This window comes from Rothia nasimurium (genome assembly GCF_004569295.1).
Taxonomy (GTDB): Bacteria; Actinomycetota; Actinomycetes; order Actinomycetales; family Micrococcaceae; genus Rothia; species Rothia nasimurium_B.
The window spans coordinates 1-54,644 of the sequence record NZ_SPQC01000017.1 but is presented as its reverse complement, the minus strand read 5'-3'; the positions used below and the strand labels follow the sequence as shown (position 1 = coordinate 54,644).

50 protein-coding genes and 5 tRNA genes are annotated in these 54,644 nt (G+C 61.3%); 37 read left to right on the top strand and 18 right to left on the bottom strand.

The features are described from left to right. Positions 1 to 120: 120 nt before the first annotated feature. Positions 121 to 1,512, bottom strand: coding sequence for a DUF6882 domain-containing protein (locus tag E4U03_RS06165; protein ID WP_135012489.1), 1,392 nt, complete (start codon positions 1,510 to 1,512; stop codon positions 121 to 123). A gap of 245 nt (positions 1,513 to 1,757) precedes the next feature. Between E4U03_RS06165 and E4U03_RS06160 the strand changes: the two genes are divergently transcribed. After that, positions 1,758 to 3,065 (top strand): SseB family protein, encoded by a 1,308-nt coding sequence (locus tag E4U03_RS06160; protein WP_135012487.1) that lies wholly within the window; start codon positions 1,758 to 1,760, stop codon positions 3,063 to 3,065. A gap of 28 nt (positions 3,066 to 3,093) precedes the next feature. Further along, positions 3,094 to 5,550: an MMPL family transporter gene (locus E4U03_RS06155; RefSeq protein WP_135012485.1), complete on the top strand. Its 2,457-nt coding sequence runs from the start codon at positions 3,094 to 3,096 to the stop codon at positions 5,548 to 5,550. Positions 5,551 to 5,703: 153 nt separating this feature from the next. Here E4U03_RS06155 and E4U03_RS06150 read toward each other — a convergent pair whose 3' ends face one another. Next, positions 5,704 to 7,206, bottom strand: coding sequence for a catalase (locus E4U03_RS06150; RefSeq protein ID WP_135012483.1), 1,503 nt, complete (start codon positions 7,204 to 7,206; stop codon positions 5,704 to 5,706). 86 nt (positions 7,207 to 7,292) lie between these two features. Next, the gene (locus E4U03_RS06145) at positions 7,293 to 7,841 is read right to left on the bottom strand and encodes a Fur family transcriptional regulator (protein ID WP_194210389.1); all 549 of its coding nucleotides are present in this window, start codon (positions 7,839 to 7,841) and stop codon (positions 7,293 to 7,295) included. Between the two features lie 1,025 nt (positions 7,842 to 8,866). On the opposite strand from E4U03_RS06145, the gene E4U03_RS13550 reads away from it, so the two are divergent. After that, the gene (locus E4U03_RS13550) at positions 8,867 to 10,693 is read left to right on the top strand and encodes an RNA polymerase sigma factor (RefSeq protein ID WP_135012479.1); all 1,827 of its coding nucleotides are present in this window, start codon (positions 8,867 to 8,869) and stop codon (positions 10,691 to 10,693) included. Between the two features lie 204 nt (positions 10,694 to 10,897). Then, positions 10,898 to 11,791, top strand: coding sequence for a zinc metalloprotease HtpX (htpX, locus tag E4U03_RS06135; protein ID WP_135012477.1), 894 nt, complete (start codon positions 10,898 to 10,900; stop codon positions 11,789 to 11,791). A 126-nt stretch (positions 11,792 to 11,917) separates the two neighbouring features. On the opposite strand, the gene E4U03_RS06130 is transcribed toward htpX, so the two are convergent. Further along, entirely contained in the window at positions 11,918 to 12,409 is a 492-nt protein-coding gene (locus tag E4U03_RS06130; protein ID WP_135012476.1) for a YajQ family cyclic di-GMP-binding protein, read from the bottom strand. Between the two features lie 180 nt (positions 12,410 to 12,589). Here E4U03_RS06130 and E4U03_RS06125 point away from each other — a divergent pair, with 180 nt between their 5' ends. From E4U03_RS06125 to E4U03_RS06115, 3 genes are all read left to right on the top strand, one after another. Continuing rightward, positions 12,590 to 13,000, top strand: a complete 411-nt coding sequence (locus E4U03_RS06125) for a hypothetical protein (protein WP_135012474.1) — start codon at positions 12,590 to 12,592, stop codon at positions 12,998 to 13,000. A gap of 155 nt (positions 13,001 to 13,155) precedes the next feature. Further along, positions 13,156 to 13,237: transfer RNA gene (locus tag E4U03_RS06120), tRNA-Tyr, on the top strand. 121 nt (positions 13,238 to 13,358) lie between these two features. After that, positions 13,359 to 13,739, top strand: a complete 381-nt coding sequence (locus tag E4U03_RS06115; RefSeq protein WP_135012472.1) for a thioredoxin family protein — start codon at positions 13,359 to 13,361, stop codon at positions 13,737 to 13,739. A gap of 167 nt (positions 13,740 to 13,906) precedes the next feature. Here the strand turns inward: E4U03_RS06115 and E4U03_RS06110 are convergent, their stop codons facing one another. Further along, complete coding sequence (locus E4U03_RS06110) at positions 13,907 to 14,506, bottom strand: hypothetical protein (protein ID WP_135012470.1); 600 nt, start codon at positions 14,504 to 14,506, stop codon at positions 13,907 to 13,909. Between the two features lie 114 nt (positions 14,507 to 14,620). Between E4U03_RS06110 and E4U03_RS06105 the strand changes: the two genes are divergently transcribed. The 7 genes from E4U03_RS06105 to E4U03_RS06075 all read left to right on the top strand — a co-directional run bounded on the left by E4U03_RS06105 (position 14,621) and on the right by E4U03_RS06075 (position 19,809). Further along, entirely contained in the window at positions 14,621 to 16,225 is a 1,605-nt protein-coding gene (locus tag E4U03_RS06105) for a DUF2079 domain-containing protein (RefSeq protein ID WP_167752333.1), read from the top strand. Positions 16,226 to 16,565: 340 nt separating this feature from the next. Next, positions 16,566 to 18,518, top strand: a complete 1,953-nt coding sequence (locus tag E4U03_RS06100; RefSeq protein WP_135012466.1) for a DEAD/DEAH box helicase — start codon at positions 16,566 to 16,568, stop codon at positions 18,516 to 18,518. A gap of 79 nt (positions 18,519 to 18,597) precedes the next feature. Then, positions 18,598 to 18,669: transfer RNA gene (locus E4U03_RS06095), tRNA-Thr, on the top strand. Positions 18,670 to 18,695: 26 nt separating this feature from the next. Next, positions 18,696 to 18,769 (top strand) — tRNA-Met (locus tag E4U03_RS06090). Between the two features lies 1 nt (position 18,770). Next, positions 18,771 to 18,842, top strand: a tRNA-Thr gene (locus E4U03_RS06085). A 55-nt stretch (positions 18,843 to 18,897) separates the two neighbouring features. Next, the gene (locus tag E4U03_RS06080; RefSeq protein WP_135012464.1) at positions 18,898 to 19,344 is read left to right on the top strand and encodes a MaoC family dehydratase N-terminal domain-containing protein; all 447 of its coding nucleotides are present in this window, start codon (positions 18,898 to 18,900) and stop codon (positions 19,342 to 19,344) included. Between the two features lie 3 nt (positions 19,345 to 19,347). After that, a complete protein-coding gene (locus E4U03_RS06075) occupies positions 19,348 to 19,809 on the top strand; it encodes a MaoC family dehydratase (RefSeq protein WP_135012462.1) in 462 nt (153 codons plus the stop codon). Positions 19,810 to 19,875: 66 nt separating this feature from the next. Here the strand turns inward: E4U03_RS06075 and E4U03_RS06070 are convergent, their stop codons facing one another. Beyond that, on the bottom strand, positions 19,876 to 20,076 hold the full coding sequence (locus E4U03_RS06070; protein ID WP_135012460.1) for a hypothetical protein: 201 nt from the start codon (positions 20,074 to 20,076) through the stop codon (positions 19,876 to 19,878). A gap of 664 nt (positions 20,077 to 20,740) precedes the next feature. Here E4U03_RS06070 and E4U03_RS06065 point away from each other — a divergent pair. The 4 genes from E4U03_RS06065 to E4U03_RS06050 all read left to right on the top strand — a co-directional run bounded on the left by E4U03_RS06065 (position 20,741) and on the right by E4U03_RS06050 (position 24,109). Beyond that, positions 20,741 to 21,964, top strand: coding sequence for an MFS transporter (locus E4U03_RS06065; RefSeq protein WP_135012459.1), 1,224 nt, complete (start codon positions 20,741 to 20,743; stop codon positions 21,962 to 21,964). 108 nt (positions 21,965 to 22,072) lie between these two features. Continuing rightward, complete coding sequence (locus E4U03_RS06060) at positions 22,073 to 23,164, top strand: UDP-N-acetylmuramate dehydrogenase (protein WP_135012457.1); 1,092 nt, start codon at positions 22,073 to 22,075, stop codon at positions 23,162 to 23,164. Positions 23,165 to 23,176: 12 nt separating this feature from the next. Beyond that, on the top strand, positions 23,177 to 23,578 hold the full coding sequence (locus E4U03_RS06055; RefSeq protein ID WP_135012455.1) for a PGPGW domain-containing protein: 402 nt from the start codon (positions 23,177 to 23,179) through the stop codon (positions 23,576 to 23,578). Between the two features lie 222 nt (positions 23,579 to 23,800). Continuing rightward, positions 23,801 to 24,109, top strand: a complete 309-nt coding sequence (locus tag E4U03_RS06050) for a hypothetical protein (protein WP_135012453.1) — start codon at positions 23,801 to 23,803, stop codon at positions 24,107 to 24,109. On the opposite strand, the gene E4U03_RS06045 is transcribed toward E4U03_RS06050, so the two are convergent. The 8 genes from E4U03_RS06045 to E4U03_RS06010 all read right to left on the bottom strand — a co-directional run bounded on the left by E4U03_RS06045 (position 24,106) and on the right by E4U03_RS06010 (position 32,236). Next, a complete protein-coding gene (locus E4U03_RS06045; RefSeq protein ID WP_209304130.1) occupies positions 24,106 to 24,531 on the bottom strand; it encodes a GntR family transcriptional regulator in 426 nt (141 codons plus the stop codon). The genes E4U03_RS06050 and E4U03_RS06045 overlap by 4 nt on opposite strands. 9 nt (positions 24,532 to 24,540) lie before the next feature. Further along, the gene (gene asd / locus E4U03_RS06040) at positions 24,541 to 25,680 is read right to left on the bottom strand and encodes an aspartate-semialdehyde dehydrogenase (RefSeq protein WP_135012451.1); all 1,140 of its coding nucleotides are present in this window, start codon (positions 25,678 to 25,680) and stop codon (positions 24,541 to 24,543) included. Then, entirely contained in the window at positions 25,677 to 26,306 is a 630-nt protein-coding gene (locus tag E4U03_RS06035) for a dihydrofolate reductase (RefSeq protein WP_245207679.1), read from the bottom strand. The genes asd and E4U03_RS06035 overlap by 4 nt, the downstream gene beginning before the upstream one ends. 16 nt (positions 26,307 to 26,322) lie before the next feature. Further along, positions 26,323 to 27,144 carry a thymidylate synthase gene (locus E4U03_RS06030; RefSeq protein WP_135012449.1) on the bottom strand — a complete coding sequence of 274 codons (822 nt, stop codon included), beginning with the start codon at positions 27,142 to 27,144 and terminating at the stop codon, positions 26,323 to 26,325. Between the two features lie 7 nt (positions 27,145 to 27,151). Further along, positions 27,152 to 28,183 carry an NUDIX hydrolase gene (locus E4U03_RS06025; protein WP_228065923.1) on the bottom strand — a complete coding sequence of 344 codons (1,032 nt, stop codon included), beginning with the start codon at positions 28,181 to 28,183 and terminating at the stop codon, positions 27,152 to 27,154. Between the two features lie 95 nt (positions 28,184 to 28,278). Further along, the gene (locus E4U03_RS06020) at positions 28,279 to 30,507 is read right to left on the bottom strand and encodes an RNA degradosome polyphosphate kinase (RefSeq protein WP_135012447.1); all 2,229 of its coding nucleotides are present in this window, start codon (positions 30,505 to 30,507) and stop codon (positions 28,279 to 28,281) included. A 35-nt stretch (positions 30,508 to 30,542) separates the two neighbouring features. After that, positions 30,543 to 31,514 (bottom strand): mycothiol synthase, encoded by a 972-nt coding sequence (gene mshD, locus E4U03_RS06015; protein WP_135012446.1) that lies wholly within the window; start codon positions 31,512 to 31,514, stop codon positions 30,543 to 30,545. Positions 31,515 to 31,549: 35 nt separating this feature from the next. Beyond that, positions 31,550 to 32,236 carry a response regulator transcription factor gene (locus tag E4U03_RS06010; RefSeq protein WP_135012444.1) on the bottom strand — a complete coding sequence of 229 codons (687 nt, stop codon included), beginning with the start codon at positions 32,234 to 32,236 and terminating at the stop codon, positions 31,550 to 31,552. A 149-nt stretch (positions 32,237 to 32,385) separates the two neighbouring features. On the opposite strand from E4U03_RS06010, the gene E4U03_RS06005 reads away from it, so the two are divergent. From E4U03_RS06005 to E4U03_RS05995, 3 genes are all read left to right on the top strand, one after another. Next, positions 32,386 to 33,138 (top strand): hypothetical protein, encoded by a 753-nt coding sequence (locus tag E4U03_RS06005; protein ID WP_135012442.1) that lies wholly within the window; start codon positions 32,386 to 32,388, stop codon positions 33,136 to 33,138. A 355-nt stretch (positions 33,139 to 33,493) separates the two neighbouring features. Continuing rightward, positions 33,494 to 34,159 (top strand): FABP family protein, encoded by a 666-nt coding sequence (locus E4U03_RS06000; protein WP_135012440.1) that lies wholly within the window; start codon positions 33,494 to 33,496, stop codon positions 34,157 to 34,159. After that, the gene (locus E4U03_RS05995) at positions 34,159 to 35,301 is read left to right on the top strand and encodes a YgfZ/GcvT domain-containing protein (RefSeq protein WP_245207678.1); all 1,143 of its coding nucleotides are present in this window, start codon (positions 34,159 to 34,161) and stop codon (positions 35,299 to 35,301) included. Before E4U03_RS06000 ends, E4U03_RS05995 begins: the two co-directional genes overlap by 1 nt. 122 nt (positions 35,302 to 35,423) lie before the next feature. On the opposite strand, the gene E4U03_RS05990 is transcribed toward E4U03_RS05995, so the two are convergent. After that, on the bottom strand, positions 35,424 to 36,455 hold the full coding sequence (locus E4U03_RS05990; protein ID WP_135012431.1) for a 6-phosphofructokinase: 1,032 nt from the start codon (positions 36,453 to 36,455) through the stop codon (positions 35,424 to 35,426). Between the two features lie 484 nt (positions 36,456 to 36,939). Then, complete coding sequence (locus tag E4U03_RS05985) at positions 36,940 to 38,142, bottom strand: pyridoxal phosphate-dependent aminotransferase (RefSeq protein WP_135012429.1); 1,203 nt, start codon at positions 38,140 to 38,142, stop codon at positions 36,940 to 36,942. A 250-nt stretch (positions 38,143 to 38,392) separates the two neighbouring features. Between E4U03_RS05985 and E4U03_RS05980 the strand changes: the two genes are divergently transcribed. From E4U03_RS05980 to E4U03_RS05905, 16 genes are all read left to right on the top strand, one after another. Then, positions 38,393 to 38,465: transfer RNA gene (locus E4U03_RS05980), tRNA-Trp, on the top strand. A gap of 75 nt (positions 38,466 to 38,540) precedes the next feature. Beyond that, positions 38,541 to 38,804, top strand: a complete 264-nt coding sequence (secE, locus tag E4U03_RS05975) for a preprotein translocase subunit SecE (RefSeq protein WP_135012427.1) — start codon at positions 38,541 to 38,543, stop codon at positions 38,802 to 38,804. Between the two features lie 101 nt (positions 38,805 to 38,905). Continuing rightward, entirely contained in the window at positions 38,906 to 39,652 is a 747-nt protein-coding gene (gene nusG / locus E4U03_RS05970; RefSeq protein WP_135012425.1) for a transcription termination/antitermination protein NusG, read from the top strand. Positions 39,653 to 39,970: 318 nt separating this feature from the next. After that, positions 39,971 to 40,402, top strand: a complete 432-nt coding sequence (rplK, locus tag E4U03_RS05965; RefSeq protein WP_135012423.1) for a 50S ribosomal protein L11 — start codon at positions 39,971 to 39,973, stop codon at positions 40,400 to 40,402. 140 nt (positions 40,403 to 40,542) lie between these two features. After that, positions 40,543 to 41,235: a 50S ribosomal protein L1 gene (rplA, locus tag E4U03_RS05960; RefSeq protein WP_135012421.1), complete on the top strand. Its 693-nt coding sequence runs from the start codon at positions 40,543 to 40,545 to the stop codon at positions 41,233 to 41,235. Between the two features lie 204 nt (positions 41,236 to 41,439). Then, positions 41,440 to 42,351 (top strand): hypothetical protein, encoded by a 912-nt coding sequence (locus tag E4U03_RS05955; RefSeq protein WP_135012419.1) that lies wholly within the window; start codon positions 41,440 to 41,442, stop codon positions 42,349 to 42,351. A 143-nt stretch (positions 42,352 to 42,494) separates the two neighbouring features. Then, positions 42,495 to 43,562: an ABC transporter ATP-binding protein gene (locus tag E4U03_RS05950; protein WP_135012417.1), complete on the top strand. Its 1,068-nt coding sequence runs from the start codon at positions 42,495 to 42,497 to the stop codon at positions 43,560 to 43,562. Positions 43,563 to 43,886: 324 nt separating this feature from the next. After that, positions 43,887 to 44,396 carry a 50S ribosomal protein L10 gene (gene rplJ, locus E4U03_RS05945; protein ID WP_135012415.1) on the top strand — a complete coding sequence of 170 codons (510 nt, stop codon included), beginning with the start codon at positions 43,887 to 43,889 and terminating at the stop codon, positions 44,394 to 44,396. 120 nt (positions 44,397 to 44,516) lie between these two features. Beyond that, positions 44,517 to 44,894 (top strand): 50S ribosomal protein L7/L12, encoded by a 378-nt coding sequence (gene rplL, locus E4U03_RS05940; protein ID WP_135012413.1) that lies wholly within the window; start codon positions 44,517 to 44,519, stop codon positions 44,892 to 44,894. A gap of 131 nt (positions 44,895 to 45,025) precedes the next feature. Next, positions 45,026 to 46,048, top strand: a complete 1,023-nt coding sequence (locus E4U03_RS05935; protein ID WP_135012411.1) for an endonuclease/exonuclease/phosphatase family protein — start codon at positions 45,026 to 45,028, stop codon at positions 46,046 to 46,048. A 150-nt stretch (positions 46,049 to 46,198) separates the two neighbouring features. Further along, positions 46,199 to 47,680, top strand: coding sequence for a glycoside hydrolase family 32 protein (locus E4U03_RS05930; RefSeq protein ID WP_135012409.1), 1,482 nt, complete (start codon positions 46,199 to 46,201; stop codon positions 47,678 to 47,680). Between the two features lie 163 nt (positions 47,681 to 47,843). After that, complete coding sequence (locus tag E4U03_RS05925) at positions 47,844 to 48,410, top strand: PTS sugar transporter subunit IIA (protein ID WP_135012407.1); 567 nt, start codon at positions 47,844 to 47,846, stop codon at positions 48,408 to 48,410. A 198-nt stretch (positions 48,411 to 48,608) separates the two neighbouring features. Continuing rightward, the gene (locus E4U03_RS05920) at positions 48,609 to 50,594 is read left to right on the top strand and encodes a sucrose-specific PTS transporter subunit IIBC (RefSeq protein WP_135012405.1); all 1,986 of its coding nucleotides are present in this window, start codon (positions 48,609 to 48,611) and stop codon (positions 50,592 to 50,594) included. 279 nt (positions 50,595 to 50,873) lie between these two features. Beyond that, a complete protein-coding gene (locus E4U03_RS05915; RefSeq protein ID WP_135012403.1) occupies positions 50,874 to 51,479 on the top strand; it encodes a GNAT family N-acetyltransferase in 606 nt (201 codons plus the stop codon). A 201-nt stretch (positions 51,480 to 51,680) separates the two neighbouring features. Further along, positions 51,681 to 52,079 (top strand): hypothetical protein, encoded by a 399-nt coding sequence (locus E4U03_RS05910; protein WP_135012401.1) that lies wholly within the window; start codon positions 51,681 to 51,683, stop codon positions 52,077 to 52,079. A 20-nt stretch (positions 52,080 to 52,099) separates the two neighbouring features. Beyond that, complete coding sequence (locus E4U03_RS05905; protein WP_135012400.1) at positions 52,100 to 52,492, top strand: LGFP repeat-containing protein; 393 nt, start codon at positions 52,100 to 52,102, stop codon at positions 52,490 to 52,492. 39 nt (positions 52,493 to 52,531) lie between these two features. On the opposite strand, the gene E4U03_RS05900 is transcribed toward E4U03_RS05905, so the two are convergent. Continuing rightward, complete coding sequence (locus E4U03_RS05900) at positions 52,532 to 53,542, bottom strand: LacI family DNA-binding transcriptional regulator (protein WP_135012398.1); 1,011 nt, start codon at positions 53,540 to 53,542, stop codon at positions 52,532 to 52,534. Between the two features lie 134 nt (positions 53,543 to 53,676). Further along, a partial coding sequence (locus E4U03_RS05895; protein ID WP_135012396.1) for a molybdopterin molybdotransferase MoeA occupies positions 53,677 to 54,644 on the bottom strand: 968 nt, incomplete at its 5' end.

The following is a 54,644-nucleotide window of genomic DNA, read 5'->3' as shown; positions in this document are numbered from 1 at the left end:
GTGGGGGGGGGCTTGGGGTGGTGGGCGCCTGCGGCCCGCAGCGGGGCGGGCCGGTGGCTCTACGAGAAAGTGGCTACCCGGTAGATTGGGTAGCCACTGGTAGGTGCTCTATGCGAGGGCCTAGAGGCCGAAGAAGCGGCTGAAGAAGCCCTTCTTTTCTTCCTTAGGCTTGGGCTTGATCGCAGCTTCTGCGCGCTCAGCCTCAAGGTCGGGGGCCTGGCCAGCCAGGCGAATCTCTGAAGCGGGGCGGGCAGGCTCTTCAACCTGCTCGTAACTGGCAGGAGCCTGCTCGGTCTCAGCTTCTTCGATAACCTGCTCGGCGGCATTAGAAGCAGCGGCGGGCTCTTCTACCTGAGTAGGCTCATCGCGCACGATGTCCTCGTCGGCGATAGCGCTGGTGGTGACGCGGCCGGGGCGGGCGTCCTCGGCAGGCTCGCGGTCGTAGGGCTGCTCGGCGTTGGGGTAGACGCGATCGGTGGTGATGGTACCTTCGACCTCTTCCTCTCGGGCGGCCTCTTCGGCACGCTCCTTCTCGCGGCGCTCAGCTTCAGCGGCTTCAGCTGCGGCGCGCTCTTCAGCGGCAGCGATGTCAGCCTCGCGAGCTTCGATGGCGGCCTGTTCAGCGGCCAGGGCTTCAGCCTCAGCTGCGCGGGCGGCTTCGGCGCGGGCCTCGTCCTCACGGGCAGCTTCTTCAGCGGCCAGACGGGCAGCCTCTTCTCGGGCGGCGATCTGGGTAGCGGCCTCCTGGGCTGCCACAGCTTCGATGCCCTGACGCTCAGCAGCTAGCTGCTCACGCAGGTCGCGGGCAGCCTGTGCTAGGCGGGCCAGCTCGTCGGCCCCAGCCTGGGGCTCAGCAGCCTCGATACCCGAGATCTTGCCGTTGTCGAACCAGAGGCGCAGGGCGCCGTCCGATGCGGTGATGACGGCGGTTGCCTCGGTGTCCCAGGCAATGTGGGCACCGCGTAGCTTGGCGTAGGAGTCTACGGCGCGCAGGTGGTTCACAGCGGTGCCGGTCTGCAGGGCCTGGGCCATGACCTGGCCCATGCGGTTAACGGTGGGGGCCTCAAGTTCAAGCTGGCTGCCATCGAGCAGAATCCAGGCGCGGACGCCCGCCCCGGCGGTGACGGGGTAGTGGGCGTAGACACCGGTCAGGGCCTTTGAGGCCAGGGTCAGCTTGCGGGCTAGGCCCGAGTCGAGGGGGAGCTCGTCGGTGGTGAGCTCAGAGATGCTGTGCTTCGCTCCGCCTTCACGCGCCTGGATTGCTGCCGAAACGACGCGGTCGGGGAAGTGACCGAGCTCCTGCCAGGACCAGATCCAGGAACCGCGGTTCTCAGATTCGGTGCCCAGCAGGTAGGGAGTGAGGCTTACGGAAGCATCAGACTGGAGGGTGAATGACGGTGCAGAGAAGTCCACCGTCCATTCTGCGCCGCCGCTGATTTCAGCAAGACGGGCTTGGTACTCGGTGGAGATAAAGATTGAATCGTCAATCAGATCCTGCAGTGTAGTAGTCATACGGTCAAGGCTAGCAACTCTTGCGGTGCTCCCGCACCTTTTTGCCTCGGTAAGAGCTTGAATTTCTGACATATTCAGCTACCTCCCTGCAACTGGGGGTGTATCACTCAGCGAGAAGGGCGGTGTACGCTGCCCCGGGGCGGGTAGTTTCTTGGTTTAATAGGGGAGATAACTCGCACCCTGTGGCCCTGCTAAGTGTGTAGCGCCGCGTAGGGTTTTGCTTCGCCCAAACCTTCAGGAACAGTATGTCGCCCTCTTCGCCCCGTTACACCGAGATCGAACGCCCCGCTATGGTGCAAGACGCCCTGAACGCCATTGGTAGCTGGATGCTGGGCACGGTCAAGGTTGAACCCGGCTGGAATGAGCTGGTGCTCAATATCAAGCCCCTGTCTGAGAGCGTTTTTGTGCGTATTACCGAATCACGCGATGAACAGGACTATGTGGGAACCGTAGGCCCGGTGAAGTCAGATAGCCCGGTACTGCCCGCTATTGAGCAGCTGCAGCATGCCTCTTTCGTTGAGGGGGAAGGCACCTGGTTCACCGCTTCGGTGGTGATTACCGCCAGCAACTGGCCCGACCCGCAGTACCAGATTGGGGCGTCCTACGATCGCGCCCACGAGCCGGTGGACTGGAAGGGCGAGGGCCGCCTGAGCGCCCGCGATATCCGCGCCCACTTTGAACTTTTCCCCCGCGACCCCGAGCACGTGCCTGACTGGGCTGCCGTGCGTCTAGCAGGACGCCGGGGCGCAGGTTTTACTGAGCCCGGCGGGGAAGGGGGCCTGCCGGTAGGCCCCGTTAACCGCTACCTGGCCGAGGCCCTGGCGGGCTTCGCAACCGCCAGGAGCGAGCAGTCCCTGGCGAACGTCGTCCGCACTGCCCAGGGCGGCAACCTCATCATGGACATCTCCCAGAGCACCCTCACCCCCGAGGGCACCGCCCAGCTCAACTACCAGGTGCTCCGCCTGGCCAACGGTATGCGGGCCCTGACCGCCTACACGGCAACAGAATCGGCCCAGGCCTACTCGACCCAGGTGCTGAACGAACCCTACCCCCGCCTGGTGGTAGAACACGCCATGAAGGTTTTCTTGCAGGTGGCCCACGATGACAGCATCGACGTGCTGGTGCTTGACCCCGGCAGTGATCACGAATGCTTCATCGAAAAAGCCCAGATTCAGTGGGTACTCGGCTCCCCCCACAATATGCCTGCCCAACGGGCCCTATTTGAAGAAAACATGCATGACCTACTCATGGCGCTGACCGCACCTGCCTCAGTGCTACTCCTGGGAGTCCGGGCCGATGATTCTGCAGGGCGCCCAGTCATGCTCAAGAAGGACGACGAGAGCGAAGAGAACGTCGCCCTGGTCTTTACCACCTCTGCCGAGGTCGCTGCCCTCGACCCCACCCTGGTAGTGCGAAGCGCCCCGGCCTTGGACGTCCTGAAGCTTCTTGCCGCCGGTACGAGCAGCTCTGTGCGTATCAATGCCCTGGCCCCCCATGCCACTCTCCCCATGGAACAGGTGCGCCAGCTCATTTCAGTAGTAGAATCACAGTAAACCCCCGCCTCTTACCCAGGAGTTCCCCATGACCGGTGCCCTGCGCACGCTCGGCCTTACCGCGGCTCGTCATGCCCGCGCCACCATTGTGCTGTGGCTGGTGCTTCTGACCCTCGCCGGTGTGGGGGCACTGACCCTAGCCCGCGGCGCAACCGCCAGCTACACCATGCCGGGGGCCTCCTTTGAGGCGGTACGCGAAGACCTCCAGGCTAAGATTCCCGACAACGGTATCTCTAGCGGCTACGTGGTGCTAGAGGCCGAGAGCGGTTTCAACGACACCCAGAAGCAGGCTATCGCCCAGGCCGTCACCACAATTGACCAGCTACCCGAAGTAGCTGGCTCCCTCGACCCCTTCGTAGCGGCGGACGCCATGACCCAGGCGTCCGTGCAGCTTGAGGACGCTAAAGCACAGCTGGCCCAAGCCAAGGCACAGATTGATGAGGGGCAGACCCAGCTGGACGCCGCCAAAGCGACCCTTCCTGAGGGCCTGAGCGCCGAAGAAATCGCAGCTCTTACCCCCGATTTGGCAACCCAGGAAGCCGCCCTGGCCGAAGCCCGCACCACCCTGCGTGCGAACCAGGATAAGGTCGATGCCACCCAGCGTGAGCTTGACGCGGCAGCCGATGCCAACATGGTGAGCGAAGACGGCACCGCAGCCATCGTCAATATTGCCTTCAACCAGGACACCAATTCCCTGCCAACCTCGGTGCGGGAAGAAGTCTTTAGCACCTTTGATACGCTCAAAGACACCGGCCTGACCGTCAATTACAGCTATGAGCTCGACCAGGACGTCAGCGACGTCTTTGGCATCTCAGAAATCATTGGCCTGGTCGTGGCCTTTATCGTCCTGCTGATTACCCTAGGGGCGGTAGTCGCCGCCGGTCTACCCCTGGTACTTGCCCTCATCGGAGCCGGTACCGCTGTTGCCCTGGTCTACACCAGCACCGCCTTTATCGACATGACAGCAACCGACCCCGTCCTCGCCCTCATGCTGGGCCTGGGCGTCGGTATCGATTATGCCCTGCTGATTCTCTACCGCTTCCGCGAAGAACTACGCGACGGCGCCGACGTGCTCGATGCGGTAGGCACCGCCAACTCGACCGCGGGCCACTCCGTGCTCTTTGCTGGCATGACCAACATCATCGCCCTCTCAGCCCTCTGCCTCACCGGCCTGCCCTTCCTGGCCATCATGGGCTTTGCCGGGGCCTTCGCCGTTGCCCTGGTCGTGGCTTCCTCCCTAACCCTGGTACCGGCCGTCCTGAGCCTGCTGGGCACCCGCCTGCTGACCCGCGCCCAGCGAGAAGAACTCACCCAGCTCAACCTGGCCCGCACCCAGGAAATCCAGGTACCCCGCAACCGCCGCGAAGCCTTCGCTGAAATCGAAGCGGCCTACAAGGGTTGGGGCGGCTTCGTCACCCGTCACCCCTTCGCCATGACCTTCGTAGCGGTAGCCGTGCTGGTACTGGCCATCATTCCCACCACCTCCCTCCGCCTGGGCCTGCCCGACGGTTCCTACCAGGCCACCGACTCAACCTCCTACCAGGCCTACCAGACCATCTCCGAAAAGTTCGGTGAAGGCGTCAACGGGCCCATCATCGCGGGTCTGACCCTCACCGTCCCCGGCGATGAAGCCCGCCTGCGCGACGTAGCCCTCGACGTGGCCGACCGCCTCAAAAACAACAAAATTGAAAGCGTCGCCATCGTCGCTACCAGTGACGACAACGCCACCGCCATCCTGGCCTTCTTCCCCACCGAAGGGCCCTCGGCAGACAGCACCCTAGCTACCGTTCACTCCATGAATGACAAGCTCGAAGCCACCGAAAAAGCCACCGCAACCACCATCGGCCTGACCGGCTCTACCGTGGCTAACATCGAGATTTCAGAGCGTATCTCACAGTCCATCCCGCTCTATCTTGGAGTGGTAATCGCCCTCTGCCTGGTGCTCATGGCCTTCGTCTTCCGCTCCATTATCGTGCCGGTCATGGCCACCATCGGCTTCCTGCTCTCCACCCTGGCCTCCTTCGGCGCCGTTGTCGCTGTCTACCAGTGGGGCTGGCTCGCCGACGTCTTCGGCGTTACCCAGCCCGGGCCTATCCTGGCCTTCCTACCTATCCTGCTGATCGGCATCCTCTTCGGCCTTTCGGTGGACTATCAAATCTTCATCGTCTCGGGCATGCGCGATGCCCACCGAAAGGGCCACTCGGCGGGCGACGCCGTTGTGCTGGGTTACAAGCAGGGCGGGGCCGTTGTGACTGCCTGCGGCGTCATCATGGTTGCCGTTTTCGCCGGCTTCATCTTCTCCCACCTCACCGCCGTGCGCCCCATCGGCTTCGCCCTAGCCCTGGGCGTCGCCATGGACGCCTTCCTGATCCGCACCACCTTCATCCCGGCCACCATGTACCTGCTGGGTGAAGCCGCCTGGTGGTGGCCCTTTGAGAAGAAGGAACGCGACGAAGAAGACGCCCCCAAGCACATCGCCGAATAAGGCGCGCTGCCCAATACAGCACAGCATCACATAAAGCACAGTGCAGGGGCCCCACCCCATCTGCCTGCAGCACATAAAGCCGCCCCCGGCGTCCTGATTATCAAGGACGCCGGGGGCGGCTTTCTTGCGAAAAGCTAGGCTTTACCGCAGACCTTAGGTGGTCTGGGGAGTGGGCTCGTTGCTCTTCTCGTTGTTGTGCTTGTAGGCCTCACGTACGCGGGCGCCCAGCTCTTCGTGGACTGAATCCCAGTACTTGAAGGCACGCTCACGAATCTCGTCAGAGACAACAGCACCAACGTGACCGGCGATGTTCTCAACCAGACGGGCCTTAGCAGCATCGTCCATGACATCGGCGTAGAGGGTGCGGGCCTGGCCGAAGTCGTCGTCCTCAGCGTGCAGGGTGGCAGCAGCGCGAACCAGGGCGCCGTCAGCTTCCCAAGAACCCTCACCGGCGCGGGCAGCGTCAGCGTGGGGGCCACCGAAGGTGTTGGGGGCGTAGACGGGGGTGTCGGGGCTGTTGAAGGTGTAGCGCATAGCGCCGTCCTGGCTGTAGTTGTTCACTTCAGCGTTCTTCGCGTAGTTGACGGGCAGGTCAGCGAAGTTGGTGCCTACACGGTAACGGTGTGCATCGGGGTAGGAGAAGATGCGGCCCAGCAGCATCTTGTCGGGGGAGGCTGCGATACCCGGAACGAAGTTGGAGGGCGAGAAGGTAGCCTGCTCAATCTGAGCGAAGAAGTTCTCGGGGTTCTTGTTCAGGGTCATCTTACCCACCTTGATCAAGGGGTAGTCAGCGTGGGGCCAGACCTTGGTCAGGTCGAAGGGGTTGAAGCGGTAGGTCTTGGCGTCCTCGTAGGGCATGACCTGAACGTAGAGAGTCCATGAGGGGAACTCGCCGCGCTCGATAGCCTCGTAGAGGTCCTGACGGTGGTAGTCAGCGTTTTCGCCAGCGATACGCTCAGCATCAGCACCGGTCAGGAAGTCGTTGCCCTGGTCGGTCTTGAAGTGGTACTTGACCCAGAAACGCTCGCCTTCGGCGTTGATCCACTGGTAGGTGTGTGAACCGAAGCCGTCCATGTGGCGCAGGGTAGCGGGGATGCCGCGGTCACCCATGAGCCAGGTTACCTGGTGGGCTGACTCGGTCCGCAGGCTCCAGAAGTCCCACTGCATGTCGTTGTTGCGCAGGCCGTTGCCGGGCAGACGCTTCTGAGAGTGGATGAAGTCGGGGAACTTGATGGCATCGCGGATGAAGAAGACGGGGGTGTTGTTACCGACCAGGTCGTAGTTACCCTCGGTGGTGTAGAACTTGACCGCAAAACCGCGGGGGTCGCGCCAGGTGTCGGGTGAACCCTGCTCACCGGCAACGGTGGAGAAGCGAATCAGCATCTCGGTGGATACACCGGGCTGGAAGAGGGCTGCACGGGTGTACTTGGAGACATCTTCGGTGGTCTCAAAAACACCGAATGCGCCGGTGCCCTTGGCGTGGACAACGCGCTCGGGGACGCGCTCGCGGTTGAACTGGGCGAGCTTTTCGACGGTGTAGGCGTCGTGCAGGACGATGGGGCCGTCGGCACCTACGGTCAGGGAGTCGTTGTCTGAGGCAACGGGGGCACCCTGGGTGGTGGTGGTAAATGAACCGGGCTTAATCGGGTTGTTCATTTTTCCTACTTTCCTGTGTGGGGTTGTTTTCTGCTTGCGTCTAGGGGCGGTTCTAGTAGGCAGACAGAGGGTGATGGCGCTCTGCCCTAGCTGGCTAGTGCCTGGTTGGCGGCTGCCTGCTGGGCGAGAGCCAATTCTTTTTCGTCGGCGTTTTGGCAGTCGGCGCAGATGCCTCGGTAGAGCACATCGGCGCTGAGAAGAGCCATGCCGTGAAAATCGCTGGGGGTCAGGCAGGGGGCGGCCCCGATGGCGCAGTCCACGTCTTCGACCTTGCCGCAGCGGATGCAGTAGGCGTGGTGGTGGTTGTCGCCGGTGCGGGTCTCGTAGAGCCCTGCTGATCCCGGTGGTTCAAACTTGCGGAGCATATTGATGTCGGTGAGGTCGGCAAGGACGACGTAGACCGACTGCACAGTGATGCCCGGCAGTTCCCGACGGACGGCCGTGATCACGGCGTCTGCGGTGGAGTGGGGGTTATCGTGTACAGCGGCAAGCACGGCGAGGCGCTGCTTGGTGACGCGGCGGCCCTTAGCTCGGAGCTGGGCTGACCATGCTTCTTGGTGAGCGCTGGCGGGGGTTTCGGTGCTACCGGGGATGTGGCTGCAACCGTTTGCTCCGAGGATGCTTGTTGTTGACATCATGTCACCATAATATCCTTATTTTGAATCTTTCACAATAAGGTAAGGCTGGGTAGCACCTTAAGAATGCCTGGATTGAACCTTGGGTAAGGCAGTCCAGTGGGTGCGCCCAGCTGGCCCTGCTGTGAAAGGAGGGCGGACGTCCGCGCCTACCTATTGCGAGCGATGCGGCGGCTTTGCCGGGTGCAGAGCTTCAAACTTTTAAAAAACTTTGAGGAGTAAAAGAGCTTGTCAGGCGTGCATTTAAGGGAGTCTGAAAAAGTTTTTTAAAAAACTTCCCGTTTTCGCGTCATGAAACGGGCTCAAACGGCTCTTTATCTATGACAGCGCAAAACTGTCGGGTGTGCCTACCGGTTTTCATGATCGGCTCGGTGGCACACCACCCCCAAACTGCCATGGGAAGTACGGCGGGGAACAAGGGAACAAAGCGTGCCCGTCAATCGTGGGGATTCGACGAGCACAACGGCACCTCGCCGGGACTAGGGGAAAACGCCCCGGCGCCCAAGGAGCCAACACCGAAAACGACCTGCTCGACGTCCTCAACAAAAAAACGCCCCGGCGCCCAAGGAGCCAACACTGTGATGTGTTAAGGCGCAGAGCCGCCGCTGCTGGAACTTATCGAGCGGCTCTGCCCACCACACACAGAAAATAGCCACCGCACAGGGCCGTTCGCGGGTTCTGTGCCAGGGCAAACACATACAACCCAATACACTTCAGATGCTTTCGCAGGCACTGAAACGCAAAGTGCCAACACTGTTCGTGGGTGGTGGCGCACAAGCTACACATTCACCGCCGGCAGGTGGCGCCTCCAGGGAAGGGGGAGCCACTACCATCAATAGAGGGTAGAGAGGCTCGCACCGCTTTACCGCTAGGGACAACACGGCCCGGCCCCCTATCACCGCATAGGGGCCGGGCTGTTGTTGTTCTTTCCACAAACTACTGCATACAGGGCATAATCCCGATAGACTAATAGAATGCCCCCACCACTCTAACTAGGGGTAACTCGCATAAACCCAGGGATTTTCATGCAATCACACAACACCGCGCAACCAGCTACTGGCGGGCCCACCGACGAGCTGCTGCTCTCGGACGTCCGCGAAGGCAAGCTTGATTCGTTCGGCGTTCTGTATGAACGTTACGTGTCGATGGCTCGCGCCATCGCTTACAAGCACACCTCTAACAACACCCTCTCAGAAGACATCGTCTCCGAAGCTTTTGTGCGTGTGCTTCAGGCCCTCAAAAACGGTAAGGGCCCCCGAACCTTTATGGGCGGCTACCTGGCTACTACCATTGCCCACCTGGCGGCAGAAAATGGCCTGATTGCCCAAAAAGAAGTACCCAGCGAAGAAGAGCACCTGGAATCCATGGGCTCGCTGGACGAAACCGTCTTGAAATTACACGAATCAGACGAGCTCATCAGCGCCTTCACCGGCTTGCCGGAACGCTGGCAGACCGTGCTCTGGATGACCGAGGTTGAAGATAAGAAGCCCCGCGAAGTCGCCCAGACCATGAACCTTTCTGCCAACGCCGTCTCGGCCCTGGCTACCCGTGCCCGTGAGAGCCTACGCGAAGGCTTCTTGCAGGCCCACCAGAACGCGCCGAAGACCGACGAATGTGCCCAGTACTCACCCCACCTGAGCTCTATGGTGCGTGGCTCCCTGACCAAGAAACGTAGTGAAGCTCTGCGTCTGCACCTGTCGGTGTGCTCCTACTGCACCTCGGAATACCTGACCCTGGCCGGTATCAACAAGTCCATGCGTGTTTGGGTCTTCCCCGTGCTGGCGGGCCTGGTGCCCGTTATTACCGACGGTTCCAAGGTGCTTCTGCCCTTCCTAGCCGGTGGTGTGGCTGGTGGCGCCGCCGCTGGGGCCGGTGCCCAGGGTGGCCTTTTCTCAGGTTTTGGGGGCGGACGCTGGACGCCCGGCAGTCAGGCCCTGGCCGGTGCCGCTGCGGTCGTGACCGCTATCGGCGCTGTGGCCGGTGGTATGGCCCTGGCCAATAATTCTTCGGCCGGGTCAGCGGTTATCAGCGCAGACTCCCAGCTGCAGACCCCTAAAGCCCAGCCGAGCGATGATACTTCAGGCGTTACCGATAGCCTGGTGAACGAGCCCCAGAGTGTCTCTAGCGGCATAACCGCCGAAACCTTGCGCTCGTCTGTAGCCGTTAACGGGCCCTCAGCTGGCCAGGGTAGCAACAGCTCTAGCAGTGCGGCTTCTTCAAGTTCTCTAGCCCACGCTGTGGCGCCGGAAGCTCCTGCTGGGCAGCCGCTTACTGCTGCCTCGTCCGACGGTAGCTCTGCTTCAACGAACAGGACCGCTGGGTCTGCTGCATCTAATGCGAGTGCTCCTGCCGCTTCCGAAAACGTTACAGCATCTCTGACTGAGCCTGTTTCTGCGCAGGTTCCTCTGGCTCCTACCCCTGAGTCTTCGGTTGCCCCGGTCACCCCTGAGCTACCTGCTGCTCCCGAAGCCCCTGCTGTTCCCTCGCAGCCGGAAGCTCCTGCCGAGCCGGTAACCCCTGAGGTTCCTGTGGAGCCGGTTGCTCCCTCTGAGCCAACCCCTCCGGCAGAACCTGAGACCCCGATTGCTCCCGAGCAGCCTGTGGACCCGGAGGTTCCTGTTGAGCCTGTCGACCCGGTGGACCCCGATACGGGAATCCCTGAGATTCTGGGGCCCCTGGACTGGGTGGGTACTCCGGAGTACTACGAGTTCATCGCTAACACCCCCTGGGATACCATTGGGCACCCCGTTGGTGATAACCGCATGTGCATCATCACTTTCCTGGTCACTGACTCCGAAGGCGCTGATATGCCCTTGGGGTTCGGCACCTACCTGCCCCCCCATCATCATTGAATCGCCTTATGCCACCTACGTGCTTGAGAGCTACTTTGGCATCAGCCGAATTCAAGGCATCACCTGTTACTAGGTAAGAAACGCCTACCGGCCCCGCATAAGGGGGCTTGGTGGGCGTTTTTCTAAAGCCTCTAGCGGAATACCGGGCACTATCTTAGCTTGGGCATCTAACCTAGAAATCAAGACCCCGACGAAAGGACTTTCATGCACAGCCATAACAACGGCCTCAAAACAGCCCTCTTGATGGGGTCAATGGTTGGTTTTCTCCTCCTCATCGGAGCAGGGTTTGCCTACTTCACCCGAAGCTCCATCTTTATCCTGATTTTTGGTCTTATCGGTGTAGGTACGGTCGCCTACACCTACTGGAACTCCGACAAGCTCGCTATCCGCTCCATGAACGCCTACCCCGTGACCCGTGAGCAGATTCCCGGTCTCTACGCCATCGTTGAAGAGCTCTCAGCTAAGGCTAACCAGCCCATGCCCAAGCTCTACGTTGCCCCGACCATGACTCCTAATGCCTTCGCTACTGGCCGTAACCCCCAGAATGCCGCGGTCTGCTGCACCGAGGGTATTCTGCAGCTACTCGACGAGCGTGAGATGCGCGGTGTGATTGGCCACGAGCTCATGCACGTCTACAACCGCGATATTCTGACCGGCTCCATTGCTGCCGCTATCGCCTCCGTCATCGGTACCATCGCCCAGTTCGCTACCTTCGGCGCCATGTTTGGCGGCAACCGCGAAGAAAACCGCGGTGGTGGCCTCATCTTTACCCTGCTCATTGCCTTCCTCGCGCCCCTGGCCTCGGCCGTCATGCAGATGGCCATTAGCCGCACCCGCGAATATGATGCCGACGAAGACGGCGCTCGCCTCACTGGCGACCCGCTGGCGCTGGCGTCCGCCCTGCACAAGCTGGAAAACGGGGTGTCACGCTACCCTATGAACCCCGAAAACCGCCAGACCGCAGGCGCTGCCTCCATGATGATTGCTAACCCCTTCCGGGGCGGCGGTTCAATTAAGAACCTGATGGCCACCCACCCGCCCATGGCTGACCGTATCGCCCGCTTGGAAAACATGGCCCGCCAGAACGGCCAGCTCTAACCGGTAGGTCACGGTTGGCTTCAGCTGACCGTACAAATCTGAACAGGTTAAAGAAGAGCTCCCCACCTGCCCGGGCAGGTGGGGAGCCTTATACCTAGGTGCGGACGCCCCCTATGGGGCAGGCGTTTAGCGGTAGTTGACGAACTGCAGGTCAACCTCAAGGTCTGCGCCCTTGAGCAGGGCAATGACGTCCTGCAGGTCATCGCGAGACTTGGAGGTTACGCGCAGCTCATCGCCCTGAATAATGGCCTTGACTGACTTGGGGCCCTCTTCGCGAATGAGCTTAGAGATTTTCTTGGCCTGGTCCTGGGCGATGCCCTCCTTGATAGAGGACTCAATGCGGTATTCCTTGCCAGAAGCGTAGGGATCGCCGGAATCCAGGGACTTGAGCGAGATGCCGCGCTTGACCAGCTTGGACTGGAAGACATCGAGCACGGCCAGGGCACGCTCTTCGGAGTTTGCCTTAATCAGAATCTTTTCGCCGGAAAAATCAATCTCAGCGCCGACACCGCGGAAGTCGTAGCGCTGGGCTACTTCCTTCTGGGCCTGGTTGAGGGCGTTAGAAACTTCCTGCTTGTCGACCTTTGAAACAACGTCGAATGATGAATCGCTTGCCACGGGTGCTTACCTCTTTGCTTGTAGATAGGTGACTGAGCCCCTGTAAACCACTAAGCGGGGGAGGGGCGCTTACCTACAAAGGTACCCTGTTTTGCGGGGGCTATGCAGGTTATCGCAATCGTTATGAAACTGTGACACCATTCTCAGCTAAAGCTCATCTTGGTTTGGAAGGATGAAGCTATGGCTGAAAAGAAAACAGCTGCCCACGCTACAGCCGACGTACAGCCCGGCTCAGGAAACACTCCGGCAGCGCACCAGGTACTAGCTGTAACTGACGAGACCATGCAGCGAGCCTATGAGGCTCTCCTTGCAGATTTAGTGGCAGACGGCTTTACTACCGCCGATGCAACTGCCCCGGCGGGCGACGGCTCGCCTGAAGTCGAACGGGCCCCAGATTTTGCCCGCGGGCTGGGGCAAACCCTGCACGATGCTGATTTAGTCGCTAGATTCGAGGGCGTGAAAGAAAACCTTTCCCGCGAAATTCGCGGCGGCATGTGTACCCCCGACCAGGCATATGCCTACCTAGAAAACCTTGAAATATCGCTCCTGCTAGAGCAAGAAGCCCTGGCGGCAAGTTCTGCGTCCAACTAACTATAGTCCCGACCGGCGTCCGCTCTCATAGCGCGCCGGTCGACCCGCTTAAGTGGTCTTTGCAACAAAAGCTACTTTCGGTTTGGCAAGCTGCCTAAAAGTGTGTAAAGTATTCTACTGTTCGCTCAAACGAACACATTCAAGAAATTGAATACGGCAGATTACCCGAGCGGCCAAAGGGGGCTGACTGTAAATCAGCTGGCATTGCCTACGGGGGTTCAAATCCCTCATCTGCCACAGCGAAAATCCCGCCTCACACGAGGCGGGATTTTTTATTCCCCTGGTGGGCAGCTTCATTATCAGAGAAACCGGCCACAGTCTTTAGACAAGCCCCGATAAAACCGGTAGCGTGTTTCTCATGGCAACCATTGAAATTACCCAGGAAAACCTGACCCAGAACGTCGAAAACTCAGATATTCTCTTCCTCGACTTCTGGGCCGACTGGTGCGGCCCCTGCAAGCAGTTCGGCCCCATCTTCGAAGCTGCTTCTGAAAAGCACGCCGATATCACCTTCGGCAAGGTCGACACCGAAGACCAGCAGCAGCTGGCCGCCGCAGCAGGTATCACCTCTATCCCCACCATCATGGGCTTCCGCGAGGGCGTTCTCGTCTTCTCCCAGCCCGGTGCCCTGAACGCCCAGCAGTTCGACCAGATCATCGACGCGGTCAAGGGTCTGGATATGGCCGAGGTGCACAAGCAGGTTGCCGAGGCTGAAGCAGCCCAGGCTGAGCAGGCCTAAGGCCACTAACTTTCTTTATATAAGCCGTCCCCCTAGCTGGGGGAGGGCGACTTTGTCTTAGAAGGAACGCATATCCTGCGGGGCATACCGGGGGCGCGGCGCGGTTCGCATAGTGCACCATGGCAGATGAGCGGGAGCGGTCAAAGCCGGCGCGGTGGTAGGCCCAGTCAGGAATCTGGGCAAAGACGGACGCCTGCGGGAAGATAACAAGCACCCGGCGGCTGGTCGGGGAGCCCGGTTGCAGGGGCAGGCTCACCGTACTGGCGTAGCAGGGCCCGCATGCCTCCCATGGCCTTGATGCCGGTGACTCGCTGTTCGGTGATGGCCAGTAGCAGGTTCTGCGAGAGCAGGCCAATAGAGGGTAGCCGCAGCCCCGGTGCCTCGGCCCGGGCCCGCACCAGTCTAGCGGGTAGCTTCCCCCATGCCTCTGAGGCGTAGAAGCCGACCCACCGATCCTGCTCACCCACCCAGCCCGGCACGCGTGCCGCAAAAGCTTCCAGGGCAGCCGCTGGCGAAACGTCACCGGCGGAACTATCTCCCGCCCAGATTGTCACCTCAACCGGGGCGCGCAGGTCGGCGGGGTGTGTCCTTGCAAAACGAACAAGCAGACCCACCCCAGCTTCGCGTGCCGTCGCCCAAAAAACAGGGCCAGCAGGCCCGGCTACCTGACGAAAGAGGGGGTCGAAGGTCCCGCGCTGTAGGGGAGCAAAGGTCTGGTCCAGGTGGACCCGGTGGGTTGGTTCCAGAACAAAATGCGCGTGCAACATGCTCACCATCGTCTCACACCCGCTCTACCTGGCCCACAGAACCACTTTGCTGTCTATACTCGTACAAGACGCCGCACCCGTGGCGCCCACCCCAACCTCAGACGAAGAAGGCGCATGAGCTCCTCCCTACTGCCAGCAGAAGCCCACCCCCTCAGGGCACGTATGAGCGCTGCTGCCCTGGCCCTAGCTGTCTTTGCCCTCTACAGCGTCTACTCCTGGCTACAGTGGCGGCACTACGTGGTGCCCTCCTGGGACCTGGGTATCTTCTCGCAGCTGGCTAAGGCCTACGCCTCGGGCCAGGCCCCGATTGTGCCGATTAAGGGGGAGGGGTTCAACCTGCTGGGGGATCACTTCCACCCCGTCACCGTGCTGCTGACCCCCTTCTACTGGCTCTGGCCTGCGCCCGCCACCCTGCTCTATGTGCAAAACGGGCTGGTTGCCCTGTCTGTCTACCTGCTGGTGCGGTTCGCCCAGCGGATTCTGGCCCTTTGGGCTTCTCTGGCCCTGGGCCTTGCCTACGCCCTGAGCTTCGGCATCCAGCAGGCTGTAGCTGTTCAATTCCACGAGGTTGCCTTCGCCCTGCCCCTGCTCATCATGAGCCTGGGCTACCTGGCCATGACCCGCCTGGCTGACGCCCCCGCCCTCCTGCTCCGCCGCGCCATCTACTGGGCGGCCCCCCTGGTCTTCGTCAAAGAGGACGTCGGCATCACGGTTTTCGTCATCGGGCTGGTCGCCCTGGCCCGCACCGGCTGGCTCTCAACGGCCAGCAGCATAGCCTTCCCATCGGCGTCCGCCCCGGTACGCCCCCGCCGCGAACGCTACCGCACCCTGCTGCGTTCCTGGGTCAATACTCCCGCAGTCGCCGAAGCCAGCCTCCTTATGCTCTGGGGTATAGTCTGGCCCCTGCTGGCTATCGGCCTTATCCTGCCCCATTTCAACACCGCAGGAGTTTTCGACTACTCCGACAAACTCGACATCGCAGCGGCTATCGGCGACCCCCTCGGCGCCTTCGCCCAGCTCTTCTACCCCTGGCAAAAAACCGCCACCCTCGGCCTGCTCCTGCTCACCGGCGTCCTGGCCTGGACCACCAGCCCCCTCGCCCTCATCTCCGTCCCCACCCTCATCTGGCGCTTTCTCTCACCCCAAGAGGGCTACTGGGAACCCACCTGGCACTACAACCTAGTGCTCATGCCCATCGTCTTCACCGCCCTGCTCGACGTGCTTGCCCGCGCTACCGCCCGTACACACGTCCCCGCCTATCAGCTCGGGGCAGCACCCGCCGGGCGCACCGTCCGCACCATCTTCGCAACCCTACGCCACCGCGCCCCGGTAGCCCTGCCCGCGCTTGCCCTCATCGTCAGCCTAGGATTCCTGCCCAACCAGCCCCTAGCCCAGCTGACTGACCCAGACTTTGTCACCACTGAGCTTTCCACCACTGACCAGATGAAGGCCGAAGCCGTCGCCGCTATCCCAGAAGGCGCCACCGTAGCTGCCGACCTCTCCGTCCTCACCTACCTGGTGCTCAACCACGCTGCCTACTGGATCGGACACTCCGGGGAACCCGGCCCCGACTACGTGCTCATCGATAAACTCGGCAGCGCCTGGGGCGGCAACCCGCCCACCAGCGCCGTCGCCTACGCCACCGGCCGCTACGGTACCGCCACCTACGTTCACTACCGCACCATCGGCAGCATCGACATCGCCGTCCGCACCCGCTAGCTGTACCCTCTATCACCACTCGGGCCTAAAACGTCCAAACTAGGGTAGAGTTGAAAACGTAAGACTCGGGAACCCCCGACCATTTCTCTTCAGCGCCCACGCCCGCTACTGGCACACAACCACAGGGCCACGCGCGTTCAACGAACATACTTAGGCTAAGCAGACCGTTGAACCTTCGACTAGAGAACCTGATGTGTAATCAGCTCGCCCAAGCGCGCACCCCTGATAGCCAGCGCCCACGAACCGAAGACCTCTGAATCTTTGAGGCCCCTCGCGAGCATTCCACGGGGACGCCCCGTACAGCACCTCCACCTCAGTGAGAGTGCTGAAACCCCACTCGATGAGGACAACATTGACTGAAAATACTGCCGTTAACGCAGAAACCGCAACCGACGCCATCTTCCAGGAACCGGTTGTAGACACCCCCACCCAGCAGGTCGAAAAGGACGAGGACGGCGGCACCCGCTTCACCGACCTGGGCCTGGACGCCCGCGTCCTGGCAGCCCTCGAAAAGGTCGGCTACGAAAAGCCCTCACCCATCCAGGCTGAAACCATCCCCCTGCTGCTTGAAGGCCGCGACGTCGTCGGCCTAGCCCAGACCGGCACCGGCAAAACCGCAGCCTTCGCCCTACCTGCCCTCTCAACCCTGGCAGAACTGGCCGATATCAACGGCGTCTCCAAAGACACCCAGGTGCTCGTCCTAGCCCCCACCCGCGAACTGGCCCTGCAGGTTGCCGAAGCCTTCTCGTCCTACGCAACCGAAATGCCCGACTTCACCGTGCTACCCGTCTACGGCGGCTCACCCTACGGCCCCCAGCTGGCAGGCCTCAAACGTGGCGCCCAGGTCGTTGTCGGCACCCCCGGCCGCGTCATCGACCACCTGAAAAAGGGCTCCCTGGACCTCTCCAACCTGCAGTACCTGGTACTGGACGAAGCCGACGAAATGCTCCGCATGGGCTTCGCCGAAGACGTAGAGCAGATCCTGGCAGACACCCCCGACTCCAAGCAAGTTGCCCTCTTCTCAGCAACCATGCCCAAGACCATCCGCAAGATCGCTGAGCAGTACCTCAACGACCCCGCAGAGGTGCGCGTCAAGTCAAAGACCACCACCAGCGCCAATATCCGCCAGCGCTACATGCAGGTCATGCACTCCCACAAGCTCGAAGCCATGACCCGCGTGCTTGAGGTCGAAGACTACGACGGCATCATCGCCTTCGTTCGCACCAAGAAGGAAACCGAAGAAGTCGCCGACAAGCTCAAGGGCCGCGGCTACCAGGCTGCCGCCATCAACGGCGATATTCCCCAGAACCAGCGCGAACGCACCGTCGAAGCCCTGCGCGATGGCCGCATCGACATCCTGGTCGCCACCGACGTCGCCGCTCGCGGGCTCGACGTTGAGCGTATCTCCCTGGTCGTCAACTTCGACATCCCCCACGACACCGAATCCTACGTGCACCGCATCGGCCGAACCGGCCGCGCAGGCCGCGCCGGCGAAGCCATTCTCTTCATGACCCCGCGCGAAAAGTACATGCTGCGTCAGATCGAAAAGGCAACCCGCCAGCAGGTCGAACAGATGCACATGCCCACCGTCGAAGACGTCAACGCCAACCGGAAGCAGAAGTTCGCCCAGCAAATCACCGACACCATCGAAACCGAAGATCTCAGCTTCTTCCGCGAACTCATCGACGCCTACGCCAACGAACACGACGTTGAAGGCGAAGAAATCGCAGCAGCCCTGGCCGTCATCGCCCAGCAGGGCCGCTCCTTCCTCGCCGAAGAAATGCCCGAACCCAAGAGTAAGAAGCGCGACCGTGACCGCGACTTCGACCGCGACGACAAGCCCCGCGGCGGCCGCCGCCACTCCGAAGAAGGCATGGTCGACTTCAAGCTCAATGTAGGCCGCTCCTCCCACGTCTCACCTGCAGCTATCGTCGGTGCCCTCACCAACGAAGGCGGTCTCAAGGGCAAGCAGGTCGGTGCAATCGACATCCGCCAGCACTTCACCATCGTCTCCCTGCCCGAAGCAGAACTGCCCGGTGACTTCTTCGACCGCCTGCGCGACACCCAGGTAGCCGGCGAATTTATCAACATTAAGCGCGACCGCGGCCCCAAGGGCGGCGGAGGCGGACGCAAGTTCGACCGCGACTTCGGTAAGAAGGACTTCGGCGGTAAGAAGAAGTTCGACGGCAAGAAATTTGATCGTGATGACCGCGGCTTTGGCGGCAAGAAGAAGTTCGACCGCGACTTCGGTAAGAAGGACTTCGGCGGTAAGAAGGGGCGCAAGAAGTTCTAAGGGCTGTGCCTTAGAACACCCAAAAAACAGGTTCTAGATTTGCGTCTTCCAAAGGTTGTACCGTAAGCTAGTATCTGTTGCCCCGATAGCTCAGTGGTAGAGCGCCATCTTGGTAAGATGGAGGTCCCGGGATCGATTCCCGGTCGGGGCTCTGTATGAGCCCAAAAGTTCATACGTGGCGGTGTAGCTCAGCTGGTTAGAGCGCACGACTCATAATCGTGAGGTCGACGGATCGAGCCCGTCCACCGCTACGCCCCGATAGCTCAGTGGTAGAGCGCCATCTTGGTAAGATGGAGGTCCCGGGATCGATTCCCGGTCGGGGCTCAGATTACCTGTCAAGCATTAGTTTGGCAGGTTTTTTGTTTGTAGAGTGGTTTCCATGGCTATTAACCAAGAGATCGTAGGCCGCATCTACCCGGCCACAGAGCCCTATGCGGTCGGGCGAGAGAAAATCCGTGAATTCGCTACAGCCGTGAAGGCCACCAGCCCCCTGCACTTTGACGTGCAGGCCGCCCAGAACATGGGCTACAGCGACCTGATTGCCCCGCCCACCTTCGCCATTATTCTGGCCCAGAAGGCAGATGCCGCCCTGATTGGCGACCCTGAAGCCGGTATCGACTTCTCCCGCGTGGTCCACGCTGACCAGCGCTTCACCCACCACCGCCCGATCGTGGCCGGGGACGAGCTGCTGACCGAGGTACACGTCGATAGCGTGCGCGTCATGGGAGCTGGCGCTATGCTGACGACCCGCGAAGAAATTACCACCGTAGACGGCGAGAAGGTCGCCACCTGCATCTCATCACTGCTGGTTCGAGCGGAGGACTAATTCATGGCTATCTCTTTTGACTCCCTTGAAAAGGGCACCGAGATTGGTGCCCGCCAGATTCCCGTCACCCGTGCTGACCTAGTGGCCTACGCGGGCGCGTCCGGCGACTTCAACCCCATCCACTGGAACGAGCGCTTCGCAACCGCTGTGGGCCTGCCCGGCGTCATCGCCCACGGCATGTTCACCATGGGCGCTGCCGTGCAGCTGGTGACTGACTGGGTAGGCGACGCCGGTGCGATTGTGGACTACCAGACCCGCTTCTCCAAACCGGTTCCGGTGCCCGATGCTGATGGCGCGGAGTCCCCGGCTACCGGCGGCAATGTCATCTCGGTTGCCGGTAAGGTCGGCGCCCTGGACGCGGACGCCCGCACCGCTCGCATCGACCTGACTGTCACGGCCCCCGACAGCGCGGGCAAGGAGCAGAAGGTCCTGATGAAGGCCCAGGCCCTGGTTTCTTTCGGCTAAAACCGTAGACGGTAAAAGGTTGCCACCACTTCCGTTAGAAGTGACGGCAACCTTTTGCTGTTTTAGTCAGAGGCTCTTATGGTTTTGTTGCTCTCTGCCGTTCGCTCTTTCAAGCTGCTCAATGGTGAGCTTGTTCTTGTGGTGCTGGCTCCTCAAGGTTATGAAACCCATAACGGTAAGAAGGGGGACACCGATAATCCCAAACAGTAGGCTAATATAGCCTTCAATAACTCTCAGAAAACTGGACATTAAAAGATGGAAGTCCATGACGTTCTCCTTGGTGCTTATCCCTTCTCTGTCCAAGCAGTAGATTTGTGTACTTTAAGGTCATTCTTAACCCGGTGGCTACCGCCGTTATTTGCTTTATAGTCAGCATAGTAGGTGACGTGCGTATCAGAATATCGAACTAACCTAGTGTTGGATACGTTGCCGTTGTAGCTACCTGAGAAGGCACAGTCGGAAACTGATTGCGGTGATACCAATCTGCCTGGAGAAGCGGAAGGCAGTGTAACCTGGTTGCCGTCGAAGTAAGAAAAAACGGCGATGGAACCGTCGGGGTAGATTGAAAGTATTTTTCCGCTGGGGCAAGATGGGGGCTGTGAAGTTTATACGTAAAGGGTCAAATAGGCCGGGCGGCACTGGGCATTAAATCCATTCGCCCCTTCCTCTGCACACTAGTTTTCACACCCAGCCGAGGGCTTGACCGGGTTAGGCTTAGTGCCGAGTGGAGGCGCAATCATCGGGTGCGGTTGTGGTGGAATGGGTTATTGCTCACAGCAGGTGTTGGCGGGTTTTGCATACTGGTTTTCGGTGGTTGGGGGGCTTTTGAATAACCCTCCTTCTTCCTTTTCAATCCAAACATTCTGCCAATCGTACTTCTAGAATAGACCAGTACCAACCCGTTACTTTAGAGAAGGCAGCCCGCCCCGCTATGGCAGAAAACCCCCAGCTTTCCGACCGGCAGATTAAGACCTGGTACAGGGCTGTGCTGGGGCTTTTCTTTGCCAGCGGTTTGGTGGTTTCTGCCCTGCTGACCCGCCTGCCCGATGTGGCTAACGGGCTGGGGCTGAGCTCCGGGCCCATGGGCTTGTTGCTGCTAGGTATGACCATCGGCTCCTTCTGCGCCGTGAGCTTCTCAGGTGCCTTCGTTGCCCGTTTTGGCGCTATCCGCTGTATCGCGGCAGCCTACATCACCACCGTCACCGGCATGCTCCTGATTGGCCTGGGTGTGTACCTCGCCAGCGTTCCCGTGACCCTGCTCGGCCTCATGCTTCAGGGCCTGGGTAGCGCTGTCTCTAACGTGGCCTCCAATGTGCAGGGAGTAGCCAACGAGCGGGCACTGGGGCGCTACGTCACCCCCATCATGCACGGCTTTTTCTCAATCGGCACCGTAGCAGGTGCCGCTATCGGTACACTCGACACCCGCCTGGGCGTACCCTTTACTGTTCACATGGCCTACTTCGCGCTAGCGGTTGCTGCCCTCGTCTTCATCTCCCTCAAGTTCTGCCACAGCGAAAACTACGGCCAGGACGACACCCAGGCCATCGCCGCCGTCGGCTCCTACCGGGTGCGCGACGCCTGGCGCGACAAACACACCATCCTCATCGGCCTCTTCGTGCTGGGCATGGCGCTGGCCGAAGGCTCAGCCAACGACTGGGTCGCGCTCGCCCTCACCCACGACTACGGCACCAGCAATACCATCGGGTCGCTGGGCTACTTCACCTTTGTGGTGGCCATGATGGTGGGGCGTTTTGGCGGCACCGCCCTGCTCAACCGCTTTGGCCGGGTGCCGGTGCTCCGCACCACTTGCTCTCTCGCCATCATCGGCTTGGCCCTTTTCATCTTCGCCCCTACCGTGACCCTGGGCTTTATCGGCCTGCTGGTCTGGGGTCTGGGAGCCTCTCTCGGCTTCCCGACCGGCATGTCAGCTGCCTCGGACGACCCGCTCAAGGCCGCCGTCCGCGTCTCCGTTGTCTCAACTATCGGCTATGCAGCCTTCCTGGGCGGCCCGCCCCTGCTGGGTCTGCTGGGGGAGCACTTTGGAATCCGCAACGGCCTGCTAGCCGTTCTGGTTTTTGTGGTTGTGTCCCTACTGCTCACCAACCAGCCGGAACCCAAGAAGCCGGGCAGCACCGTCCACACCGAAAAGCTCTAAGGGCGTTAGCCACCAGGACGCCCGCGCCCAGCTCCCAGCGCCCAGCTCCCAGCGCCCGGTGAGCACGCTCGCAGGCGGCGCCCTGGCAGAGCCGGTAGAATGGGCACCGTGACTGACAAGCTTTTAAGTGAACTGACCACTGCCGCTGTGGGTGGCCCCGCCCGTCTCTTCGTTGAGGCCACCAGCGAGCAGGAGATTATTGATGCCGTAACCGCCGCCGACCGTGCAGGAGAAGACCTGCTTGTGGTGGGTGGGGGCTCCAACCTGCTGGTAGCCGATGAGGGCTTTGACGGGGCAGTGGTGCACATAGCTTCAACCGGTATTGAGGCCCTGAGCGACTACGCCTGCGGCGGCACCACCCTGCGCGTGCAGGCAGGACACACCTGGGACGACCTGGTGGCCTACGCTGTAGACCACGAGCTCTCCGGTATCGAGGCACTCTCCGGTATTCCCGGCACCGTGGGCGCCACCCCCGTACAGAACGTGGGGGCCTACGGCTCTGAGGTCGCCCACACCATCGCCTCGGTTCGCACCTGGGACCGCGAAACCGGCGGCTATAAGACCTTCGCTAACGCCGACTTGAAGTTCGCCTACCGCGACTCGATCCTCAAGCAGTCCACCGTCAACGGGTCTCCCCGCTATGTGGTGCTGACCGTAGACTTCCAGCTGCCGCACGACTCCCAGTCTGCCCCCGTCCGCTACGCTGAGCTGGCCCGCCAGCTGGGCGTTGAGGTGGGGAATCGCGCCGACTCCCGCCTGGTGCGCGAAACCGTGCTGCGCCTGCGCGCAGGTAAGGGCATGGTGCTGGACGCCGCTGACCGCGACACCTACTCCACCGGCTCCTTCTTCACCAACCCCATCGTGGGGCAGGATGTTGCGGCCCAGCTCCCCGATGACGCCCCCCGCTACCCGGCAACCACCCCCGCCGGTGAACCCCTGGACGGTATGGTCAAGCTCTCAGCCGCCTGGCTGATCCAGCACGCCGGGTTTGATAAGGGCTTTGGCCTTGAGGGCGAGGCAGCGGAGCTTGCCGGGGGCCGGGCTTCGCTCTCTACCAAGCACACCCTGGCTATCACTAACCGCGGTGGCGCCTCGACCGCCGATATCGCAGCTATCGCCCGCGCTGTGCGAGCAGGGGTTGAGGAAAGCTTCGGGGTGCGCCTGGTACCTGAGCCTGTGGTCGTTGGGTTTACTCTCTAACGCAGGAGCGTCATGAGCCTAGAGAAAGAAATTGAGAGCGGGCAGGGCGGACGCCTACACCGGCGTATGGAGCGCTTCCGTGCCTTTATGGGGCGGCACGCCGCCCTGCTCCTGCTCTACCGCCTGCTCATTATCGGGCTAGGTTTTTTGTGCATCGTCGCCGGTATTATCATGCTGGTGACGCCCGGCCCCGGCTGGCTTTTCATCTTCATGGGCATGAGCCTGTGGGGTACTGAATTCCACTGGGCTCACCGCCTGAACGTGTGGGCGAAAGCTAAGGTGCTGAATATCTGGCGGCAGTTAGAAGCTAAGCGGCATCGAGCTCACCGCCGTCGCACCGCCGCCCGCTGGGCCAGCCGTAGCAACCGCAGCCACTACTGTCCAACGGGCTGCCACTACAGGCAAATATCATAATATTTCGAACTGTTACCGATGCCAACATGCGACTTACTTCTGCGCCTAGCAGATGCCAAAGAGTACAGACCCCTCTGGTCGCATGGGATTCTAGAGGAAGTAGAACGCAACTTGCAGACAGCGTTCAGGCGAACGCCTGGGCAGGCTGAAAAGCGCGTGAGAAATATGCAAAAATATTTCCCAGATGCAGAACTTCGTGAGTATGAATCGCTGATACATTAGATGGGGAACGACCCTAAAGATCGCCATGTTTTAGCAGTGGCAGTTCGAGCCCGTGCTGACTTTATCGTTACTTTTAATCTGAAAGACTTCCCTGAAGAAGCTTTAGCTCCATTTGATGTGAGGGCTGTTCACCCAGATGATTTTCTCTGCGACAGGTTTGCGCTGAACCTTCAGAGAATCAAACAAATTGCTGAAGAAATTGTGCGAGACATGAGGAATCCAGAGGTAACTCACAGGGAGTACCTGATGGGGTTGAGAAAAATTGGGCTGGTGAGGTTTGCTGAGACTCTTGAGTCTAATGGGTTCTAGCTTTCGAACCCCAGCATATGGTCCAGAGTCTCGTGGATCTGCTGGTCTTCAAAGCCCAGTTTGCGCATGGCTGTAATGTACTTTTCGGTCAGAGTCTGCGCCTTGTGCGCGGTTGAGTCGAGGGCCGTAATAAAGGATCCTGCCCGGCCGTGCGTTTCAATAGCACCGGCGGCTTCCAGCTCCTTGTAGGCCTTAGCCACTGTATTTACTGCCAGTCCTGTTTCGGCAGCCAGCGCCCGCATAGGCGGTAGCCGGTCACCGGCAGCTAGGGCGCCGGAAGCCCTCGCCGCAATAATAGCCCGCCGTAGCTGGGAGTAGGGCGGGACGTCCGCCCCCTTATCAACCCTAAAATTTAAAGCACGGATGCCCCCGCACAGCTCCTCGTGGGAGTCGTGAATCGGGGGCATCTCGTTCTTGGTCATAGCACCAGTTTAAAGGGTGCCGGTCGCAATCTTCAGCATGCGGCGCACGGGTTCTGCGGCGCCCCATAGCAGCTGGTCACCCACGGTGAAAGCAGAGATGTACTGGGGGCCCATGTTGAGCTTGCGGATGCGGCCCACAGGGATATCCAGAGTGCCGGACGCCGCAACGGGGGTCAGACCCTCGACGGTGGCGTCCTTGGTGTTGGGGATAACCTTTGACCACTCGTTGTCCTCATCGATGATCTTCTCGATTTCTTCAACGGTTAGGTCTTCCTTGAGCTTCAGGGTCAGAGCCTGGGAGTGGGAGCGCATGGTTGCGATACGCACGCACAGGCCGTCAAGAACCACGCGGTCATCACCCTCAAGGCCCAGAATCTTGTTGGACTCAGCCTCGGCCTTCCACTCTTCGCGGGACTGGCCGTTGCCCAGGTCAGAGTCGATCCAGGGAATCAGTGAACCGGCCAAGGGAACACCGAACTGGGTTGTATCGAGGTCGCCGGAGCGCTGGAGTTCCAGCACCTTGCGGTCGATTTCAAGGATGGCGGACGCGGGGTCGTCCAGCTCGGTTGCTACGTAGCCGTTGATATCGCCGAACTGCTTGAGTACCTCGCGCATGTGGCGGGCGCCACCACCGGAGGCTGCCTGGTAGGTCATGGAGGTGCCCCACTCAACCAGCCCCTGCTTCCACAGGCCGCCCAAGCCCATGAGCAGGCAGGAGACGGTGCAGTTACCGCCGATGAAGTCCTTAACCCCTGACTCCAGGCCGCGGTCAATGACATCGCGGTTGATGGGATCAAGCACAATGACGGCGTCATCGTTCATGCGCAGGGTTGAGGCGGCGTCAATCCAGATACCGCTCCAGCCGCGCTCGCGCAGCTGGGTGTGTACTGCCTTGGTGTAGTCGCCACCCTGGGCGGTCACGATGACGGGCAGTTTGGCGAGCTCGTCGATATCGTGGGCGTCCTTGAGAGTGGACTCTTCGAGGGCGCCGCCGAAGGTGGGGGCTGCTGAACCGGCCTGGGAGGTGGAGAAGAAGACCGGGTTGATACCCTCGAAGTCACCTTCTTCGAGCATGCGCTTCATGAGCACGGAGCCGACCATGCCACGGTAACCAACAAAGCCTACGGAATCACCAGATGTAAAAGTCATGGTTTCAGTCTAGCTTTTACGGGCTCCCGGCGCAGGGTCTGGAACCGCATGGTGAGAGGGAGCTTCTCACCGGTGGCGGTTAGTGCGTAGCCCCGATCTGAGCGGACGGGCGCGCCATCAGCAACTAGCGCCCAGTCGGCACCCAGCTCAGGGGCATAGGTATCACCGGGAATCTCAGTCTCAAAGAGGGTGCGCTCCACCCGGGCTACCTGCCCACCCGCTACTCCGGGCAGGTCGGTACGGTGTAGGGCCTCGGCGTAGAGGGAGCCGCCGCCAATGACCCAGTAGGTGGGGGCGTCCGGAGCTAAACTCTGCGCCGCCCCCAAAGCCGCATCGAGAGAAGGCGCCCAGACGGCTCCGTCCTTTTCTTCAACCTGCGAGACAGAACGTGTAATCACAAGGTTGAGTCGCCCCGGCAGGGGGCGGAAACGGGGAGGGAAAGACTCCCAGGTTACCCGGCCCATAATGACCGGGGCACCCAGAGTCAAGGTCTTGAAATGGGCTAGATCCTCGGGCGCATACCAGGACATATCGCCGTCGCGGCCAATCACCCCGTTGCCTGCCTGCGCCCAGATAGCTGCTAGCTCGGGCAGGGTACCCGAGCTGCTTAGCTGGTCACCGTTCACGCTCAACTCCTCGGCCCTAGACCGCAATTGGGGCCTTGATGAGGGGGTGGTGGCGGTAATCTACCAGCTCAAAGTCCTCAAACTCGTAGTCAAAAATTGAGGGCTTCTTATTCTTAATGCGCAGGCGCGGGTAGGGGTAGGGTTCGCGTGAAAGCTGCTCGGTGACCTGCTCGTAGTGGTTGGAGTAGATGTGGCAGTCACCGCCGGTCCAGACGAACTTACCGGGCACCATACCCACCTCTTCAGCAATCAGCTGGGTCAGCAGGGCATAGGAGGCAATGTTAAAGGGCACGCCCAGGAACATGTCGGCAGACCGCTGGTAGAGCTGGCAGGAGAGCTCCTTCTGGCCGTCCTCCCGGGTCTTCACGTAGAACTGGAAGAGGGCATGGCAGGGCGGCAGAGCCATATCGTCAACCTCAGCCGGGTTCCAAGCAGAGACAATATGACGGCGGGAATCGGGGTTGTTCTTGAGCGAGTCAAGCACCTTGGCAATCTGGTCGATGGTCTGCCCGTCACCGGCCGGCCAGGAGCGCCACTGCACCCCGTAGACCGGGCCCAGTTCGCCGTCCTCGTCCGCCCACTCATCCCAGATAGTCACGCCGCGCTCCTGCAACCAGCGCACGTTGGACTCCCCGCGCAGGAACCAGAGAAGCTCAATAACCACCGACTTGAAGTGCACCTTCTTGGTGGTAATCAGCGGAAAGCTCTCAGATAAGTCAAAGCGCATTTGACGGCCGAAGACGCTCTTGGTGCCGGTGCCGGTGCGGTCAGCTTTCTCGTCGCCGGTCGCCATAATCTCGCGCAACAGGTCTTCGTAGGGGGTAGGAATAACAGTCATATCTTCTTTAGTCGTCAAAAGGCTTAATTTGTTCCAGCGACACCACGGTCTTGGGGTGGGCTACAGACACCTGCAAGACCCACATCTCCCCGGGCTTGAGGTAGGGGTCATACACGGGCAGGTGGGGGCGTAGTTGCTTATTCAGGTGCTCGCCCAGAACCTTAAGGACGGTAGGCAGCACCGGGCGGTGGGTGCAGAGCATGACCGACTTTTCCCGCTTCTCAAAGAGGGACTCGACCACCTTACGCGTGTGCTTGGGCGCCCGGGCATGGTGGGCTTCGGTTAGGGCTCGCTTCTCCTTGATGGAAATACCAGAGGCCTTCGAATAGGGGGAGACCGTCTGCATGCAGCGCACCCAGGGGGAGGAAATGATGCGTTCGGGCTGCCAGGCCTCCAGCAGGCGTCCTACCGCCAGGGCCTGGCGCTTGCCGGTAGCGGCAAGTGAGCGCTCGCCTTCGGCCCCGGCCCAGCTGGCGCGCGGTTTGGCCTTGGCGTGGCGGACGATAATCACGGGGCGGGTGCGCAGGTTCTGTGCGTGGGCTAGGGCCAGTAGGGTGTCGAGGGGCTCTTTGTCGGTGGCGTTGGTGAGCATGGTGCGGGCTTGTTTTGGGGTGACCCAGCGCAGCTCGTCCACTTCGCCCTCGTCGGCAACGGCTTTCTGCCCGGCGGGTGCTTCGGCTGCCCAGTAGTAGACCTCCTTGGGCTTGCCTTTGACCTCGTAGGCGGTCACCGCTAGAGGGGCGCCGAGGGTGACGTTGAGCCCGACCTCTTCGCGGATTTCCCGGACGGCGGTTTCGGGCAGGGTTTCGCCGGGGTCCTGCTTGCCCTTGGGCCAGGACCAGTCATCGTAGCGGGGTCGGTGAATGATGAGGACCTGCACCTGGTCGTGGTGCCAGCGCCAGATGATGGCGCCTGCTGCGTTGATAGCTGCCCGGTTGTGGGGGCCCCGGCTGAGCGAGAGCGCTCCGTCGTGGGTGTGGGCGGCGTAGAAGGTCTCGGTGTGCGGCATGTGGGAAGCTCCGTGGGTGTGGGCGGGCATTGAGAATGTCCTTGAGTTAACCGAATGTTAACCCAAGGACATTCTATGCCCCTTAGCTGTGAGCGGTGGGCAAGGCGCGGACGCCTGCGCCCGGCTTAGGCTCGCTTGTTGCGTTTCTGGTCGCGGCTAGCCAGGTAGTAGGCCTGCACATCGCGTAGGGGCGAGCCGTCTTCTGCCAGGTGGTGGCGTTTCCAGGTGCCGTCTGACCCCAGGTGCCAGTTGCTGGTTTTTTCTGAGAGGTAGTTGTCGAACATATCGAGCAGGTACTTGATGTGGGCTTTTGCCTTCACGTGCACCAGGGCTTCGACGCGGCGGTCGAGGTTGCGGTGCATCATGTCTGCTGAACCGATGTAGACCTTGGGGTTGCCGGCGTTTTCGAAGGTGAAGACGCGGGAGTGCTCGAGGAAGCGGCCCAGGACTGAGCGCACCTTGATGTTCTCGGAGAGACCGGGGACTCCGGGGCGCAGGGCACAGATACCGCGAACGACCACGTTGACCTCAACCCCTGCCTGGGAGGCGCGGTAGAGGGAGTCGATGATGGCCTCATCGACCATGGAGTTGCACTTGATCTGAATCTTGGCGGCATGGCCCGCGCGCTTGTGCTCGATTTCCTTGTTGATGTTGTCAATCAGGCCCGAACGCAGGGAGCGGGGGGCAACCAGCAGCTGCTTGTAGGTGGTCTTGGGGGCGTAGCCGGAAAGCTGGTTGAAGAGGCGGGAGACGTCCTCACCGATTTGCGGGTCGCAGGTGATGAGACCGAGATCCTCATAGAAGCGGGCAGTGGAGGGATGGTAGTTACCGGTGCCGATGTGGCAGTAGCGGCGTAGCCCGTCCGCCTCTTTACGTACGACCAGGGAGAGCTTGCAGTGGGTCTTGAGGCCCACGATGCCGTAGACCACGTGCACGCCCGCGCGTTCCAGCTTGCGGGCCCAGTTGATGTTGGCCTCTTCGTCGAATCGGGCCTTAATCTCAACCAGAGCTAGCACCTGCTTGCCGGCTTCGGCTGCCTCAATGAGGGCGTCTACGATGGGGGAATCGCCGGAGGTGCGGTAGAGGGTCTGCTTAATGGCGAGGACGGCGGGGTCGGCCGCAGCCTGCTCCAGGAAGGCCTGCACACTGGTGGCGAAGGAGTCGTAGGGGTGGTGCAGCAGGACGTCGTGGTCGCGGGTTGCGGTAAAGACGTCGGCTGCCTTGGAGGTTTCGTTGGCGTTGAGCCAGCGGGAGGTGTGGGCGATGTGCTTGGGGTAGTGCAGGGCCGGGCGGTTGGTCTTGGCGATATCGGACAGGCCGCGCAAATCGAGGGGAGCGGGGAGCTTGTACACCTCGTGCTCGTCGATACGCAGCTCTGAAACGAGCAAATCAAGGATGGTGGGGTTGATGGTGTCTTCAACCTCCAGACGCACCGGGGGGCCGAAACGGCGGCGCAGCAGCTCGGTTTCTAGGGCCTTGAGCAGGTTCTCGGCGTCGTCTTCTTCAACTTCGAGATCTTCGTTGCGGGTGACGCGGAAGGCATGGTGCTCCACGACCTCCATGCCAGGAAAGAGCATGTCGAGGTGCTCGGCGATAATGACCTCAAGGGGGATGAAGCGGACTTCGCCCGAGGAGGATTTGACCGAGCGGGCACCGTTAACGGCCACCATTCGCTCGATGGCTTCGGGCACCTTGAGGCGGGCGAAGAGCTCCTTGCCGGTCTGGGGGTTGCGGACGATGACGGCCAGGTTGAGCGACAGTCCAGAAATGTAGGGGAAGGGGTGGGCCGGGTCAACAGCCAGGGGAGTCAGCACAGGGAAGAGCTCGGCGCGGAAGAAACGGGAGAGGCGCTCCTGCTCAGCGGAGGAGAGGTCTGCCCAACCGATGATACGGATGTTTTCCTTCTCCAACTCGGGGTAGACCTGCTCGTGGAAGACGCGGTACTGGCGCTCCTGCAGGGCATGGGCGGCCTCGGAGATTTCTTCCATCTGTTCTTCGGGGGAGAGCCCGGCTGCTGAGGGCACGGCGATGCCGGTGGCGATACGGCGCTTGAGGCCGGCTACGCGCACCATGAAGAACTCGTCCAGGTTGCTGGTGACGATGGAGAGGAAGTTCAGGCGCTCTAGCAGGTAGAGGTTGGGGTCTTCGGCCAGTTCGAGCACGCGGGTGTTGAACTCAAGCCAGCTGATTTCGCGGTCGAGGAAGCGGTCGCTGCCGAAGTCGCCTTCGAGGTTGGGCTGCTTAATTTTTTCGCCCACGTCGATGCGGTCTACGCGGGTTTCGGCGCGTTCGAGCTTGTTAATATCGCCGTTGATATGGGGGTGGGCCGGGGTTTCTGCCGGTGTGGTGGTCATGGTCTGCCTTTCAGTGCGAGGGGCGGTGGTAAAGATTAGGGGTGGGCAGGTGCGTACTGTCGGTCGATGGTGAGGGAGGTAAAGCCGAGAGAGCGGTAGAGGGCTACAGCGGCGGTATTGTCGGCATCAACGTAGAGGACGATGCGGTCAAGGGGCGTGCCGGACTCGTCGGTAGCATCGGCTAGATAGGCCATACCGGCTAGGGCCAGAGCCTTACCCAGCCCCTTACCCTGCCAGGTGGGCGCGATGCCCACCGCATAGACTTCCCCTTCGGGGCGCTCGCCCTGGCCGGTAGGAATCTTGGTCCAGTGGAAGCCTACCAGCTGCCCGTCCTGTTCTACCGCCAGGAAGAACCCTTCTGCGCGGAACCAGTCAGCGTCGGTGCGGGCCGCAAGGTCATCGAGGGTTAGCCGCCCCTGCTCGGGGTGGTGGGCAAAGGCCTGCGCATTGACCTGCACCCAGGCCTCAGCCTGGTCGGGGGTATAGGTGGTCAGCGCTAGGTCAGCGGGGAGGGGGCGGGCCTGGGCAGCGGCGCGGACGCTCGCCCGCGCCCCATCGGTCAGGGGCAGACTCAGCTTGTAGAGTTCGCGAGTAGGGCGCCAGCCCAGCTTACCGGCCAGGTGGGTTGCCGCCTGCAGGGCAGGGTTAGACGTATCAGAACCACCGTGCACCCAGGCCCGAAACGGCTCATCACCGGCAGCCTCAACCGCCGCGCCTATCAGGGCCGAACCAAGACCCTGGCCACGGGCATCGGGGGCAACAGCGGCCTCCAGCACCCAGAGCTCGCCCTCCCTCACCAGGACCGTAAAACCTAGGGGCGCACCAGCCTGCCGGGCCTTAAAAAGCCGCCCACCGGCGTCCGCCCCCGCAGCTGCCTTGCGCAGCTCAACAAAGGTTTGCTCAGAAAAGGGGGAGGCGCCGTCCTGCCGCCGGGCCAGCTCAGTCAACCGCTCAAAATCAGCTAGCACAGCACCCGAAACTTTGGGTGAAACAATTTCATAGACCACACGCGCCTCCTACACACATCGCAGCTCCTCTAAGCCTACCTAGAATCCGACCGCGCCGAGTTAAAGCTATACCCCACGTTGCGAACCGTCGTAATCAACTGCTCATGGTCAGGGCCCAACTTGGACCTCAGTCGGCGAATATGTACATCAACCGTGCGCGTACCACCGTAGTAGTCATAACCCCACACCTCAGAGAGAAGCTGGGCACGCGTAAAAACCCGCCCGGGGTGCTGCACCAAAAACTTCAGCAACTCAAACTCTTTATAGGTCAGGTTCAGAGGCGATCCCTGCAAACGAGCCGAATACGAGGCCTCATCGACCGTGATACCACCGGCCCGAATCACCGTGCTCTCAGGCTCAGGCTCCTCAGCCACATGCGCCGTCAGCAACCTCAAACGGGCCTCAAGCTCAGCCGGACCCACCGACTCAAGCACGATATCGTCCACCATCCAGTGCGACGCAACAGCAGCCATACCGCCCTCGGTAAGCACCATGAACAGCGGCGTAGTAAAACCGGCCCCCTTCAAGAGCTGGGCACAGTTACGGGCCGCCACCAACTGCTCACGGGCATCCACCAAGACCACATCGGGCCCAGCAGCCTGCACCATGGACGGCGCAGCGCCCAGAGGAAGAACAGATATCTGATGAGCCAACAACCCCAGCGACTGAGTGACATCGGCGCCATCGGTCGCAGAATCACTCAATACGACAATATGCAGCACGCTCATACACTCCCTAGAACAGGTCAACTCAAGCACCAGTATAAAACGCAGGCCACAGACGTTGATAAACAGGTTCGTAATACGGGAAGATAAGAAGAATGCCGGAACCCACACCACCGGCCCACCACACAGCGAGATGAAACCCCAGAGTGACGACTAAAGACCCCACCCACACCCGAGCTATCCGCACCTTCGTCCCCGAGCTCACCAAGCTCCGCCGGGCCAGGCAGAAAACCGTCTACGAAGGGCCCATCGGGCGCATCGGCGCAACCCCCCGATCTCGCTACACACTGGTGGCGCTCTCAGCCCTCGTCACCCTCATAGCCCTGGTCATCACCGCGGCTACCTCACCCGACCTCGCAGCACTCACCGGGCTGGGCGCCGTCCTTCTCATCGCTGGCGGCTGGCCCGCAGCCACCGGCATCGCCGAACTGCGCGGACGTCGCCGCATCACCTCCCACTCCGTCATCGTGCTGGTATCGGGCGTAGCTTCCCTGCTCTACTCCTGGCTCAACACCGGCGACTCACCTCTGGCCTTCCTACCCGCCATCGCCGCGGTGGGCGTGGTCGCAAGCTTCATGGCAGAACTTGCCCGTGGCGAAGGCGCAGTGGGGCGCCTGGAGTCGGTCATCAGCTGCGTCTCAGGTGTGCTGGCCTCGGTATCGGTGGCAGGCTGGGTGGGTCTAGCCATCCTGGCCAGGGATGTTGAAACCGCCTACCCCGTCATCACCATCGGCCTGGCCGTTGGCCTGCTGCTGGGTCTTATCGGCATCCGGGTTGTTTCGGCAGGCCCCAAGGAAGGGCCCCGCCGCGGTGCCGTCACCCTGGGCGTAACACCTGTAGCATTTATCGGCGTCATCGCCTATGTGTGTGCGACTTTCCTCACTCGCGTGGTAGGGTAGCGGTATGAGTATTCTTGCACTTGAAATTTTCTTCCTTGTCCTTCTGGGCCTGGCAGGTCTGGCTATCTTCACCTGCATCGGTTTCGTACTCACCGGCCTCTTCCGCGGCCAGAAGTAAGCAACCCACAGGCTTATCAGCACCGGCCCCGCGCACTGTTGCGCGAGGGCCGGTTTTCTTTATGCCCTAAAGCTTGACCAACAGGGGAGTAGGGGAAAGCGGGCGGCAGGGGCGCCCCTCTGACGACTAACCTTCTTGCTGATTCGCTGGTGCGAATGAGCAATTCATGCCAGCCCCAGCCAGTCGTCTGTCGGGACGCCCTGCCGCCCGCACATCTCCCGCACTACACTGGTGTGTATGGCTATTGAAATTCCCACCAACCTTACCCCCGAACTCGTGCCCTTCTCCTGGCTGCTGGGCGCCTGGGAGGGTACCGGCTCCCTCTGGTACGAGGGCTCAGAATCAACCCCTTTCGGGCAGATTATTACCTTCAGCCAGGACGGCCTGCCCTTTATCGAATACCGCGCCGAGAGCTTCCTGCTCGATGACCAGGGCCAGAAGCTACGCACCATCACCGTTGAGACCGGCTTCTGGCAGATTGACCGCCCCCAGATGGACGGCGACGTCGGGCCCGGCCTGGTGCCTGCAGATGTGGTTCCCGTGCACCAGGACGCCGAGTCCGTTGAGTCCCTGCGCAACGAGGACGGCGGCTTCAACCTGCTGGCTACCATCGCCCACCCCGGCGGCCTGACCGAAAACTACGTGGGCATGATTAAGGGCCCGGTGGTGCGTATGCAGACCGGCAACATGCTCAAGGACGACATCACCAAGGACTATGCCGGTTCTGTACGCCTCTGGGGCCTGGTCAACGGCAACCTGATGTGGGACTGGGAAACCGCTAACCCCGAAACCCGCAAGCTTGAGAAGCACGCCTCGGCTGAGCTGCGTAAGACCTCGTCCATGACCGGTGAAGACCTGGGTGCCACCATGTTCGGCGGCGAAAACCTTGCAGGTGACCAGTAGTGACTGCCTACCGTAGCCCCCTGCTGTCTCGCCCGGGTGCTTTTGCGGCGTCCGGGGCGGACGCCGGGGTCGCTGCCCATTACGGCGACCCGGTTGCTGAGCAGCGGGCCCTGGCCCGCCGTACCCGGCTTACCCTGGTTGACCACTCCAACCTGGGCGTGGTGACGGTTGCGGGTGAGGACCGCCTGAGCTGGCTGACCACCCTCTCAAGTCAGATCTTAGCCGGGCTGGGGGAGGGGGACTCTACCGAGCTTCTGCTGCTGACCCCGCAGGGCCGCATCGAGTTCTCCGCTTTTGCTGTTGAGAAGGACGGCTCGGTCTGGCTGATCACCGAACGGGACCAGGCCGCGCCCCTGGCCGAGTATCTGAACCGCATGAAGTTCATGCTGCGCGTTGAGATTACCGACCGCACCGAAACCTACGCGGTGCTGGGTTCCACCCTTGACCCGCGCGAGGTCGATGGGGCGGACGCCGTGTTGGCAGGCGGCATCGTCTGGACTGACCCCTGGGGCGCTGGTATCGCCCCCGGGGGCTACACCTACGCGTCCGCTGGGGAAGGGGAGCACCCGGCGTCCGCCTACCGCCGCTACTTGACCATCGTGCCCGCCCACCGTCTGCTGGATACAATCGAGGGGGCTCAGCTGGCCGGGGTTTGGGCTGCTGAGGCCCTGCGCATTGAGGCCTGGCGGCCGCGCGTGGGCGTGGACTCCGATGAGAAGACCATCCCCCACGAGCTCGACCTGCTCCGCACCGCCGTGCACCTGGAGAAGGGTTGCTACAAGGGCCAGGAGACCGTGGCCCGCGTGCATAACCTGGGGCACCCGCCCCGCCGCCTGACCTTCCTCGACCTGGACGGTTCCGAGCACACCCTGCTCGCTGCCGGTTCTGCCGTGATGAACGGTGAGAAGAAGGTGGGCACCGTAACCTCGGTGGCCCTGCACCATGAGGCTGGGCCTATCGCCCTGGCCGTCCTGAAGCGATCGGTTGACCCCGCCGCCACCCTGCACGTGGTGGACGGGGGAGATACGGACGCCGACGGCAACCCCGCAGCCAGCCAGTACGCTGCCGCCCAGACCGTGATTGTCGCTCCGGACGCCGGCCAGGTGGCAGGACGCCGGAACATGGGGGACTTTCTGCGCTAGGGTTCTCTGAGCTCGCACCACGGTAGACACAGCACAGACACGGTAAAGCAAGCGCCGATAAAAACGACTGCCTCCCCAAGAATTCTTGGGGAGGCAGTCGTTTCTAGTGTGAGGCGTGTGGCCTAGCGGCCGAAGAGAACCTTAGCCTCTTCGTAGCGGTGGACCGGAACGGTTTTCAGGCCGTTGAGGGCCTCAGCGAAGTCAACGCGCTTAATCTCGGTGCCCTGCATGGCAACCATCTTGCCCCACTCCTTGTCGTGAATCATATCGACAACCTGGATGCCCAGGCGGGTTGAGAGCACACGGTCAAAGCCGGTGGGGGCGCCACCGCGCTGGATATGACCCAGGGTGGTGTTACGGGTTTCAATGCCGGTGATGCGCTCAATCTCCTGCGCAACCCAGTCGCCAATACCGCCCAGGCGGGGGCGGCCGTCCTTCTCCTGGCCCTTACCAGCCATCACATCGTCGAAGCCCTCGGGGATGAAGCCCTCAGCAACAACGATCAGGGGGGAGCGGCCGCGGTCGTGAACTTCCTTGACCCAGCCAGAAACCTCTTCCATCGAGACTTTGACCTCGGGAATCAGAATAGCGTGAGCGCCACCGGACATGCCGGAGTGCAGGGCAATCCAACCAACGTGACGGCCCATAACCTCAGCGACCATGGCGCGGTGGTGGGACTCGCCGGTGGTGCGCAGGCGGTCCAGAGCGTCGGTTGCGATAGAAACTGCGGTGTCGAAACCGAAGGTGTAGTCGGTTGCCTGCAGGTCGTTATCGATAGTCTTGGGCACACCAACCACGGGCAGGCCCGCGTCCGCCAGGCGCTTAGCGCCAGCCAGAGTACCCTCGCCACCGATAGCGACAATAGCGTCGATACCGTTGCGCTCCATCATGATCTCGATGTTCTCGGGGCCACCCTTAGGGCCATCGAAGGGGTTAGTACGGGAAGTACCCAGAATGGTGCCACCGGTACGAGCCAGACCACGAACCTTGGTACGGGGCAGATCTATGAAGTCGCCTTCAACAACACCGCGCCAACCGTCGCGGAAGCCAACGAACTCGTCACCGTAGGTCTTGACGCCATTAAGCACAGCGCCACGGATAACAGCGTTCAGGCCGGGGCAGTCGCCGCCGGAGGTGAGTAGACCGATCTTCATGGAGAAACTCCTTGTGTTATTCCTGGTGGGGAATGATGGTGGTGACCCTGTTGGGTTTTTGCCCGTTTAGGCAGTCCAAAGTGTGGGTCTTTGTTGGTTTCTATTGTAGTAAAGAGGGGTTGTGTTGGGTAGCTGTGGGATAGGTTGCGTTGTATGTTTTCAACCTCGCCGTTAGAGTCAGTGATGACTTTAATGTCGGGTGAGGTAGTAGGTTCGGACGCTCCGGATATTACAGATAGCGCGGCATATGAACCTTCGCAAGCGACCCTCTCGCAGCTTCGCTTCGCTCAGATGCGATTCACGCCAGCCGCCGAGCCAGCTTGCTTTCGGTTCATATGCCGCGCTTACTTGGTACCTCCATGGGGTACGCAGGACGCCCCTGGCGCCGACTGGCTGGGGCTGGCATGAATTGCTTGTGAGCGCCAGCGAACCAGCAAGAAGGTTAGTCGGCAAAGGGGCGTCCTACGTACCCGAATCAGGCAAATCACTGCGCGGTTGCCAGCAGCTTCTGCATGCGGGCTAGGCCTTCGGCGAGGTCTTCATCTCCCAGGGCGTAGGACAGGCGCAGGTAGCCGGAGGGGCCAAAAGCCTCACCGGGTACAACCGCTACTTCGGCCTCTTCCAGGATGATTTCGGCAAGCTCGGCAGAGGTCTGCGGGGTCTTGCCCGCAATGGTCTTGCCCAGCAGGCCGGTGACGTCTGCGTAGGCGTAGAAGGCGCCCTTGGGGGTGGGGCAGTGGACTCCCTCGATAGCGTTAAGCCCCTCAACGATGGTCTTGCGGCGGCGGTCGAAAGCCTTGTGCATCTCGTTGACAGCGTCCAGGGAGCCTGAGACAGCTTCAAGTGCCGCCAGCTGAGCAATGTTGTTGACGTTAGAAGTCATGTGTGACTGCAGGTTGGTTGCCGCCTTGGTGATGTCGGCGGGGGCAATCATCCAGCCCACGCGCCAGCCGGTCATGGCGTAGGTCTTTGCAACACCGTTGAGAATGACGGTGTTCTCAGCCAGGGCGGGCACAGCCTTGATGATGGAAGTGAAGGGTACGCCGTCGTAGGTGAGGTGCTCGTAGATTTCGTCGGTGAGCACGATGATGCCCTTCTCCAGCGCCCATTCGCCAATGGCCTTGGTCTCTTCGGGGGTGTAGACCGCGCCGGTGGGGTTAGAGGGGGATACGAAAATCAGGGCCTTGGTGGCGGGGGTGTAGGCTGCCTCCAGCATGTCGGGGGTGACCTTGTATTCCTTGTCGGCTCCCGCGAAGACTTCGATGGGGTTGCCGCCAGCCAGGTGGATAGCCTCGGGGTAGGTGGTCCAGTAGGGGGCGGGCAGGAGCACGTCGTCGCCCTCGTCAATCACGGTGGCAAAGGCCTGGTAGACGGCCTGCTTGCCGCCGTTGGTCACGATGACCTGGGAGGCGTCGATATCGATGCCGGAGTCACGCTTGGTCTTCTCAACGATTGCCTGCTTGAGGGCGGGCAGGCCCGCAGCCTGGGTGTAGCGGAAGTTGGCGGGGTCCTCAAGAGCCTTGCGGGCGGCGTCCACAATGTAGTCGGGGGTGGGGAAGTCAGGCTCGCCCGCACCAAAGCCGATCACTGGGCGTCCTTGCGCCTTGAGGGCCTTAGCTTTAGCGTCAACGACGAGGGTGGACGAGGGGGCGATAGCGCCAATGCGGCGTGATACGCGGGCAGTCATGGGGGAGGTTCTCGCTTCCGTCCTATGGGCAGGACCGTTGGGTTATGGCAAAAAGGGTGCGGACGCCAGCGCGGCGGCTGGCACCTACCCCTTAAATCATAGGGTGGGCGGGAGCCTGGAGAGGGACTGGCGCGCATCAAATTGCCAAAGCAAAAAATATGTTCTACAGTAGATAACGTTGTTCGCAACCGAACAGCTTTAGGTTTGTACCCGCAAGGGTTTCAAGCCTCCTTGAAGGGGTAACCTTCAAAGGGCGGTGGCTCAATTGGTAGAGCAGCGGTCTCCAAAACCGCAGGTTGCAGGTTCGAGTCCTGTCCGCCCTGCTTCAAGCCTCACAGGTTTATTTGTCAATCGAACAGTTCATGTTCATGATGAGTCTAGAAAGGGGCGGGCCTACCATGGCTAAATCAATCGCCGCCAGGACCGCCGATTCTGAAGAACCAGGCGCAGAGAAGAAGCTGGGCTTTTTCGGCCGTATTTTCCAGTTCTTACGCGAAGTTATCGCAGAACTCAAAAAAGTCACCACCCCCACCGGTAAAGAACTGGTGCAGTACGTGATTATTGTTCTTTTCTTCGTTACTTTTATGATGCTCTTCATCTCGGGCCTTGATTACGTTTTCGGTCAGGGAGCCTTCTGGATTTTTGGTAACGGTATCAGCTAGAAGCACGAAGCTAGGCCGATGGCGGCCTAACCCGTAGAATCTTTTGTGTATGTAGGGCGTGCGCGCCTTCAAGTAAACCCCAATGACGAAAGCAGGAAAGCGTGTCCGAGCAGGAAGTTGCACCTGAAACCGAAGAGGTCGTAGAACCTGCAGAGCAGGCAACCGAAGAAGGCCACGAGGCTGTTGAAGTAGCAGCCGCTGAGGTCGTCGAAGAAGTCACCGAAGCTGAAGAAGCTGGCGAGCCCGCCGTTGACCCGCTCGAAGAGTTCAAGGCTAAGCTGCGCCGCCAGGAAGGTGAATGGTTCGTCATTCACACCTACGCCGGCTACGAGAACAAGGTCAAGGCTAACCTCGAATCCCGTGCCCAGACCATGAACGCTGAAGATGACATCTTCGAGGTTCAGGTCCCCATGGAAGAGGTCATGGAAGTCAAGAACACCACCAAGAAGCTGGTTCGCCGTGTGCGCGTCCCCGGCTACGCTCTGGTGCGTATGAACCTGACCGACGAGAGCTGGGGCGTTGTGCGCCACACCCCCGGTGTAACCGGCTTCGTTGGGCAGGACGCCTACAACCCGGTTCCCCTGCGCCTCGATGAAGTTGTCGACATGCTGGCTCCCGTCTTTGAAGCTGAGCAGGCAGAAGCAGGTGCCGCCCCCAAGGCTGCTCCCGCTGTTGAAACCGGCTTTGAGATTGGCGAGGCTGTCACCGTTAAGGAAGGCCCCTTCGAGGGCATGCCCGCAACCATCTCAGAGATCAATGCCGCAGCCTCATCAATGGTTGTGCTGATTTCTGTCTTCGAACGCGAGACCCCCGTGACCCTGAACTTCTCACAGGTTACCAAGATGTAAAACCAGCTTGTCTGGTCAAGGACCGCCCCGCTTGATGTGGGGCGGCCCTTTTGTTTTGTTCAAAAGTGGGGGAGTCTATCGTGAGGGTGTTTGCACAATCGGCCTAACCCCGCACCTGCCCGCCTGTGAGCAAACACCCAGGGGTAGGCGTCCGCCCCGCAATAGCTTTAAAGCTCAGACCGTACTAAGATAGAAGACTGTATGTGCGCACCCACGCCGGTGCGCCCCTACACGGTGCTACCGCCGCCATGGCAGCACCACCGCCCGGTGCATACTCCTGTGCGCCGGTCCACCAGCTAAGAAAAGGACCAAACACAAATGGCTCCCAAGAAGAAGGTCGCAGGCCTCATCAAGCTGCAGATCCAGGCAGGCGCCGCTAACCCCGCGCCCCCCGTTGGCCCCGCACTCGGTGCACACGGCGTCAACATCATGGAATTCTGCAAGGCCTACAACGCAGCCACCGAATCCCAGCGTGGCAACATCATTCCCGTAGAAATCACCGTCTACGAGGACCGCTCCTTCACCTTCATCACCAAGACCCCTCCTGCAGCGCAGCTCATCAAGAAGGCCGCTGGCGTTGCTAAGGGCTCCGGCGTACCCCACACCCAGAAGGTCGGCTCACTGACCCTGGACCAGGTCAAGGAAATCGCCCAGACCAAGATGGAAGACCTGAACGCTAACGACATCGACGCCGCAGCGAAGATTATCGCAGGCACCGCCCGCTCCATGGGCATCACCGTCGAAGGCTAAAACCCTTTCACCCCGCCCACCGCGGGGAACCGAGGTTCACACCTCACCCAAAGACAATTGTTAGAGTCTCCCACTCGGGAGGCATGTGGCAGAGTCGAGCGCGGCTCACCAAAGACCACACCTGCAAAGGAGAAAAGCAGATGGCAAAGCGCAGCAAGGCGTACCAGGCAGCTGTAGCCAAGATCGAAGCGGACAAGCTCTACGCACCCGCCGAGGCTATTGCAGTAGCAAAGGACATCGCGGCAGACAAGCCCAACTCAACCGTTGAAGTCGCACTGCGACTCGGCGTTGACCCCCGTAAGGCAGACCAGATGGTACGCGGTACCGTTAACCTGCCCAACGGCACCGGTAAGACCGCCCGCGTTGTAGTTATCGCAGCCGGTGAAAAGGCTGAAGTAGCAGAAGCAGCTGGCGCTGACTTCGTTGGCTCAGACGACCTGATCGCAAAGATCGCTGGCGGCTGGACCGACTTCGACGCAGCAGTTGCAACCCCCGACATGATGGGCAAGGTTGGTCGTCTGGGTAAGGTTCTGGGTCCCCGTAACCTCATGCCCAACCCCAAGACCGGCACCGTTACCATGGACGTTGCTAAGGCAGTTGCAGATATCAAGGGCGGTAAGATCGACTTCCGCGTTGACCGCAACTCAAACCTGCACTTCATCATCGGTAAGGCTTCCTTCACCGCTGAGCAGCTGACTGAGAACTTCGAAGCAGCTCTCGAAGAGGTTAACCGCCTCAAGCCCTCATCAGCTAAGGGCCGCTACATCTCAAAGGCAACCATCGCCACCACCTTCGGTCCTGGCGTTCCCGTTGACCCCTCAACCGTAGCCTAAGTTTCTTAGACCCTAACGGTTATTCAAGGCAGGCTCCCCGCGCATATGTGCGGGGGCCTGCCTTTTTGTTGTGGCGGGGAGGCGGGGCGCGGGCGAAGCCAGGGCAGGGTGCGCGGACGCCCGGGCCTAGATTTTTCAGGCCCAGCCGACTACTCTTGTGGTCAAGAGCACACCCCTTTCAGTGATGAATGGAGGCCCCGCCCCGTGTACCGTGTTGCTTACTTCCCTTACCCGCGTCTGTCCGATCTGCCTGCCTATCGCACGGAAAACTCGCTCTACCCCGGCCTTCTTGCCCTGCAAGAACCGGTGAGCCAAACCGTCTTTCTCTACCGCCTCGAAACCCTGTATGAGGGGGACTTTCCCACCGACTACACCATCTATAACTACGCCGGTGGCCCCTTCGAGAGCGAAATGCGCATCAATATCTCTGCCCTGTACTCTGCAGAAGAACGCGGGGACGGCGAGCCGATGTATCAGTTTGAAGCCCACTCCCGCTTCGAAGACCGCGCTGGAAAGCTTATCTCGCAGGGGCTACTGACCTGCACCGGAGAAATCCGCTGGGACGAACAAGACCCTGGCCACTGGCTACACCCGCAGGTGAAAGCCCTGATGGAGTACCTAGCTCAGGCCCCGGCCAAAGCCCCTGAGACCATCGAAGAAGGACAGGTTATCACCTGGGACCTGTCGCAGCTTCTGAGCGAAGAGCTGACCATCAACGAACATAACTTCGAGCGCCACTTGCCCCACTGGTTCGCAGTCGAGCACAGCGAAGATTGCACCTGGTACACAGAGCAGGTCGCACAGCAAACCGACGACGAGGAACCCCTGCCACTCCTTAACCGTCTAGTACAGGTCGTCCACCCCGATACGGTAAGCGACAGGCCAGCCCACTCGGGGGAGCTTGCCCCTAGTATTGGCTATACAGCGAAGATTTATAGAGGGGGCGGCGTCCTCAAATGGGGCCGAGACTTGGCACCCACGGTGTGGGGTTGTGAAGCTGAGGCGGGGCTGCTCCCCGGGCTGAGCGGTGAGAACCTGCCCGGTGCTATTCGAGACCTGGTGGAACAAGGGGAGATTATCTACCCCGATGACCGTATTGAGCAGGCAGGAGGCTAACTGCTTCCCTAACGAGCGTGCGCCTTATCGTCGAGCGTGCCGCAGACAGATGCACGCTCAGCGATAAGGCGAATCAGGGTTGCGCTGTGGTGGGAAGGCTGCGGTCAGGGCTTACCGTGCCGCCGTCGGGCATAATAGAGGTCATGACCAGCCTCGCCCTTACCATCACCGGCCTGACCAAGCGGTTTGGTGCGTCCGCCGTGCTTGGCGGCATTGACCTGACCGTGCCCGGTGGTAGCCTACTTTCCCTGGTGGGGGAGTCGGGGTCGGGCAAGTCCACCCTGCTGCGCATTATTGCCGGGCTGGAACAGGCGGACGCCGGTCGTGTGCTTTTCGGCCACCGGCCGGTGGGCGTCGGGGGAGGCACCCGCTTCAGGGGCTTGGCCAAGACCCGGCAGGCAGGGGCCGTGCCGGTGGGGTTCGTCTTTCAAAAGCCCGTGCTCTACCCCCACCTGAGCTTGGAAGAAAACATCCTCTTCGCCCAGCGCCTGCGCGCCCAGGAGCGGCTGGATCGCGACCACTACCTTTCCCTCGTCGATACCCTGGGGCTGGGGGAACACCTACATAAGAAACCGGATCAACTATCGGGTGGCCAGGCCCAGCGCGCCGGTATCGCCCGGGCCCTGGTGCGTAAACCCACGCTGGCTCTCTTCGACGAGCCACTCTCCAGTGTGGATGAGCACCTGAGCGAAGCTATCCGCGCAGACCTGCTCACTCTGCACCGCCAGCTGGGATTCACGGGTATCTACGTCACCCACACCCCCGACGAAGCCCTCGCTATGGGGCAGCAGCTTGCTGTGCTAGAGGGCGGACGCCTAGCCCAGGTCGCTGCCCCGGGGCAGGTACTGGCCGCCCCGGCGTCCGCGCAGGTCGCCCGCCTGTTGCACCCGCTCTACAACGAGCTAGAGGTAGAACGGGGCGGGCAAGTAGTGCCAGCCGGTATCTCTGCCCACGGCTTTGAGAGGGCGGACGCTGCTAGCCCGGGGGCTCTGCCGGTGCGGGTGCTGGGCGTGCTCGCTCATACGGCAGGGAGCCGTTTTAGCCTTGAAACCACACGGGCGGTAGAGCTGTCGCACCCGGAAGGTGCCGTGACTATTTCTGCCGGTAGCCCGCTCACCGCCGTGCTACCAGCAGTTCCCCACGATGAAGGGCAGTGGTTGTCTCTGGCTCTTCGCGAAGGCGCTTTGCACTGTTTCTCAGGGGAGAGCTAGTTTGTACCATGCACTGACCAAAAAACCTGCCTCATCTGGTTCGCATACGGTACAAAGGTGGATAGAAGCGGTGGTTTTAAGTGATTAAGCACCCTTAATCCCGGTTTTAACTTGCCAGGGCCCCGCAAGCCGTGGTTAGATGAAGTAACCAAAGACCGCCGGTCTGTGCCTTTTACAGGTGCGATAAGGGCTAACCAGCCCACCTGCGTAGGTGCCGATAACAGAATACAAACCAGTTTTTGCTGGGCTTGTATTATGCCTCGATGCCTGCGCGTCGGGGCATTTTTTTGTTGGCCTGGCGGGATAAGAACTGGAAGGAACACCATGGCAACACAGGATAAGATTGCTGCCGTCTCTGAGATCAAGGAACTCCTTGAATCCTCAAACGGCGTAATTCTCACCGAGTACCGTGGTCTCACCGTTGCACAGATGAAGGAACTTCGTCGTGCACTGGGTGCTGAGACCGAGTACGCCGTGGTAAAGAACACTCTGACCGCTATCGCGGCTAAGGAAGCTGGCATCGACGCATTCGATGGTCAGCTCCACGGCCCCAGCGCAATCGCATTCATCAAGGGCGACTTCATTGATGCTGCGAAGGGTCTGCGTGACTTTGCCAAGGCTAACCCCCAGCTAATCGTTAAGAGCGGTTACTTCGAGGGCGAAGCTCTCGACGAAGCTGGCATCAACAAGTTTGCAAGCCTCGAATCACGCGAGGTACTTCTTGCAAAGGTCGCAGGCGGCGCAAAGGGCGCAATCGCAAAGGTTGCTCGCACCGTTGACGCTCTGCGTATCAAGCTCGAAGAGCAGGAAGGCGTAGCACCCGAGGCCGAGTAATCGCCTCGTCTCTGCCCACCGCACAGACTTCGGCCCACTCGCCTGGGCCACCCCACAATTTTCAAGCTCGCAGGCTGAAATACTGAGGCTTGCAACTGAATCAAAGAAGGAGCCAATCTCATGGCTAAGCTTTCAATCGAAGAACTCATTGAAGCATTCAAGGAACTGTCACTCGTTGAGGTTTCCGAATTCGTTAAGGCATTCGAAGAAGAATTCGACGTAACCGCAGCTGCTCCCGTTGCTGTTGCTGGTGTTGCTGGCGGCGACGCTGGTGCTGCTGAAGAGCAGTCAGAATTCGACGTTATCCTCGAATCAGCTGGCGACAAGAAGATCGGCGTTATTAAGGAAGTTCGCGCCCTCACCTCACTGGGTCTGAAGGAAGCTAAGGACCTCGTTGACGGCGCTCCCAAGCCCGTTCTCGAAGGCGTTTCCAAGGAAGACGCAGAGAAGGCTAAGGAAGCTCTCGAAGGCGCTGGCGCAACCGTCACCCTCAAGTAAGTTTCTTACTTTTCTTATCTTTGGCGCAGGGGCGGCACCCGTTACGGGTTGCCGCCCCTGCGGCTTTTTGTTTAAGGACGGACGCTGCCCCACCTCTTCCCCTGCCTGTTAGTTTTAGTTAGGCTGGGGGCATGGGCAAGACTCTGATTCGTGCATTCTGGTGCCTGTCGCTGGCCGGTGCTCTGGCCTGGCTGGCTATCCTGGTGTGGCCGGGGCACCCGGTCACCGCCTGGCTGACCACCCGCCTGGTCATAGCCCAGGCCGTCGCCTTCCCCACCCTGCTCGTGGTGGTCGGGGCGGGCGTCCTGATTGTGGCACTACCAGTGGCGCTGCGCCGTACAACCAGCGGAGCTACCCGCGTCCTTGCCGGGCTGACGGCGGTAGCCTGTGCCGCCTCTAGCCTGCTGGCTGTCACCGACCCCTACGGGGCAGTGCGCTACCAGGCGCGCGGGGTGCCCTCCATTGGGTGCGTTGATATGCAGCTCTATCGGGTTACCACCTACAACGCCCTCGATACCCTGACCGACCAGTCCCTGGCTCGGCTGCTGGCCGATGAACCGGATTTCCTGGTGTTCCCTGAGGTCTCACCCGATACACCCGCTCTTGCTGGCGGCGTTCCCGGCTACCAGGTATTCGCCTCCACCAGCGGCAAGGCTCATATCGCCCCCACCCTGACCCTGGTGAGCGACCGGCTGGGCACCTACATGGCTCAGGAAGTGCCCATGACCTTCGGCGCCCTGATGCTGGCTCCTGAAAATGACGATACCGGCCACCCTTCACTACTGGCGGTGCATACCGCCCCGCCCGTCCCCTCCTACATGCAGCAGTGGCGCGATGACCTGGCAACAATTGACCGGTTGGCTCGCAACGAGAATCGCCCCAACCTAATTGCCGGTGACTTCAACGCGACCCTGCTCCACGGCGGCCTGGCCAGCTACGCGGGGGTGCGCTCACAGCTGGGTGCGGACGCTGCCCTGGCCACCTACCGGATTGAGGGCACCTGGCCAGTCGGCGGAGTACTAGGAATACGGGCCCCCATCGATCACATCATGGTGATGCAGGGGCCACCTGCTGGTGGTGAAGAAGTGACCTACCAGCAGGTGGGCGATTCTGACCACCTGGCAGTAAGTGCCGTCGTAGACCTTTGCAGCTAGGCGCGTGGGCTAGCCCATATCATAATCTGGAAGATTTGCCGGTCTGCCCTGCACGCTGCCGACCTAAGACCTGGGGAGAGGGCAGGGGGTAAGCTGGATATGACTAACGATTGACAGACCCCGCTATCGCACCCACCCAAGGAGCCCCGCGTGACTAAGCCCGGACGTCCGGACGCCGCCGAACTGCTCGCAGCCGCCGAGCAAGCCTATACCACCTACCACGAGCAGGTGCGCACCGACCCCGACTACCCGGCCCTACACCTGGCACCGCCCGTGGGCCGCCTCAACGACCCCAACGGGCTGATCTATCATGAAGGTACCTATCACGCCTTCTACCAGTACTCACCCGTCCACCCCACCCGCGCCGTCTTCTGGCGCTACGCCACCAGCGACGACCTCACCCACTGGCAGGACCGCGGCACTGCCATCGCCCCCACCGACTGGTTCGATAAGAACGGCTGCTACTCGGGCTCGGGTTTCGTGGGCGAGGACGGCACCTTTGAGTTCTTCTACACCGGCAACGTCAAGGACGCCGACGGCAACCGGGAAGCCTACCAGGTACTCTTTACCTCACCCGACCAGGGCAAGACCTTCACCAAGCAAGAGGTCTTTATCAACGGCCCCGAAGAGGGCTACACCGCCCACTACCGCGACCCCCACGTAATTGAACGCGAGGGCACCTTCTACGCCGTCATCGGCGCCCAGCGCGAGGACGAAACCGGTGCTGTGGTGCTTTACTCCTCACCTGACCGCCGCACCTGGACCTTCGACGGGGAGCTCACCTTCTCGGACCCCGCCCTGGCCAACCTGGGCTACATGTACGAGTGCCCCGGCCTGATTCAGCTACGCGACGAAGAAACCGGCGAGCTTAGGGACGTGCTGATTTTTAGCCCCCAGGGTATGGAGGCCGACGGGGAGAAGTACAACAACATCTTCCAGACCGGCTACATCGTGGGTACCCTCACCGGCACCCAGTTTGAGGTCACCACCCCCTTCACCGAGCTGGACGCCGGTACTGAGTTCTACGCCCCCCAGTGCTTCCACGGAGTGGGGCAGGACGGCTCCCACGCCGTGCTCCAGGGCTGGTTCGGCAACGCCGACCAGGACGACCACCCCTCCTGGGACAAGCACTGGGTGCACATGCAGACCTACCCCCGCCGCCTCACCCTGCGTGCTGGCCGCGTCTACCAGAACCCCGTGGAGCAGCTTGATAGCGCCCTGGCGCCCGCCCCTGTTGTGCCCGCAGCTCACGGCGAGATTGCGGAACTGGCGGACGCCCGCGTCTGGCGCTTGCGCGGTGAAGTAGCGGTAGCCGAACCCGTGCAGATTATCGCGGAGGACGCGGCGGGGCAGGCCCTGGCGCTGACCCTGAGCGAGGACGGCGCCCACCTGGATCGTACCGGCAGCCGCTACACCGTGGGCGGGGCAGAGCGCCACCGCACCCTAGAGCACAGCGCTACCCGCACCTTCGACCTGCTGGTTGATGCCTCCGGAACCGAACTCTTCCTCGATGGGGGAGCCGCCGTCTTCTCATCCCGCGCCTACTTCACCGGAGCCAAACGAACCGTCCGCCTGGTAGCAGATGAGGCGGCCGTACTGAGCCTTGAAGCTGCCTGGCTTGTAGAAGACTAGGGGAGAGGAGCCGGTGCCTTAGTGCAGGGGGCGAAAAATTTTCCGTGACCTGGCACCGGCCGGGCTCAGCAAGACCTGTCTCACAGGTTGCCGGCGGTGGTAGGCTGGTGGAGACGCCGCACACAGCGGCCCCATCACTCCCAACCACTATGAGGTGACAACCATGGCAGGCTTCTTCAAAAAGCTCTTCGGCGGTAGCGACGACACCGCAGGGCAGACCCCCGCTCCCGCAGCTACTCCCGCCGCAGCACCGTCCGCCGCTGGCGCGTCCGCTCTGACCGCCCACATGAACGGTACCGTTGTTGAGCTTGCCGGCGTGAGCGACCAGATGTTCGCCTCCGGCGCCCTGGGCCCCGGTGCCGCTATTGAGCCGACCGCAGGCGTGGTTGTAGCTCCCGCAGACGGTGAAGTAACCGTTGCCTTCCCCACCGGCCATGCCTTCGGCATTCGCACCGCAGACGGCCTGGAAATCCTGATTCACGTGGGCTTCGATACCGTGGAGCTGGACGGCAAGTTCTTTGACCCCAAGGTTAAGAAGGGCGATACCGTCACCCGTGGCCAGGTGCTGGTGGAGTTCGACCTGGAGCAGGTCAAGGCCGCAGGCTACCCCGTAACCACCCCGCTGGTTATCACCAACGCCAAGAGCTCTGTCGCCGACCTTGCCGTAGCTAATGCAGGGAGCGATGTAGCAGCCGGTGCTGACTTCATCACCGCAGCTCGCAAGGGCTAAAAACAAACGTTGAGATAGGGTCGGCGGCCACCTAACACAGGTGGCCACCGACCTTTTGTAAAGGGCTGTTTTTGCCCCTTTTTTTGGTGTTAGTATGTCAAACGATTGGCATGTTTATTTTGCGGTAAACATCATCATTCGCGCCGAGGCTGAACCAACCACATAGGGGGAGCCAGGCCCATACACCAAGGAGAAGACATGGATCATAAATCCGTGGCTGAGCGAGTCCTCACCGCCGTTGGCGGAACGGACAACATCGCAGCAGGCGCCCACTGCGCCACCCGCCTGCGGCTGGTGCTCAAAGACATGAACGTCATCAACCGGGCTGCCCTGGACAACGACGAGGACCTCAAGGGTACCTTCAACAACTCCGGCCAGTTCCAGATCATCGTGGGCCCCGGCGACGTTGACGAGGTCTACAAGCATATGGCCGTAGCCGGCATGAAACAGGTCTCAAAGGACGAACTCAAGAACGTAGCGGCGGACCAGGGCAACCTCTTCACCCGCTTCATCAAGGTCGTCTCAGAAATCTTCCTCCCGATCATCCCCGTACTGGTCGGTTCCGGTCTGCTCATGGCACTCAACAACGTGCTGACCGCACCCAAGATTTTTGACCCCGAGCTCTCCCTCATCGAGATGTACCCGGCCTGGACAGGCTTCGCCGAAATCGTCAACCTGCTCTCAGCAGCGGCCTTCGCCTTCCTTCCCGTGCTCGTCGGCTTCACCGCCACCAAGGTCTTCGGCGGTAACCCCTACCTGGGTCTCACCATGGGCGCTGTCATGGTCTTCCCCTCCCTGGTCAACGGCTACAATGTAGCTGCCGCCCTGCAGGACGGCACCATGACCTACTGGGACGTCTTCGGAATCCAGGTGCAGCAGGCTGGCTACCAGGGCACCGTCCTGCCCATCATCCTGGTTGCCTTCATCTTGGCCAACGTTGAGAAGTTCTTCCACAAGATTCTCAAGGGTGTTATCGACTTCATGTTCACCCCCACCCTGACCCTGCTGATCACCGGTTTTGCCACCTTCATGCTGGTCGGCCCGCCCATGTTCAAGCTGGGTACTATGCTGGGTGACGCTATCAACTGGCTCTACACCACCGCTGGCCCCGTAGGCGGCTTCCTCTTTGGCCTGATCTACTCACCGATCGTCATCACCGGCCTGCACCAGTCCTTCCCACCCATCGAACTCCAGCTCTTCACCCAGGGCGGCTCCTTCATCTTCGCTATCGCCTCCATGGCTAACGTCGCCCAGGGCGGTGCCGCCCTCGGCGTCTACCTGACCACCAAGGACAAGAAGATGAAGGGTCTTGCCGGCGCCACCGCGCCCTCAGCCTTCCTCGGCATCACCGAACCCGCCATCTTCGGCGTCAACCTGCGTCTGCGCTGGCCCTTCTACATCGGTATGGGCGCCTCAGCTGTAGCCTCAACCCTCATCGCTATCTTCGGCATCAAGGCCATGGCTCCCGGTGCCGCAGGCTTCCTGGGCTTCCCCTCCATCAGCACCGAAGCCGGCTCAGGCTGGGCAGGCTTCGCCATCGCTATCGTGACCTCAGCCGTCCTCTCCACCGGTGCCTCCTTCATCTACGGTAAGCGCGCCTTCGCCGGCCAGGTTGCCGAAGAAGAAGTTGAAGCCGCCACCCCCGCCGCTACCGCTGCGTCTGTAGCTGCCCCCGCGGCGTCCGCCCCCGCAGCTGCTACCGAAGGTTACGAACTGACCGCCCACCTCAACGGCACCGCCGTCGAACTCTCAGCGGTATCAGACCCCACCTTCGCCTCCGGCGCCCTGGGCCCCGGCACCGCCGTAGAACCCACCGAAGGCAAGCTCTACGCACCCGCCGACGGTAAGGTCACCGTAGCCTTCCCCACCGGCCACGCCATCGGCATGCGCACCGACAAGGGCGTAGAAGTCCTCATGCACATCGGCTTCGACACCGTCGAGCTGGACGGCAAGCACTTCACCCCCAAGGTCGAAAAGGGCCAGGAAGTCAAGCGCGGCGACGTGCTCGTCGAATTCGATATGGCCGCCATCAAGGCCGCAGGCTACCCCCTGACCACTCCGCTGGTCATCACCAACGCCAAGAAGACCGTTGACTCAACTGCTCTTGCAGTTGCTGCAGGCTCAACCGTGGCCGCAGGCCGCGACAAGCTGGTCAGCGTAGCCGCTAAGACCGCAGCCGTCTAAAATTTTCTTGGCGAAGAAAACCCGCCCCGTGCCCGTCCTGATAGTAAGGACGCGCGCGGGGCGGGTTTGTTTGCGCTATACCAGTACGGGGGTGCCCCTACATCTTGGCTCGTGACCCTCTTGCTCCTCGCCCGGGGGCTCGTCACAATTCACGCCAGCCCCGAGCCAACGAGCTGCGATGCAGGGGCACCCCCTCTGTAGAAGGCGCAAGGGAGTCTCTCTCGAGATACTTCGAGGCAGGGTAACCTTGAAAGGTAACACCGTACCCAGGAGGATTCCATGCCCGAGCAAACCTACGACTTTACCGTGCGCGAAGCGACCGAAGCTGACTACCCCGGCGTGATTGAGGCGCTGACCAATGCCTTTGAGCACGACCCGGTCATGAACAAGGCCATGGGCGGGGACGGCCGCACCGAAACCGTCCGCGGGCTTTTTGAGTTCCAGCTGCGCACCACCTACGCCCCGAAGGGCACTATCGATATCGCCGTCACCGCCGACAGCAAGGTGCTGGGCGCTGCCCTCTGGCTCTCGCCCGAGGCCCAGAAGGGTAACCTGCTGGCCGACATTAAGGCCCTGCCCGACTATTACCGGGTGCTGGGGAGGGGGCTAGCCCGTGCCACCGTCACCGAGTTGCGCCTGCTAGCGGCCCGCCCCAAGTTCGACCACTGGTACCTCTACACCATCGGTGTGCACGAGGACGTCCGCGGGCACGGCATCGGCTCCCACCTGCTGGATTACCGTCGCGAGCGCCTGGGGAGGTACCCGCCTACCTGGAGGCCTCTACCTACCGATCAGCCTCCCTCTATGCCCGTCACGGGTTTGTTGAGCTCTTCCGTTTCAAGGGCGGCAAGCCTGCCCTGGGTATGTTGCACCCGGCACCGGTGACTCAGGTGTCGCTTCACGACCACTATAGAAGCAAGTAATATTCTTTTTTTCTCTGTTCAGGGGCGCGTGAGCGTGCAAGAATACTGTTGTTTGCCGGGCTGTCTGTTTATCCCCCCCCATAGGCGGCAGTCGGGGTACTACCGCTACCACCGGTAGCACCGGGCAGGCACTACACACGCAACACGGAGAAAGAGCACCCCCATGCCCCTTTTCACGCTGCCACATACCCGAAAAGTCGCCAAGGCGCAGCTTGCTGCTGTCACCGCGGTGACCCTGCTTGCTAGTGGCACTGCCTATGCAAGAGCAACCGAAACCCCCGATGCTACGGGAACCTACCAGGCCGGGCAGACAGGCGATAGCGCCGCCCTGGTCAAAGAGACCGACCGCTTGATAGTGACCTTTGCCGAGGGCACCACGACCGAAGAGCGCCAGACTATCGTTGACAGCGCACTTGAAGATACCGGGGCCCTTGAGACGGCAGAGGTGGTCAAAGAGTCTGTGGGCGAGGACGCCACCATAGGCGTGATTGAGGCCGAGCAGCAGAGCGCTATTGAGGCGCTAACGGCTGGGGCTATGCCTCGGACATCGCGGACGGTATAGCCTGGGCCTCCGGCAGGAACGTGCCCGGCGCGCCCCGGAACGCGACCCCGGCAACCGTCGTCAACGCGTCCTTGGCCTGGCCTTCTGATACCTGCCCGGCTCCCCTCGACGCCGCTATTAAGGGAGCATACTCCCGGGGCATTATGGGCGGGCCGGACCGCCTGGGCTTCTCGTCCACATCAGAAATCGCTTTGAGCGGCGGTGGGGTAGTGCAGTTCTTCCGCAAGGGCGGCAGCCTGACCGCTATCTACTGGCACCCGGTGCACGGTACCCGCAGCGTGTCGGGTACTGGGGCTTTCTACCACTACTGGCTAGCAAATGGCTACGTCAGTCGTCTGGGTTACCCGGTTACCGATGAACACCTGGGGCAGACGGACGTATGCACCTGCGGTTTTCGTCCGGCGCTCACCTGACCTGGAGCGCGTCCGAGGGGCTACGCCGGGTGCGCTAGCTTATGTCACCGCGCTCTCTGCCCAGAGCAGGGAGCGGGTGCTCGACCCCTCATGAAGGCTCACCGGTAGCACATCGCTGCCGGTGAGCTCTTTTTCTTCGCCGTTCATAGCGTGCATGAGCTGGGCGACAGCCCGCTGGGCCATTGCGTCGATGGGCTGCACCACGGTGGTCAGCTCGGGTAGGAGAGCTCGGCTGGTTTCGGTGCCGTCAAAGCCGATGACCTGTAGGTCCTGGGGCACCTGTCGCCCAGTGGCACGGGCATAGCTCAGCACCATGGCTGCGTAGACGTCGTTTGAGGCGAAGACAGCATCAACCTGCGGGTGCTTGTCGAGGTAGGTGAAGATGCGCTCGCGTTTGGTGGCCTGTGGGGTGGTGAAGCCTAGTTCGAGGATATGCGGGGCGTAGCCGGCTTCGGTGACCGCTAGCTGGTAGCCGCGCTGGCGGGCGTTATCGAGGGAGATGGTTGAGGTGATGTGCAGGATATTGGTGGCCCCGCTGTCCAGGAGCAGGCGGGTGGCCCGGTAGGCTCCGTCGAAGTTGTCACAGCTGATGTTGGGGCCCTGTCCGGTGTGCTGCCGGTCGATGGTAATCAGGGGAGCACCCAGGTGGGGGAAGTTGGCGACGACCTGGGAGTGGGCGCCGGTGATGACGCCATCGACCTGGTTGGCTATGAGCATATCGAGGTAGCGCTGCTCTGATTCGGGGTGGTCGTTGCTGTTGCAGAGAATGGTCTTGTAGCCGATGTCGGCCAGATGGGATTCGATGCGGTAGGCCATTTCCCCGTAGAAGGGGTTGGCGACGGAGGGGAAGACTAGGCCGATGAGTTGGCTTTTTTGCCCCTGCAGGGAGCGGGCGATGGCGTTGGGCCGGTAGCCGAGCTGCTGCATGGCGTCGAAGACTTTGCCGCGGGTGGTTTCGGAGAGGTAGCCCCGGTTGTTGAGCACGCGGGAGACTGTGGTGGGGGAGACGCCTGCCAGCGCAGCGACATCGCCGAGTTTTGGTTTGGGCACGCGGGGCTCCGGTCTGTTGGGGTGGGATCGGGCTGTTCTCAATTATAGGGCCTGTCTAACAGGCGCTGAGAAGTGTTGAGCTGTGTGACGGGGGCGGTTTGCGCTTGCGCTGAGAGAGGGGTCGGGAAGTGGGATTAGCGGGGTAGGGGGAGGTAGCTGACGGTGCTGCCTGCTGCCGCACCAGCCGGCGGGATGAGGGCCAGGGCGTCGGCTGTGGCGAAGGAGGTGAGCATGTGGGATTGGGATTTGGTTAGGGGAGTGAGGGCTGCCTCGTGGGGTGAGGGGCTGAGGCTGGCGGGTAGCAGGCGCAGGTCGTGTTTGCGGTAGCCGGGTACCTCATGGGTGAGGACACCGCTGGGCAGGTCAGCCAGGGGAGCTGCTCTAGTGCCGGTGAGCCAGGGGGTGAGGTAGGAGTAGAGGGCGGTGTAGGCGGCCAGCGGGTTGCCGGGCAGGCCCAGGACGAGCGGTGCTGCCGGGTTGCTGCTGGCCCGTAGGTGGGCGGCCAGCGCCGGGTGGCCTGGGCGGATGGCGACGGATTCGAAGAGGTAGCTGGCCTGAAGGTCGTGGAGGGCGCAGCGCACCCAGTCGGCGGCGGAGGTTGAGGAGCCTCCGGTGATGAGGAGTAGGTCAGCGTGGGTTGCGGTGAGCCAGTCGGTGAGTTTGGCTTTGCTATCGGGCAGCTGGCAGGTGCTGGTGACTGCCGCCCCGAGATCTTCGATGATCCGAGGGAAGGCTAGGGAATAGGTGTCACGCACCTGGCCGGGGCCGGGGAGACCCGCGGTAATAATTTCGTTGCCAGTGTAGGCGATAGCCACGGTGGGGCGGGCGGTTACGGTCAGGGTGTCGAGGCCAAGGGTGGCGAGGGCGCCGAGGTGCCGGGCGGTGATACGGGTGCCCGCGGCAAGCACACTGTTGCCTGCGGGGAGTTCTTCACCGGCGCGGCGGATGTCGGCCCCCGGGGTGGGGTAGCCCTGTCCACTAAAAAAGCGGGAATCGGGGCTGAGCGTGTTGCCTTCTCGCAGAGCGTGTTCCTGGCGGATGACAGCTTCGGTACCGGGGGGAATGAGCCCGCCGGTCAGAATGGGGGTTGCCTGGCCGGGGG

Coding starts and splice junctions, on each gene's coding strand:
- E4U03_RS06165 (WP_135012489.1), bottom strand. CDS start 1,512: ATGACTACTACACTGCAGGATCTGATTGACGATTCAATCTTTATCTCC.
- E4U03_RS06160 (WP_135012487.1), top strand. CDS start 1,758: ATGTCGCCCTCTTCGCCCCGTTACACCGAGATCGAACGCCCCGCTATG.
- E4U03_RS06155 (WP_135012485.1), top strand. CDS start 3,094: ATGACCGGTGCCCTGCGCACGCTCGGCCTTACCGCGGCTCGTCATGCC.
- E4U03_RS06150 (WP_135012483.1), bottom strand. CDS start 7,206: ATGAACAACCCGATTAAGCCCGGTTCATTTACCACCACCACCCAGGGT.
- E4U03_RS06145 (WP_194210389.1), bottom strand. CDS start 7,841: ATGTCAACAACAAGCATCCTCGGAGCAAACGGTTGCAGCCACATCCCC.
- E4U03_RS13550 (WP_135012479.1), top strand. CDS start 8,867: ATGCAATCACACAACACCGCGCAACCAGCTACTGGCGGGCCCACCGAC.
- htpX (WP_135012477.1), top strand. CDS start 10,898: ATGCACAGCCATAACAACGGCCTCAAAACAGCCCTCTTGATGGGGTCA.
- E4U03_RS06125 (WP_135012474.1), top strand. CDS start 12,590: ATGGCTGAAAAGAAAACAGCTGCCCACGCTACAGCCGACGTACAGCCC.
- E4U03_RS06115 (WP_135012472.1), top strand. CDS start 13,359: ATGGCAACCATTGAAATTACCCAGGAAAACCTGACCCAGAACGTCGAA.
- E4U03_RS06110 (WP_135012470.1), bottom strand. CDS start 14,506: ATGTTGCACGCGCATTTTGTTCTGGAACCAACCCACCGGGTCCACCTG.
- E4U03_RS06105 (WP_167752333.1), top strand. CDS start 14,621: ATGAGCTCCTCCCTACTGCCAGCAGAAGCCCACCCCCTCAGGGCACGT.
- E4U03_RS06100 (WP_135012466.1), top strand. CDS start 16,566: ATGAGGACAACATTGACTGAAAATACTGCCGTTAACGCAGAAACCGCA.
- E4U03_RS06080 (WP_135012464.1), top strand. CDS start 18,898: ATGGCTATTAACCAAGAGATCGTAGGCCGCATCTACCCGGCCACAGAG.
- E4U03_RS06075 (WP_135012462.1), top strand. CDS start 19,348: ATGGCTATCTCTTTTGACTCCCTTGAAAAGGGCACCGAGATTGGTGCC.
- E4U03_RS06070 (WP_135012460.1), bottom strand. CDS start 20,076: ATGGACTTCCATCTTTTAATGTCCAGTTTTCTGAGAGTTATTGAAGGC.
- E4U03_RS06065 (WP_135012459.1), top strand. CDS start 20,741: ATGGCAGAAAACCCCCAGCTTTCCGACCGGCAGATTAAGACCTGGTAC.
- E4U03_RS06055 (WP_135012455.1), top strand. CDS start 23,177: ATGAGCCTAGAGAAAGAAATTGAGAGCGGGCAGGGCGGACGCCTACAC.
- E4U03_RS06050 (WP_135012453.1), top strand. CDS start 23,801: ATGGGGAACGACCCTAAAGATCGCCATGTTTTAGCAGTGGCAGTTCGA.
- E4U03_RS06045 (WP_209304130.1), bottom strand. CDS start 24,531: ATGACCAAGAACGAGATGCCCCCGATTCACGACTCCCACGAGGAGCTG.
- asd (WP_135012451.1), bottom strand. CDS start 25,680: ATGACTTTTACATCTGGTGATTCCGTAGGCTTTGTTGGTTACCGTGGC.
- E4U03_RS06030 (WP_135012449.1), bottom strand. CDS start 27,144: ATGACTGTTATTCCTACCCCCTACGAAGACCTGTTGCGCGAGATTATG.
- E4U03_RS06025 (WP_228065923.1), bottom strand. CDS start 28,183: ATGCCCGCCCACACCCACGGAGCTTCCCACATGCCGCACACCGAGACC.
- E4U03_RS06020 (WP_135012447.1), bottom strand. CDS start 30,507: ATGACCACCACACCGGCAGAAACCCCGGCCCACCCCCATATCAACGGC.
- E4U03_RS06000 (WP_135012440.1), top strand. CDS start 33,494: ATGGCTATTGAAATTCCCACCAACCTTACCCCCGAACTCGTGCCCTTC.
- E4U03_RS05990 (WP_135012431.1), bottom strand. CDS start 36,455: ATGAAGATCGGTCTACTCACCTCCGGCGGCGACTGCCCCGGCCTGAAC.
- E4U03_RS05985 (WP_135012429.1), bottom strand. CDS start 38,142: ATGACTGCCCGCGTATCACGCCGCATTGGCGCTATCGCCCCCTCGTCC.
- secE (WP_135012427.1), top strand. CDS start 38,541: ATGGCTAAATCAATCGCCGCCAGGACCGCCGATTCTGAAGAACCAGGC.
- rplK (WP_135012423.1), top strand. CDS start 39,971: ATGGCTCCCAAGAAGAAGGTCGCAGGCCTCATCAAGCTGCAGATCCAG.
- rplA (WP_135012421.1), top strand. CDS start 40,543: ATGGCAAAGCGCAGCAAGGCGTACCAGGCAGCTGTAGCCAAGATCGAA.
- E4U03_RS05950 (WP_135012417.1), top strand. CDS start 42,495: ATGACCAGCCTCGCCCTTACCATCACCGGCCTGACCAAGCGGTTTGGT.
- rplJ (WP_135012415.1), top strand. CDS start 43,887: ATGGCAACACAGGATAAGATTGCTGCCGTCTCTGAGATCAAGGAACTC.
- rplL (WP_135012413.1), top strand. CDS start 44,517: ATGGCTAAGCTTTCAATCGAAGAACTCATTGAAGCATTCAAGGAACTG.
- E4U03_RS05935 (WP_135012411.1), top strand. CDS start 45,026: ATGGGCAAGACTCTGATTCGTGCATTCTGGTGCCTGTCGCTGGCCGGT.
- E4U03_RS05925 (WP_135012407.1), top strand. CDS start 47,844: ATGGCAGGCTTCTTCAAAAAGCTCTTCGGCGGTAGCGACGACACCGCA.
- E4U03_RS05920 (WP_135012405.1), top strand. CDS start 48,609: ATGGATCATAAATCCGTGGCTGAGCGAGTCCTCACCGCCGTTGGCGGA.
- E4U03_RS05915 (WP_135012403.1), top strand. CDS start 50,874: ATGCCCGAGCAAACCTACGACTTTACCGTGCGCGAAGCGACCGAAGCT.
- E4U03_RS05910 (WP_135012401.1), top strand. CDS start 51,681: ATGCCCCTTTTCACGCTGCCACATACCCGAAAAGTCGCCAAGGCGCAG.